Raw genomic sequence first — 57,671 nt, 5'->3', positions numbered from 1 at the left:
ATTCCGTGGTTACTATGAAAAAGCCAAGAAAATGGAAGGTATCGTTGGTACCAACCTGCTGGTTCTGCTGGAACGCAGACTGGACAACGTGGTATATCGCCTGGGCCTGGCCCATACCCGTCGTCAGGCTCGTCAGCTGGTGACCCATGGGCATATTGCCGTGAACGGCAAACGTCTGGATATTCCTTCTGCTCTGGTAAAAGCCGGGGATGTAGTATCCGTTATGGAAAGCAGCCGCAGCTCTGCCTACTTCAAGGGCATGGCTGAAGTCCTGGGCAAGACTTCCGTTCCTGCCTGGATCTCTGTAGACGCTCAAAACCTCAGCGGAAAGGTTGATCGTCTGCCGGTTCGGGAAGACATCGACGTTCCTATCGAAGAACAGGCTATCGTCGAATTGTACTCCAAGTAATTTGATACTGTTCTCCAGTTTTTATACCGCGTATTGTGGTAATGCGCGAAAGGAGGCTTCCGCATGAAGGAAATCGAAAAACCTAGCCTGGTTATCGACGAAATTTCCCCTGATGGACGTTATGGCAAGTTTGTCTGGGAACCTTTGGAACGTGGATACGGTATTACTTTAGGTAATAGTCTGCGTCGTGTACTGCTTTCTTCCTTGTCCGGCATGGCTGTGACGGGCATTAAAATCGATGGTGTTCTCCATGAGTTCTCTACCATTGAGGGAGTCAGAGAAGACGTTGCGGATATCGTATTAAACATTAAAGCCCTGTGCTTCAAAGTAGGCCTGGATGACCAGACCTCCTTTGAGCCCAAGACGTTCTACATCAAAAAATCCGGCGAAGGCGAAGTGACTGGCGCCGACGTGATTACCGATCAGGATACGGAAGTCCTGAATCCGGAATTGCACATTGCAACCCTGGATAAGAACGCTACCCTGAACATGGAAATCTACGTTGACGTGGGCCGTGGCTACGTACAGGCCGAGAAGAACAAGAGCAAGGATCAGCCCATCGGCTTCATTCCTGTAGACTCCATCTACTCCCCCATTACCCGTGTGAAATTCGGTGTAACCGATACCCGGGTAGGCAACGTGACCAACTATGATCGCCTGACCCTGGAAGTATGGACTGATGGGAGCCTGGGGCCGGATGAAGCTGTGACTTCTGCAGCAGAAATCCTGATCAAGTATCTGGCTCTGTTCAAGACCACGAACGTGCCCCGCATCCAGGGGGATGAAGATGGCAACAAGACCAGCGATGAAGGCAACAAGTCTTCCGTGCTGCAAATGTCCATCGATGATCTGGATCTGACTGTCCGTTCCAACAACTGCTTGAGACGGGCCGGCATCAATACGGTAGAAGATATCATCAACAAGACGGAAGACGAGCTGATTTGCGTCCGGAACCTGGGCAGCAAATCCTTGGAAGAAGTCAAGAACAAGATCGAAGAGTTGGGATTGCATCTGCGCAATTCTGACGAAGAATAGGAGGAAGACGAAAGATGTCCTATAGAAAATTTAACCGGAACACCAGCAACCGGAAAGCTATGTTCCGCAGCGTCTTGACCGCCTTCTTCAAAAACGAGAGAATCGAAACCACCGAAACGAAAGCCAAAGAAATCAGCGGTCTGGCTGATAAGATGATCACCCTGGCAAAGAAGGGCGATCTGAACGCTCGTCGTCAGGTCCTGGCATTCCTCGTGGATGAAGATGCAACGAAGAAGCTGTTCGATGTAATCGCTCCGAAATACGCTGACCGCAATGGCGGTTATACCCGTATTTACAAAACGGCTCCCCGCCGTGGCGATGCTGCCGAAATGGCGATCCTGGAACTGATCTGAGTTCCGTGAAAGAAGTCCGTACTGCCTGGAGGGCGGTGCGGGCTTTTTTTGTTTGTGCTATAATTATGCCCGTACGAGAGAAAGGCGGGAAATCATGTTCAAGAAGATCGTACTGTGTTGCTGTCTGCTGGCTTTTTTGATGGCTGGCTGCGGCAGGGAGTCCAATAAAGCAGAAAATATCCAGGTGGCATCCTATCCGGGCTGGGTGGAAATCAAGGCAGGAGACCAGGCCAGCTTTGCCGTACCTCCGGAAATGGTCCTCCAGAGCCAGGAAACCCGTGATGAACTGCTGAAGGCACCGGATCTGGATCCGCTGCTGAAGGTATGGCTGAAGGCAGATCAGGAAACTGTGCAGAAACCCGGTTGTGTCATCGTCCAGAGCGGCAGGCTGGATCCCATTCCCTGGAATACGGATGAAAAGCTGGTATGGGTGGAATTCAAGACCATGGCCAGCCCGGAGAAATTGCCGAAATACGGACAGAACCTGGGATTGAAGGGCAATGAGATCCAGGATTTTGGGAATATTACCCAAAAGAGCCTGGAAGGGATATACAGAAAAATGCTGCCGGAGGGGTACAGTCTGAAGTTTTCCAACTGGCAGCCTATGAAGAGTACCATTGTGAACGGAGTGGAGAACCTCCACACGGCCTTTGATATGGAAGTCCTGAAGAACGGGCAGCATTTGATTACGTTCCATGCAGAACGATGGACGCTGTTCAACCGGGATCGGATCCATACCCTGATGGTGGTTTGGAATAAGGCGGATGACAGGTACTGGAGCGCCGACGAACACAGGCTGACACAGATCATCAACACGTTGAAGATCACACCCAGCAATGCGAAGTAACGTTGTGGTCCATTTCTCATGACAAAAAAGACTGCTGATTTTGGCAGTCTTTTTTTGATTTTCCATTGCTTTTGGCTATGGAAATAAATTATAATAATTTTAGCAAAGTTCAGACTTATTCGGACTTTATTATTTTTTAGAGGAGTTGATCCTATGCAGGAGATTCATGATATTGGATTCATCGGTACCGGCATCATGGGAAAATCCATGCTGCGGAACCTGGGCAAGGCCGGGTATACCATGCATTGTTATGCCCGTCATCCTCAGAAGGTGGAAGATCTGAAGGAAGAAGGAGTGGCCATCCATCCTTCCATTGCCGATCTGGCCAAAGCCTGCCAGTGCATCATCACCATTGTGGGCTTCCCCAAAGATGTGGAGCAGGTCTATTTTGCACCGGGCGCCCTGCTGGAAAGTGCGGCCCCCGGGACCATCCTGATCGATATGACCACCACCAGCCCTACCCTGGCCCAGAAGCTGTATGCAGAAGGGACGAAACGGGGCTTCCACGTCCTGGATGCTCCTGTGACCGGCGGAGATACCGGTGCGAAGAACGGGACCCTGTCCATCCTGGTGGGCGGTGACAGAGCCGATTTCGAGGCCCTGCAGCCTGTTTTCCGGGGCATGGGCACCAACATCAATTATATGGGCGGGGCCGGAATGGGCCAGCACGCCAAGATGGCCAACCAGATCATGATCGCCGGTGCCATGTCGGGGGTCTGCGAAGCCCTGAACTACGCCAAAGCCAACGGACTGGATCTGGAAACCCTATTAAAAGCTGTATCCACCGGCGCAGCCGGCAGTGCCCAGCTGAACGCCTTCGGGCCCAAGATGATCAAGGGAGATTTTGCTCCGGGCTTCTTCCTGAAGCACTTCATCAAGGACATGGGACTGGCGGAAGAAGAGGCGGAAAAGAAGGGCCTGGACCTGCCCGTACTGCAGCAGGTCCTGAAGGAATACCGGGAACTGGAAAAAGAAGGCAAGGGGGACCTGGGTACCCAGGCGCTGTATACGTATTACCAGAAAAAATAAACCGCACAAGGGAAGCTGTGCATTCTGATTGGTTTCATCCCTGCAGGCAGGGCATCGATAAAAAAGAGAGACAGAGAAAATCATCAGGAAAGGACGCGATTGTATGGGTAGAAAGAAATGGCTGGCAGTGGCAGCAGCATTATTGGCCTGCGGTTCACTGCTCCTGGCCGGCTGCGGAGGCAGCGGGGACAAGAAAGAAGCTGGTGGCAAGAAAGGGGTATCCGGTAATGTAATGGTCTATACTTCCATGTATCCGGATATCGTGAATTCCATGTGTAAACCGAAAGTCCAAAAGGCATTTCCTGACTTGAAGGTCAGCTGGTTCCAGGGCGGGACCGAAAAAATCAAGACCAAGATTGCCGGGGAAGTCAAAGCCAACAAGATCAGCGACGATGTGCTGATGGTAGCCGATCCTTCGTATTATATCTACCTGAAGGATAAGGGGTTGCTGCTGAACTATAAATCGCCGGAAACGAAACACCACATCATGGAAGTGGATAAGGACGGGGCCTGGGCCGCTGTCCGGGTCTGCAATATGATCATTGCCTACAACAAGGATAAGCTGAAACCGGAAGACGTACCCAAGAGCTGGAAAGACCTGACCAATCCCAAATACAAGGGCCGGATCGCCATGCCCAACCCGCTGCTTTCCGGGACGGCCTATGTAGCTGTCGGGGCTCTGGCAGATAAATTTGGCTGGGATTACTTCGATGCCCTGAAAGCCAATGGCCTGCGGGTGGAAGAAGGTAACAGCGCCATCCAGAACAAACTGCTCACGGGTGAATACATGGCTGCCATCATCCTGGAAGAAAATATTCTGAAACTGCAGCAGACCAAGAAGGAACCGCTGGAAGTGGTTTATCCGGAAGAGGGCTGCATCCTGATTTCTTCGCCGATCGGTATCTTCAAGTCCACCAAGAATCCGGAAGGGGCCAAAGCTCTTACCGACTGGTGGCTGAGCAAGGAAGGCCAGGCGGCTGTGACGGCCGGCTGGATGTATTCGGTGCGGGATGACGTAGAGAAACCCAAGGGAGCTAAATACAGCCTGAAAGATCTGCTGAAAAAGGCTCTGAAAGTGGATTGGGAGAAACTGACGAAAAATGAATCCCAGATCAAAGAAGAATTCCGGTCCAGAGTCATGGATCAATAACCTGCGTTTGACCGACATGTGATGCCCATTTTGCCTGGCAGGAGAAGGGAGTCAGGGACTGGAATTCCAGCCCTGGCTCCTTTTCTGCCAGACCGGCATAAAGGAGTTTATGGTGAAAAAATGGAACTTGCCTCGAATCGACAGTAAATTCGCGGTCATAGCCCTATCCGTGGTGACGCTGGTCTATTTCATCGTGCTGCCTCTGGCGGTACTGATTTATGACAGTGTCATGGTGAATGGGACGTTTGACCTGAGCAATTATGCGGCGGTGTACAGTCAGAAAGTGAACCTGAAGGCCCTGTGGAATACGGTGGAGATTTCCCTGCTGGTCATGGTCCTCAGTGTGCTGATCACTTTTCCTCTGGCCTGGCTCATCGGCCGTACGGACCTGCCGGGACGGAAAAGATTCCGGACCCTGCTGGTGGCCAGCTATATGATCCCTCCCTATGTGGGGGCCATTGCTTGGACCCAGCTGCTGAACCCGGATGTGGGATATTTGAATCAGCTGCTCAAGACCCTGTTTTCCCTGTCCCAGGCTCCCTTTAACATCTATACCCGGGGCGGGATGATCTGGGTCCTGACCTTATTCTATTCTCCCTTTGCCTTCATTACCATTTCCCGGGCCATGGAAAAGATGGATCCCACCCTGGAAGAGGCTTCCCGGATTGCCGGGGCTTCCCCTCTGAAGGCCCTGTGGGATGTGACGCTGCCTCTGATGGCGCCCAGCATTCTGGCCGGTGGCCTCCTGGTGTTCATCGGTGCCGGCTCCTGTTTCGGTATTCCGGCCATCGTGGGGATGCCGGGGAATATCGAAGTGCTGACCACCCGGATCGTTTCCTTCGTGTACATGGGAGATGACAAGGGCATCCGGGATGCCACCACCCTGGCCGTTTCCCTGATGTTCCTGGCCAACGGGCTGCTGTTCTTCATGAGCTGGATGCTGGGCCGGAAGGACTATACCACCATCAGCGGCAAGAGCACCCGGCCGGTACTGGTGGAACTGGGCAAATGGAAGGGGCTGGCTACGTTCTTTGTGGGTGCTTATGCCTTCCTATCCGTGATCCTGCCTCTGGGGTCCATCATCATGACCTCGTTCATGGTCAGCATGTCCAAAGGAATCCGGCTGGATAACTTCGGCATCGACGCCTGGATTCCGGTGCTGGAGAACAGCCAGTACCTGGACTGCATCTGGCGGTCTCTGGGTTATGCCTTTATCTCGGCCTGCATCGGTACATTACTGGCACTGTTCGTGGCGTACCTGTCCGTGAAGACGAAGGTGCCGGGACGGTCTCTGCCGGATATCCTGGTCATGGTGGGAGGCAGTACCCCCAGCGTGGTCATTGCCCTGGCCCTGATCATCTTCTTCTCCGGCAATTTCGGGCTGAACCTGTATTCCACCATGTGGATCCTGATCGTCAGCTACCTGGTGAAGTATATGACCATGAGCGTGCGGACCATTGCGGCTTCTCTGAGCCAGATTTCCAGCAGCCTGGAGGAAGCCGGGCTCAACGCCGGAGCGGACTGGCTGCGGATCTGCAAGGACATCATCATGCCGCTGATCGCACCGTCCATCGTGGCCGGCTGGTTCCTGATCTTCATGCCCAGCTTCTACGAACTGACCATGTCCAACCTGCTCTATGGCAGTGATACCCAGACCATCGGGGTGCTGCTGTATGAACTGCAGACCTATGCGGATACCCAGAATGCCTCAGTCCTGTCCGTGATCATCCTGCTGATCGTCATGGTAGGGAACCTGATCCTGAACAAGGTGTCCAAGGGCAACATTGCCATCTGATGAGGAGGGAATATCGTGTCACAAGTCAAATTGGAACATTTGTATAAACGGTTTGGAAATGTTACGGCTGTGGGAGATTTCAACCTGGAAGTCCAGGATGGAGAATTCGTATCCTTCCTGGGGCCCTCCGGCTGCGGCAAATCAACCACCCTGCGCATGATTGCCGGATTCGAGCGGCCTACGGAAGGGGATATCCTTCTGGGGGACCAGGTGGTGAGCAGTGCGGAATCCCATGTGTTCGTGCCGCCGGAAAAACGGAATATTGGGATGGTATTCCAGTCCTACGCCGTATGGCCGCATATGACCGTAGCAGAAAATGTGGCCTATCCCCTGAAGATCCAGAAAGTGCCCCGGGAAGAACGGGACAGACGAGTGAAGGAAGCCCTGGAAATGGTCCACCTGGACCGGTATGGCGAGCGGTACCCCAGCCAGCTTTCCGGTGGTCAGCAGCAGCGGGTGGCTCTGGCCCGGGCCCTGATCGCCCAGCCGGGACTGCTGCTTTTGGATGAACCTCTCTCCAACCTGGATGCAAAACTGCGGGAAAGCATGCGGTTCGAGATTTCTTCCCTGCAGAAACGGCTGGGCATTACGGTGATCTATGTGACCCACGATCAGTCGGAAGCCATGACCATGAGCGACCGGATCGTGGTGATGAACGCCGGAGTGATCCAGCAGGTGGGCAAACCGTATGATGTATACACCCATCCGGCCAACAAGATGGTAGCCGATTTCATCGGACTGGTGAACTTCCTGCCGGCAGAAGTGAAAGGAGACCGGATCTTCGTAAAAGGGACCCAGGTTTCCTTCCCCAATACGGCAGGGCTGCCCCAGGGCGAGGCTGTACTGGGCGTGCGGCCGGAAAACATCACCCTTTCCAGGACGGGAGGCATGCTCCAGGGCCAGGTGAAACACCGGTTCTACATGGGGGATGCCGTGGATTACCGGATCCAGGTGGGAGCGCAGGTACTGCGGGTGATCACCCATGGCAGTTCGTATCATCAATGGGCTGACGGAGAAACCCTGTATTTGGATCTGGACGCGGTGATCCCTCTGGGCAATGAGAAAAGCAACTATATCATTACGTAATCAAAAAAGAAGGAGCTGTGAAAAAATATCCACAGTTCCTTTTTTTCGGCGCCAGCGGGTCTCCATTTATACTTCCACCATCCTGCTTTTCTGCTCCAGCCGTTGTACAGTTTCGGCCAGGCCCTGCTGGAGCGTGGGATAACCGATCTTCTGCAGCCGCTCGATGGGGCCGGAAATGCTGAGAATAAAGATTTTTTCCTTCATATGCAGAGGCATGGCAACAGCGGCGACGCCCTGATCCACTTCGCCTTCGGAGATGCAATATCCGTCCCGCAGGATCTGCAGCAGCTGATTCTTCAGCAGCCGCTGTTTCGTCCGGTCCTCCGGGTACAGTTCTTCCACGAGGGCATTGCGCAGTGCTTCCGGCTGGGCAGCCAGGAGGGCTTTGCCGGAGGCTCCCATCTGCAGGGGTACGATGTAGCCCCGTTCACCGGCGATACCAAGCCGATGGCGGCTTTTGGCCATATCCACACAGATTCCTGTATGACCCAGGAGTACGGACAGGACCACGGTTTCGTTGAACTTCTCGGCCAGCCGGTGCATCTCTTCGGAAAGGAGATCCCGGGAGGTGTTGTGGACGGAAACGGCGGAAGCTACCAGCAAAATGCCGGTGCCCAGGCAATAGCGACCGGTCTGGGGGGACTGGCGGATCCAGCCCGCATACTGCAGAGTTCGCAGCAGACGGTAGACGGTGGTCTTGTGCAGGTCCAGGGCCCGGCTGATTTCGGTCAGGCTCAGGGATTCCTTGCGCTGGGAGGCATACAGTTCCAGGATCCGGGTGGCGTGCAGGACGGAATGGACCAGGGGGGTGGTTTCAGCCATGATGGGACTCCTTTCTCAGGGAAAACACGTTTTTCGCTCTCATTATAAGAAAGGGATATGCCAACGTCAAGGAAGTTTGTTTCATTATAGTGTACGAATTGCAAAATGGTGTCCAATTTCGTTGACTTCTCCTGGGGGGGTTCCTATAATGGGGCCATACATGGAAAATACAGTTTCAAGTGAGAAGGAGAGAAACTTATGGATAACTTCAGTCTGCAAAAACCGTTGAATATGGCCCCTACGGGCATTGCCACCTTTGCCAAGAGTGAACTGGCAACGGATATCTATCACCTCGATGGGGATATCGCGGTCATCGGGGCTCCCTTTGACCTGGCCATCCAGGGCCGGACGGGTTGCCGCCTGGGGCCCCGGGGCATCCGGCTGGGGTCCACCCGGTTCAGCTACAAGAAGGGTGGCACCTACGATTCCGAACGGAAAGAATTCTATATGGATACGGACAAGTGGAAAGTGGTTGACTGTGGGGACGTGGACTACATCCCCGGAGATCTGCTGGGTACCATGGCCAATCTGCGGGAAGCCGTGAAAATCATCCAGTCCCAGAAGGTAATGCCGGTGGTCCTGGGCGGCGACTGCGGCGTTGATTTTCCTATGCTCCAGGGGATGGAAGGCGTGGGAAATTTTGATATCATCCACATCGATGCCCATCTGGACTGGACCAAGCCCCTGGACGGACAGAAATACTTCAATGGTTCTCCTATGCGGAATGCGGCCGGACTGCCTTACGTGGGCCGGATCCTGCACCTGGGCATCCGGGGGATCGGCAGCAGCGGTCCGGAAGATTTTGCGGAAGCCCGGGAACACGGGGACGGGATCTATTCGGTACGGGATGTGCGGAGAAAAGGCATCGACACCATCCTGGAGGAATTCAGGCCGGCAGAGAAAGTGGTGCTGTGCTTCGACATCGACGCCATGGATGCAGTCTATGCACCGGCCACCGGCTCTCCCATGTTCGGGGGATTCAACTATGACGATGCAGTGGACATGCTGGAGGCCATCGCACGCCATACAGAACTGGTGGGGATGGTGTTGACGGAAGTGGCTCCTCCTTTTGATGATGTAGGCGGGACCACCGGGTACCTGGCAGCCCGGCTGATTTCCGACATGCTGGGGTTTGCCACCAAAGCCAAAGAACCGAAGGCCTGACCCATGACGGGGGCGAACAGAAGGAGGCCCGGGCAATGGATCACCATGATCGGTTTCTGTGTGGCCATGGAGGTGATCTTGGCCCGGTTCCTGTCCCTGCATACCTGGAACCTGAAAATCGGATTCAGTTTCCTGCCGGTGGTGGCAGCCGCCTGCTGGGGCGGCCCTTTGGCCGGTGGCCTTACCGGAGCGCTGGGGGACCTGATCGGAGCCCTGCTGTTTCCGGTGGGGGCCTACTTTCCCGGGTTCACCCTGTCGGCGTTTCTGGATGGGGCCGTTTATGGAGTCATTTTCCAGAAGGGCACGGGCAGGAAGCAGATCCTGCTGGCGGTACTGATCGTCCAGCTGGGCATCAGCCTGCTGCTGAACACCTTCTGGCTGACGGTGCTGTTCCAGGTGTCCTGGAAAGATCTGGTGGCTCTGCGGCTGTTTCAGTGCGCCACCGGGATTGTGATCAAGGTTCTGCTGCTGGGCCTGGTCCTGCCGGTACTGCAGAAGCATCTGGAGAAAAGAGCATAAAAATCGGGTATCGCATCTGGGTGCGATACCCGATTTTTTAATCAGCGCCTAGCGGAAGTTTTTCTTTCTGTGTGTGTTGCTTTCCTTCAATCTGCTTCCACAGTTTGTCAGCCATGGGCTTCCAGGCCCTGGCATAGGCTTCACAGCTGTCGCACAGGGTGTCCACACTTTCCGGCGACTGCAGGTCGGTGGAATGGGCTCCGCTGCGATGGACCATGGCTTTCAGGCACTCCGGATTTTCCAGCATGGGGCAGGGACGCAGATGGTTCCTGTTGAAGGGCTGACCTTTGGCGTATTCCCGGAACAGGGGTTGCTGCAGGCAGGTGAGCAGGTCGTCCCTGTTGATATTGGCGCTGGAGTAGTGGATGAACACACAGGGTTCCACGTCCCCGGCCGGGTTGATGTGGCAGTAGTTCCGTCCACCGGCAATGCAGCCGCCGATGAACTGGCCATCATTCTGGAAGTCAATGGGGAACAGGGCGATGGGGTTGTCACTGGACCGGATTTCCCGGATCCGATGGACCATATAGGCCCGCTGCTCCGGCGTGGGCAGCAGATCCAGGGAAGCGGCGTTGCCCACCGGCATATAGTGGAAGAACCAGCTGTACCACACACCGTGATTCACCAGCATCTGCAGGAATTCGTCGCTGGTGACCGTGGAGATATTCTTGCGGGTGTAGCAGATGGAGGTGCCGAAGAAGATACCGTGTTTCTTCAGAAGGTCCATGGCATGCATGACCTTGTCAAAGTCACCGGCGCCCCGGCGGCTGTCGTTGACAGCTTTATAACCTTCGATGCTCAGAGAGAAGCTTAGGTTCCCTACATCGGTGACCTGGTTGCAGAAGTCTTCATCGATCAGGGTCCCATTGGTGAAGGTATGGAATTCACAGTCCGGATGCGCTCGGCACAGGCGCAGGATATCAGTCTTGCGGACCAGAGGTTCGCCGCCGGTCATCATGAAGGTATGGACGCCCAGCGCCTTGCCTTGTTTGACGATTTTGTCCATGGTTTCATAAGAAAGGTTCAGGGTATGACCATATTCGGCAGCCCAGCAGCCGATGCAGTGCATGTTGCAGGCACTGGTGGGGTCGAACAGGATGGTCCAGGGAATGTTGCAGTGGTATTTTTCCCTGCAGGCCTTCCGGGTCTTTAAACCGTAGAATCCGGATTCAAAGCCCAGGTTCATGATGCCCTTTTTCAGGATGTTGGGGTTCAGGGTATCCAGGCCCCGCTCTACGAAGTTCCACCATTTGCCACCCTGCTGGATCAGCGTCCGGGCACCCTCAAAGGAACTTTTGTCAAAAAAGCTCCCGAAGAATTTTTCCATCACATAGGAAAGCCGGAGCAGGGATTTTTTCCGATCCTCCGGATCCTTTACCGATAAAACGTGGTCGACGATCACTTCGACTGCCTTGCGCTCTGCATCATGGGTCAGCTTGTTCACCATGATCTGTCATCTCCTTCATCATCATAAGCAATTTCTATACCCTATTATAGTCGGCTAAAATTAAAAGTCAAAAGAACAAATTAATTTCACAATTAATTATTTTGACAAAAAAGAAAGTGTAACACGTGGTTACACTTTCTTTTTACAGCAGGTATTCCAGCAGGGCGAAAACCCCGCCACCGGCGACCACGGCCACCCCCAGAGACTTGGTCTTCAGGACCAGCGGGGTGATGAGCAGCGTGGTCAGCAGGGGTATGTTCGTAAGGGAAAGATTCAGGCGGCCCTGGGTCAGGAAAATATCCGGAAAGACCAGGGCACCGAAAATCGCCGGCGGGACGAAATTCAGCCACACCTTGAACCATTGGGGAATGGGATGTTTCCGTATGATGGCCATGGGGATCACCCGGGGCAGAAAGCCCGTCAGGGCCATGATCAAGACAACAGTCAGAATGTAGGTCTGGTTCATAGGGGTCATACGTCGCTTCCTCCTTCCTCCATGGTTCCATAGGCTTCCTCATCATCGGTTTCTGACAGTTTTTCCCCCTCTTCCGAAGGACTGGCTCCTTTTCCCCCATGCTTCATGTACAACCAGGCAGCGATTCCGGAGGGAAGCAGGGAGGCCAGTACGATGTGCAGCTTGTAGGGCACGAACTGGGACAGCACCACCGCCAGGATACCGGCCGTGAGCCCGGTGAGCACCATGGTCCTATCCTTCAGATAGTTGGACCAGATGCCCAGGAACATAGCGGTCAGGATATAGGATACCAGGGACAGATCCAGGTGGATCAGGGTGGAGGCATAGCAGCCGAAGGCATTGGCTACGGCCCAGACGAACATACTGAGCAGATCCAGCCCCAGGGCTTCTTTGTGGGTCCAGTGCTCTTTTTCATCCTGGAAGGAGGAAAGGTTCAGGGCGAAAGTCTCGTCGGTGGTCCCGTAGGAGAACAGGGTGGTATACAGGCTGGATTTCCTGGAGACCAGAGGTGCCAGGGTGGAAGTGAACAGGGAATAGCGCAGGTTGACCATCAAAATGGTCAGCGCAATGGAGATATAGGAAGCACTCTGGATCATCATGGCGATCCCGATGAACTGGGAACTGCCGGCAAAGGCCAGCACACTCATGACGAACATCAGGAAGGGAGACAGTCCCGCCTTTTCTCCCAGCATCCCGCAGGCCATCCCCAGGACGAAATAGCCGATGATGATGGGGGTATCTTTCTGAACCACCCGACGTGTAATGTAGCCCATGAGAACACCTCTTTCTAAAGGAACCAGACGTTGTATTCTGCATACAGAATTCTTGGCCCCTATTATATACCACTTTACAATTTTTTACTATAGAAGCTTAGATATGGTATAATAACCCTATGCTGTAAGCGTATACTTGCGCCTTGAATCATACAAAGAATCCATAAGATTTTATTGTTTTCTAATGGGAGTGATACCAATGGCCGAAATCAGACCGTTTGCTGCCCTGCGTCCGGTACCGGAACTGGTCAGCCAAATTGCAGAATTACCCTATGATGTGATGAGTACCCGGGAAGCGAGGGATATCCTGAAGAAAAATCCCCTGAGTTTCGTCCGGGTGAGCCGGGCCGAAGCAGACCTGCCGGAAGGGATTTCCGAAACGGATCCGAAAGTCTATGCCAAAGCCAGAGAGAACCTGGAGGAGTACATCGCCAAGGGGCAGATGAAGCAGGATCCCCAGCCTTGCTACTATATCTACCGCCAGCAGATGGGCGCCTATATCCAGATCGGTCTGGTGGCCGTCGCTTCTCTGAAGGAATATAAGGAAGGCATCATCAAACGGCACGAACTGACCCGCCAGGGGAAGGAAACGGACCGGGTGAACCACATCATGGCCACGAAGGCCCAGACGGGGCCGGTGTTCCTGGCTTATCGGAGCAAGGGCCTTTTGACGGCATTCCTGCTGGAGTACATGGGAAGCCATACGCCCGTCTACAATTTCGCAGGGGAGGATAAGGTCCGCCACACCTTGTACGTAATCAACGAACCGCTGAAGGTGAAGGAAGTGACCCGCCTGTTCCAGCAGGTTCCGGAACTGTATATTGCCGACGGGCATCATCGCTGTGCGGCGGCCCTGCGGGTGGCGGAAGAACTGGGCAAGCGGCCCGGCCAGACGGGGAAGGAAGAATACAACTATGTACTGTCCGTGATTTTCCCTTCCAATATGCTGCACATCCTGCCCTATAACCGGGTAGTCCGGGATCTGGGTGAACTGAGCGAGGAGAAGTTCCTGGAAATGGTCCAGGAAAACTTTGAACTGGAAAAGGATGACCGGCCGGTAGCACCTCAGGCTCCCCACGTCTTTGGCATGTACATCAGCGGCCAATGGTACAAACTGACGGCCAGGGAAGGGACCTATCCGGAAACGGATCCCATCCATTCCCTGGATGTGAGCATTCTGCAGGACAACCTGCTGGCACCGGTGCTGGGCATCGACGATCCACGGACGGATCCCCGCATCGATTTCGTGGGCGGCGTCCGGGGCCTGGGAGCGCTGGAAGATGCCGTGGATGGGGAAGATGCCACGGTGGCCTTCTCCCTGTATCCCACGTCCATGGACCAGCTGATGAAGGTGGCCGACCGGGGCGAAGTGATGCCTCCCAAATCCACCTGGTTTGAACCCAAGCTGCGGGATGCACTGACGGTACATATGATAGGAGATGAACAGGATGGGAAGAGTCTTTAATTTCGGAGCAGGACCCTCCATGATGCCGCTGCCGGTACTGGAACAGGCCCAGCGGGAATTGCTGGATTACAAGGGCAGTGGCATGTCCATGCTGGAAATCAGCCATCGGAATAAGCTGTTTGAAGAGGTCAATGATCAGGCCCAGGAACATATCAAACGTCTGCTGGGCATGGATGACAGCTGGGTGGTCATGTTCATGGGCGGGGGCGCTTCCCTGCAGTTTTCCATGGTTCCCATGAACTTTTTGACGCCCGGGAAGGTGGCGGCTTATGCCATTACCAGTACCTTCTCTGAAAAGGCCATCAAGGAAGCCCACAAGGTAGGAGATGCGGTGGAAATCTACAGCAGTAAGGCTACCGGTCTTGACCGGGTACCGCGGCCGGAAGAACTGGTATTGCCGGACAACTGTGCGTATCTGCATCTGACCGGCAACTGCACCGCCGAAGGGCTGGAATACTTCGAATATCCGGATACGGGGGATGTACCCCTGATCGTGGATATGTCCTCGGACATCCTGAGCCGGCCCATCGATCTGGAGCGATTTTCTCTGATTTACAACGGCGCCCAGAAGAATATCGGGCCAGCCGGGGTGACGGTAGTCATGGCCAGAAAGGATTTCCTGAAGGGTCGGGATCCCCAGCTGCCCACCATGCTGAACTATGAAACCTACGCCGATCACGATTCCACCTACAATACGCCGCCGGTATTCGGCATCTATCTGGTGGATCTGATGAGCCAGTGGCTGCTGGACCAGGGCGGCCTGGAAAAAGTGGAACAGAACAACATTGCCAAGGCCCGGAAGGTCTACGACCTGCTGGATACCTATCCGGACTTCTATCGGGGCCATGCCCGGAAAGACAGCCGGTCCCTGATGAATGTAACTTTCAATCTGCCGACTGGGGATCTGGAAAAGAAGTTCGTGGAAGAAGCCGGGGTCCATGGCCTGGTGGGCCTGAAGGGCCATCGGTCCCTGGGTGGCATCCGGGCTTCCATCTATAACGCCATGCCTGCAGAAGGGGTGCAGGCTCTGGTGGACTATATGGAAGAATTCTACAGGAAGAACCGGTAACAGGCGGGGATCCATTTTCAAGAATCACAACAGCAGGGGCATTGCGAACCGGCAATGCCCCTTTTTGCAGAACCAAAGGAGTCAAGATCATCATGTGTATCATGCTGCAGCATGGCGTTCCCGTTCTCCAGATCGACGCTATCTGTACCGTAGCATTGGCAGCCCTGATGCTGCTGCTGGGAGGCTTTTTGAAAGCCCGTTCCAGCCTTTTGCAAAAATATTGTCTGCCCGTCCCGGTGGTGGGCGGCTTCCTGGCCATGTTCCTGGTGCTGGTCTGTCATCTGACCGGTATCCTGGAATTCAATTTCGATAAAAGTTTCCTGTATCCCTTTATGATGGCGTTCTTTACGGCTATCGGCATGGGGGTGAACCTGAAGTCCTTCCAGAGCGGAGTCAATACCGGAGGGAAACTGCTGCTGGTCTATTGGGCTGCCTGCGGGGTCATTTCCCTATGCCAGAACCTGATCGGCCTGACCCTGGGCCATTTCCTTCACCTGGAGCCGGCTTATGCCCTGCTGGCCTCAGCCATTTCTATGGTGGGCGGCCACGGGGCGGCCGGTGCTTATGGCAGTACTTTTGTGAGCATGGGCTACCCGGCCGCCATGGAAGTGGGAGCGGCCTCGGCCACCCTGGGGCTGATCTTCGCTGTCATGGTGGGGGGACCGCTGGGACAGAAGCTGATCGTACGGCATCATCTGCAGCCGGAACCGGAGCAGCAGGAGGCCAGTGTGGAAAGTGCGCCGGGGGAAGCACCGGCCCAGGTTCCCCTGAGCCAGACGGAAATCTATACCAATATGGTGGTATTCCTGCTGTGCATGGGCCTCGGCATTCTGGTTTCCGAGGGCATCGGCTGTCTGCTCCATATGAAATTTCCCGGGTATGTAGGCGGGATGCTGGTGGGAGTGGCAGTCCGTTTCCTGAATGAACAGTTCCACTGGTACCGGTACGGTGTACGGCTTATCGGGAATACCGGGGAAATGATGCTGAACCTGTATCTTGCCATTGCCCTGATGACCCTGCAGGTCTGGCATCTCCAGGGAATCCTGGGCAGTGTGTTCCTCATCGTCCTGGCCCAGGTGGTATTCATGGTCCTGGTGGCCTATTTCCTGGTGTTCCGGGTGCTGGGCTCCAACTACGATGCGGCCATCATGTGCGCCGGGCTCTGCGGTCACGGGCTGGGGGCCATGCCGTCCGCCCTGGTGAACATGAATGTGCTGACGGAAAAGTACGGCATGAGCCAGAAAGCCTTCCTGATCGTCCCGGTGGTGGGATCCTGCCTGCTGGACCTGTTCTATCAGACCCATACCCTGATCCTGATCAAGCTGTTCGTGCAGAATTTGACATAATTTTGACTTTTTGACTTTTTCTATTGACAGAAAGGGGTCCATCCGATATTCTGGAGGCAGAAAAAGTACAAGTAAGGGAGGAAACTTCTATGAAAAAAGTCTTGGTTACCATTGCAGTGGTAATTCTGCTGCTGGTTGGCTGGATCTTTGGATCCTACAATGGGCTGGTCACTGCCAATGAAAATGTCAGTGGCAAATGGAGCCAGGTGGAAACCCAGCTGCAGCGGCGCAGCGATCTGATCCCCAACCTGGTGAATACCGTGAAGGGGTACAGCACCCATGAGGAGAAAGTCTTTGCCGATGTGTCCAATGCCCGGGCCAAACTGGCCGGAGCCCAGAATGTGACCGATGCAGCCCGGGCTGACGGAGAACTGAGCAGCGCCCTGAACCGTCTGCTGGCCATTTCGGAAGCCTATCCCCAATTGAAGGCCAACACCAATTTCATCCAGCTGCAGGATGAACTGGCCGGTACGGAAAACCGGCTGGCGGTGGCCCGGAAGGACTACAACGATGCGGCCCAGGCTTACAATGCCAAATTGAAGAGCGTCCCTACAGTGTTCGTGGCCCGGCTCATGGGATTTACGGAACGGAGCTATTTCAAGGCAGATGCCCAGGCCCAGAGCGCACCCCAGGTGAAGTTCTGATAGCCTGACAGTCCGGGAAGGAGGCATGCCATGAAACGATTGCTGCTGCTCCTGATGGTCTTCTGCCAGCTGCTGGCTGCTCCCCTGAAGGTCGGCGCTGAGGCAAAGGTGCCTCCCAGACCTGCCACCAGCATCTATGTGCAGGACCAGGCCGGGGTCCTTTCCCGCAATACCAGGGCAGCCATCAATGCTTACAGTACGGCACTGCAGAAGAAGACCAAAGCCCAGATCGTGGTGCTCACGGTACCCAGCCTCCAGGGACAGTCCCTGGAGGACTATTCCCTGACCGTGCTGCGGTCGTGGGGCATCGGGGATCGGGAAAAGAACAACGGAGTCCTGCTGCTGGTGGCAGTGCAGGACCGGAAAAGCCGGATCGAAGTGGGATATGGGCTGGAAGGAGCCCTGCCCGACGGGCTCACCGGACGGATCCAGGATCAGTACATGCTGCCTTATTTCCGCAGCAACGACTACGACAAGGGGATCCTGAACGGCTATTCGGCCCTGCTCCAGACCGTGCTGAAGGAGTACAACCTGACAATAAAGGATCTGGATGTGCAGGGCGCCCAGCCGGCGAAGACGGATCCGGGAGGGGAGATTTCTCCTCTGACCCTGGGCATCGGCCTGGTGGGCTTCCTGATCCTGTTTTTATTGGACCGGATCTTCCTGGGCGGAGCCCTGTTCCGGTTCCTGCTCTACAGCTTCTTCTTCCGTGGCGGCGGCCGCGGAGGTGGCGGTTTCGGCGGCGGCAGCTTCGGCGGCGGGTCCGGCGGAGGCGGCGGTTCCAGTCGGAGCTGGTAAAAAGATGTGAAAAAAGAGCTGTGAACGATTTTGTTCACAGCTCTTTTTGATAAGGCAATCAGAAACGGAAATCCCGTTCCCCCTGATCGATCTTTTCCAGGTAGCCTTCGCAGGTGGCACGGACCACCGGGCTCTTGATGTGATTCAGTTCCCGTTTGATGGCTTCCATGCCTTTTTTCTTTGTATCTTCGCTGGCATAGTCATCCAGGTATTCCCGCAGGGTCAGGAGCGCATTGGGCTGGCAGCAGTTGGAGATTTCTCCGGTCTTGGCCAGGCTCATGAACCGGTCCCCGGTACGGCCTGCCCGGTAGCAGGCGGTGCAGAAGCTGGGGATGTACCCGTCGGTGAGCAGCCAGTTGATCACCTGATCCAGGGTCCGGTTGTCGTTGACTTCGAACTGGGCAGAATCTTCCTCTTCCTCTTCTGCATAGCCGCCCACACTGGTACGGGAAGCCCCACTGATCTGGGAAACGCCCACGTCCAGCACGGCTTTCCGGGTGGCAGCGCTTTCCCGGGTGGAAATGATGATCCCGGTGTAGGGCACGGTGATCCGCAGGATGGCCACGATCTTCTTGAACATGTCATCACTGATGGCGTTGGGGAAGGACTTGACGGAAATGTCATCGGCAGGGCGGATCCGGGGTACGCTGATGGTGTGGGGGCCTACGCCGAATACGGCTTCCAGGTGTTCCTTGTGCATCAGCAGGCCGGCAAAGTCGTACCGGTACATGTTCAGTCCGAACAGTACCCCTACGCCCACGTCATCGATGCCGCCTTCCATGGCCCGGTCCATGGCTTCCGTATGGTAGGCATAGTCATGTTTCGGACCATTGGGATGGAGCTTTTCATAGTTTTCCCTGTGGTAGGTTTCCTGGAAAAGGATGTAGGTGCCGATGCCGGCTTCCTTCAGCTTCCGGTAGTTTTCCACAGTGGTGGCGGCGATGTTCACGTTTACCCGGCGGATGGCACCGTTTTTGTGTTTGATGCTATAGATGGTGTGGATGCATTCCAGGATGTACTCGATGGGGTTGTTCACCGGGTCTTCACCGGCTTCCAGGGCCAGTCGTTTGTGGCCCATATCCTGCAGGGCAATGACTTCCTTCTTGATTTCTTCCTGGGTCAGCTTTTTCCGAGCAATGTGTTTGTTCTTCTGGTGGTAGGGACAGTACACACAGCCGTTGACGCAGTAGTTGGACAGGTACAGAGGGGCAAACAGGACGATGCGCTGGCCGTAGATTTTGTCCTTGATTTCTTTGGCCAGGTCGTAGATGCCTTCCAGGATGGCGGGATCTTCGCAGGCCAGGAGCACGGAGGCTTCCCGGTGGCTCAGACCCTTCAGGGTGCGGGCTTTTTCCAGCAGGCTCTGGCAGTAGGCCATGTCTTTGCTCTTTTCATCAGCAAAAGTCAGGGTGTCCAGGATTTCCTGATGGTTGATGAATTCGTCCGCTTTCGGTGATGCCGGATTGTACGGTATGGTCATTTTTCCTCCCCTTTGCTCCCCCTAGAAAAAAGGAGCTGCCGCCCGTTTTGGGCGCAGCTCCCTCCAAGGATGTCTTTGTTGGATCGGTACTGCCTTAGTACGCGGTAAACCTTGTACGCAGGGAGCATATTATGTGTATTGTAACGTGTGTAACAATAAAATGCAAGTACAACGCAGTAAAATAAGGTTCTATAATAAATGTTGGGGTCTTGTGGACACTCCTGTTCACAAGACCCCTTGTCTTACGATAAAATAAAGACATATCTAAGCTACATTTCACCTCAACCACCACGAAGAACTGAAAGGAGAATAGATATGTCTTTCTTTCATTTTATCGAAAAAAGCTTCCATTGGGAAGAGGGTTCCATAAAAGAATTTGAAAAATTGGGATCCAGCCTCCTCCTTTACGTGGAATTCACTTCTACAGCTTCTCGTTGCCCCTACTGTCATCATAAAATTCTTCATATTAAGGACTATCGGGACCAAAAAGTCCTCTTAGGGCACTGGAACACCCATCCTGTTTCTGCTATTGTTCATAAAAGAAGATTTTTTTGCCCTTGCTGCCATAAGACATTTTATGAAAAAATTCCTGGCGTCGAGCATTACCAGCGGCGTTCTAACGATGTAAAGAACAGCATCATCCAAGCCTGTTCTGAACTGGCGAGCTTTAAAGCTATTGCCAGAAGCCATGGTGTCTCTGTTTCCACCGTAATCCGGTATTTTGATGGACTTACTTTTAAAAGGCCTCTCCATCTGCCTGAAGTTCTTTCTTTAGACGAATTTCGTGGGAACGCTCATGGGCAAAGATACCAGGTCGCTGTGAATGACCCTCAGCGTCATGAAACTCTCGATATTTTGCCAAAGAGGACAGCGCTGGAATTGATTCGTTATTTTAGCCAATTTTCAAGAGCAGAGCGATTGAAAGTAAAATTTGTCGTAATGGACCTTTCGTCACTTTTCCGCAAGGTCATCAGAGCGATGTTTCCTGGTGCAACAATTATTGGTGACCGATTCCACATACAGAGACTGGTCATTTGGGCGCTTGAACGGGTTAGGAAAAATGTACAAAAGTTATTCGACGAAAAAAGAATTTATTTCAAGAGAAACAAACATATCTTGAACAAGAGGGGTGATCGTCTGACAGAAGAAGAACTGGCCAGCCTTCGGGAAATCTTGAAGCAGTCTTCAGAATTACAGAGAGCCTATGCCTTAAAAGAGGCATTCTTTAAGGTGTTTTCTATGAAAGAACGGTCTGCTGTTGCTTCATTCTTATCTCGTTGGTTATCATTAGTCGAAGAAAGTGGGGTTGAAGAATTCAAGAGTGTTATAAAGACGTTCACTGATTGGAAGACAGAGATTTTGGAAGGATTGAGTCAAGCGTATTCGAATGGTTTTACGGAAGGAATGAACAATAAGATTAAGGTGTTAAAGAGAGTAGCATTTGGTTTTCGCAACTTTGAACGATTCCGTTCTCGGATTTTACTGCTTTCGATGGTGAAATTAAAATAAAAACAGACGTGAGCAAAAATCGCTCACGTCCGTGTGTGGTAGATGAATTGGAGCTTACCCCAACATTTGACAAAGAACCTAAAATAAGCTCCCGGAAACTGACTCATTTCACGGGAGCTTCAATATCCTGTTGATTTAGTTGTCATCTCTTGTTCACACAATTGAACCTGTATTTTGGACTCACCCCAATAATCATTTCTTTTCGTACTTACACGATCCTGTATTTTGGACTCACCCCAAAGGCCAATTGGCTTACTTGAATTGCAATTCCTGATAACCGATCAACGCAGTTGCCGGGTTCAAAAGAGCCGTCCCGGTAAGGGTTGCAGTTTCGAAAGTGGCTTTGTAAATCACAAACGGTGTACCGCTCTTATCGTCTGTATATTTCGTGACCACAATGTTTTTGGCATCCGGATAGTCTGCCAATATGGTTCCTTTCACATCAGCTTCCGTTTTGTTCACCGTAACGGATCCGGGATAATTGGACGTCTTGATGACGGCCTTCTGTACTTTGCTGGTGGCCCGATCCACAACGATCTCATACCGTTGCAGGGTATCAGGGACCAGGTACTCCAGATCAAATTTTGCATCATCCGTTTTCGCACTTGTCAGCACCGCTTCAGGCGGTACCACCTTTGCTGCAGCATCGATTGCAGCCCGTTTGCTGGCAATGGTATCTTTCACGGCTGGTGCAGCCATTGCGGGAACAACCGTACCTAAAGAGGAAGCAACAACCAATCCGGCAACGATTGCTTTAGCGATCTTTTTTTGTAGGCCCATTGGAATCTCCTCCTGTCATCCGGAAAGCCTCTCCTTGAGGACCTTTCCTTCGTTCATCTATATCATAGCCGCATCCTGGAAAAATTGCAAGAAAAATCAATTTCCTTTATCCAAGTAAAGAAAAAACGTATTGATTGTTACACTACAAATAAAGAGAGCTGTTGCATTTGCAACAGCTCTCTGATCATTCAAATGGTGGCCCCGGAGTGATTCGAACACTCGACCTTTTGGTTCGTAGCCAAACGCTCTATCCAGCTGAGCTACGGAGTCATTACCGAACAGTCATTATTATAGGGGAAAGGTGATAAAATGTCAACAACTTTTTTGTAAAAAACCAAAAAGAAATCCTGAAGGCTATTCAATTCAACAGGGATATTATATAATAAGATATTAATCCATTGTTGTTTAGGAAAGAAAGGCAAAGGTGCAACATGCTGTTTACAGATAAAGCGAGAATCTATGTGGAAGCCGGTTCTGGGGGCGACGGAGCCTCCAGCTTCCGGAGAGAGAAATATGTGGCCTGTGGCGGCCCGGATGGAGGCAACGGAGGCCGGGGCGGCTCAGTGGTGCTGGTGGCCCACAAGGATCTGAATACCCTGGTGGATTTTCGGTACAAGCGGAAATTCGTGGCGGAAAAGGGAGGCAACGGTGCTGCCAAAAACTGCACCGGTCATAAGGCTCCTGATGTGGAGGTGAAAGTGCCACTGGGCACTGTGGTATACGATGATGCCACAGGTGTGGCCCTGGCAGACCTGTGCCATGACGGGGACAAATTCGTGGCAGCCCGGGGCGGCCGGGGCGGCAAGGGGAATGCCTGCTACGTGACCAGTACCAAGCAGGGAGTCACCTTTGCGGAAAAAGGCGAACCGGGCACCAAAGGCTGGCTGCGGCTGGAATTGAAAATGCTGGCCGATGTGGGCATGGTGGGGTATCCCAGTGTGGGGAAATCCAGCATTGTAGCCCGGGTATCGGCTGCCCGTCCGGCCATTGCGGCCTATCATTTCACCACTTTGAGCCCTGTACTGGGCGTGGTGCGGCTGGATGCCGAGCACAGTTTTGTGCTGGCCGACCTGCCCGGTCTGATTGACGGGGCTTCCAAAGGTGTGGGCCTGGGACATGATTTCCTGCGGCACATCGAACGCACCCGGGTCATCCTCCACATTGTGGATGTCAGCGGCTGCGAAGGACGGGATCCGGTGGAGGATTTCAAGAAGATCAACGAGGAACTGGTGCTGTACAGCGAAAAGCTGGCCAAACGGCCCATGCTGGTGGTGGCCAATAAAATGGATTTGCCGGATGCCGAAGCCAACTATCAGAAACTGGCTGACTATGTGACCAGTCAGGGCTATCCCATCATGAAGGCGTCTGCAGCAACGGGACAGGGGCTGAAGGAAATCATGTGGAAGGCCTACGAAATGCTGCAGAAGGCTCCCAAGGAGGAAGAAATCATCGACATCGGCCATGTGAAGGAGGCCGATCCGGATTCCTTCACCATCACCCGGGATACGGAAGATGCGGATTTCGAGGTGAAGGGGAAGAACATCGAGCGGCTGGTGGCTATGACCAATTTCGACAACGATGAGGCTCTGTACCGTTTCCAGCTGATCTGGCGGCGGCTGGGCATCGAACAGGCGTTGAAGGACAAGGGCATTGAAGAAGGACAGTCCGTGAAAATCGGGGATATGATCTTCGATTACAAGGAACACTATTGAGGGAAGGCTGAAGAGAAAGCCCGGCTCTCGGGGATGAATGAGGGGTGGAGTGCATGGAACGCAAAAAGATTGCAGAAGCCAAACGGATCGTGGTCAAGGTAGGGACCAGTACCATTACCTATCCCAATGGGAAGATCAACTATGAAAAGATCGAAAAGATGGCCCGGATCCTGACGGATTTCCAGAATCAGGGCAGGGAAATGATCCTGGTGTCTTCCGGCGCCGGGGCGGCCGGTGTGGGGCGGATGGGCCTGGAGGCCAAACCGAAGACCATTCCGGGCAAACAGGCCTGTGCCGCTGTGGGGCAGGGCATCCTGATGCACATCTATGAACGGATCTTTGGGGAATACGGCCAGGTGGTGGCCCAGGTGCTGCTGACCAAGAACGATATGGTGAACCGGCACAGCTATGCCAACGCCCGGAACGCTCTCCAGGAAATGATTTCCTGGGGGGTCATTCCCATCATCAACGAGAACGACGTGGTGGCCATTGACGAATTCAAGATCGGCGACAACGATAACCTGTCGGCGCTGGTGGCCAGCCTGGCCGATGCGGACCTGGATATCCTGCTGTCCGATATCGACGGGCTGTATACGGCCAACCCCAAGACCCATCCCGATGCCAAACTGGTGTCCGTAGTGGAGGAAGTGACGCCGGAAATCGAAGCCACTGCCGGGGGCGCCGGAAGCAGGAACGCCACCGGCGGCATGCTGACCAAGCTCCAGGCGGCCAAGAACGCCATGAGCGCCGGCATTGCCCTGATCATCGCCAATGGGGAGCATCTGGAGATTTTGCGGAACATCCTGCGGGGTGAACCGGTGGGGACCCTGTTCGTACCGAAAGAAAGCCATCTCCGGTTCCGGAACCAGTGGCTGGCTTTCGGGTCCAGGATCAGCGGCAAACTGATCGTGGATGCCGGCCTGGCCAAGGCCCTGCGCCAGGAGGGCAGCTGCAGTATCCTGCCCGTGGGCATCGTGGGCGTGGAAGGAGAATTCGACAGCGGCGATACGGTCAGTGTGGTGGACCAGGAAGGCCATGAACTGGCCCGGGGCATGACCAACTACGGATCTGGAGACGTGGCCCTGATCAAGGGCTGCAAGACCAGTCAGATCGAAGCCAGGATCGGTTACAAGCATTATGACGAAGTGATCCATCGGGACAACCTGGTGGTCCTGTAAGGGAGGTTGGACATATGGCGGAATATGAAGTGGGTATGGTCCGGCAGCAGGGAGAAGCGGCGAAGGCAGCTTCCCGGACACTGGGCATTTTGAATACGAAAATCAAGAACGATATCCTGGAAAGCATGGCCGACGGTCTGCTGGAAGGAGAAGAAACCATCCTGGCAGCCAATGCTGTGGATATGGAAAACGGAAAAAAGAGCGGTCTCCGGGCTTCTCTGCTGGATCGGCTGCTTTTGACCCATGACCGGCTGGTGCAGATGGCCATGGGCATCCGCCAGGTAGCGGATCTGCCGGATCCGGTGGGACGCATCCTCAGCGGAGCCAATCTGCCCAATGGGCTTACCATCACCAAGGTATCCGTACCCCTGGGAGTCATCGGCATCATCTATGAAGCCCGGCCCAATGTGACGGCAGATGCCATCGCCCTGTGCGTGAAGAGTGGCAATGCCGTGATCCTGAAGGGGGGACGGGAAGCTCTCCATTCCAACAAGGCGGTCAGCGATGTGCTGATTGCTGCCGGGGAAAAAGCGGGCCTGCCCAAAGGCTCCATCCAGTTTGTGAATGTACCCGACCGGGCAGCGGTGGATGAACTGATCCACCTGGAAGGCCTGGTGGATGTGGTGATTCCCCGGGGCGGTGCCGGCCTGATCAAGAACGTGGTGCACAATGCTTCCGTGCCGGTGATCGAAACCGGGGCCGGGGTGTGCCACACCTATGTGGATGCCTGTGCCAATGTGCCCATGGCGGTGGAAATCGCCATGAACGCCAAGGTGAACCGGCCATCCACCTGCAATGCCATGGAAACCCTGCTGGTGCACAGGGATATCGCCGATGTGTTCCTGCCGGCCATGCTGGAGGCCTATAAAAAGGCCCATGTGACCATCCTGGGGGATGAACGGACCCAGCGCTACAGTGAGGATGTCCAGCCGGCCACGGAAGAGGACTGGGCTACGGAATATGGGGATCTGCGGCTTTCTGTGAAAGTGGTGGACAGCCTGGAGGAAGCCGTGGAACACATCCGCCGCTATGGTACCGGCCATTCGGAAGCCATTGTGACGGATAACTACGCAAATGCAAGGAAGTTCCAGCAGCTGGTGGATGCAGCAGCGGTGTATGTGAATGCGTCCACCCGGTTCACCGACGGGTTTGAATTCGGCTTCGGGGCCGAAATCGGCATCAGCACCCAGAAGCTCCACGCCAGAGGTCCCATGGGTCTGCCGGAACTGACCACCACCAAATATCTGGTGAACGGCAACGGCCAGGTCAGGAAATGACAGTCCCGTTGTTATGAAAATGTTTAAAGTCTTTTCATGGATGGTTCATCCGTGGCATCTACAATGACTATGGGAAAAACGGCAAGGCTGCAGGGATGCTGCAGCCTTTTGGTTCCGACCTGTCCAGACAGGAGCGGTGAGGGAGGAAGAGCGTGAACATCATTCGCAAACATAAGATTCTGCTGATTCTCCTGGCCATACTGATTGCCGGGGGAGCCGGCGGCTACAAGTATTACCAGGTGAAGAAAACCCAGGAGGCCGTGGCGGCTACCCGGACGGATGCTGTCCAGCGGGGAAATCTGCGCAAGACCATTTCCGCCACCGGGGCCCTGAAGGCCCTGGACAACGTGGATATCAACTCCAAGATCACCGGCCGTATCGTGGCCGTGTACGTGAAGGAAAATCAGCACGTGACGGCAGGCCAGGCCCTGGTGAAACTGGATGATACATCTCTGAAGGCCACTCAGGAAATGAAACGGGCCACCCTGGCAGATAAAAAGGCGACGTATGACCGGGATACGGCCCTGCTGGATCAGGGGGCCATTGCCCAGAGTGTGTTCGATACGGCAGAGGCGGAATATCGGGTGGCCCAGGCAGAATATGACCAGGCCACTTCCAACGTGAACGATACGGTGATCAGTACGCCCATCGACGGCTATGTGATCGGCAAACCCACTCCGGTGGGGCAGACCGTATCCTCCGGTATTTCCACGCCGCAGGTACTCATGAGTGTGGCCAACCTGGACAAGATGCAGATCTATCTGATGGTGGATGAATCCGATATCGGCCAGATCAAACAGGGACAGAATGTGGAATTTACGGTGGATGCCTATCCCAATGAGACCTTCAAAGGGACCGTGACCCTGATCGGGCGCAGCGCCACCACGACCAATAACGTGAATTACTATACCGTATATGTGGATGTGGAAAACAGCGAGGGGAAGCTGCTTCCTACCATGACAGCCCGGGCCAATGTGATTGTGGACGAAATGGACAATGTGCTGACTGTGGCCAACAAATGCCTCCACACGGAGGATGGACAGCAGTATGTGCTGGTCTATAACAAGAAGGACAATACCAGCCGGAAAGTACCGGTGAAGGTGCTTTTGGCCGGGACGGACCGGACGGCAGTGGAAGCTGACCTGCAGGAGGGCGAGGAACTGGTGGTCAAGACCACCAAGGCCACCAGCACCAGCAACAACAGACGGATGGGCCCCCCCATGTAACGGGAGGACAAAAGCAGTCATGAATGTCATTGAACTGAAAGACATCGTAAAAAGTTACCAGATGGGGGATACCGTTGTCTATGCCCTGAACCATGTGACCGTGAACTTCGAAAAAGGCAAGTTCACATCCATTGTGGGGCCTTCCGGCAGCGGGAAATCCACCATGATGAACATCCTGGGCTGTCTGGATCGGCCTACTTCCGGAGAATACATCCTGGAGGGAAAGAATATCGCCAACTATACGGATGATGAACTGGCCCATACCCGGAATCAGAAAATCGGGTTCGTCTTCCAGAGCTTCAACCTGCTGAACCGGCTGACGGCTGTGGAAAATGTGGCCCTGCCCCTGATCTATGCCGGGGTCAGTCTGGAAGAACGGACCCGGCGGGCGGAAAAGGCGCTGACGGATGTAGGGCTGGGTAGCCGGATGTACCACAAACCCAACGAGATGTCCGGCGGCCAGCGGCAGCGGGTGGCCATTGCCCGGGCCCTGATCAACAATCCGGCCATCATTATGGCCGATGAACCCACCGGGAACCTGGATACCAAATCCACCCTGGAAATCATCGACATCTTCGAAAAGCTGAATCATGAGGGCAAGACCGTAATCATGGTCACCCATGAACCGGAACTGGCGGCCATGACCCAGCGGATCCTGGTCATGCGGGACGGCAGGCTGACCGAAGAGAAAGAGGGAGGAGGCCAGATCGTTGTTTAGGGAATGTGTGAAAATGGCCTTCGAAGGCATGGTTGCCAATAAAGTGCGGACGTTCCTGACCATGCTGGGAATCATCATCGGGGTAGGCGCCGTGATCGCCATGGTGTCCCTGGGCCTTGGCATGCAGGAAAAAGTCAAGGACAACATCACCAGCATGGGCAGCAACCTTCTGATCGTCATGAGCGGCGGCCGTACGGCCAATGGACAGCGGATCGCCAGCGGCAGCGGGGCCAAACTGACCTATGAAGATGCCAAGGCCATTGAAAAGAACGTGGACGGCATCAAATACGTGGCTCCCGGCGTGCAGGCCAGCTATCAGCTGGTGGCCGGGAACCAGAACTGGAACTCCCAGGTCCAGGGGATCACCCCCAATGTGCTGGAAATCCGGAACTACCAGATTTCGGAAGGCCGTATGTATACCCAGAATGATATGAACAGCCGGGAGCGGGTTTGCGTCATCGGCAAGACCGTGGCTGACAATCTATTCCCTGACGGGAAAGCCGTGGGGCAGATCATGCGGATCAACAAGGCACCGTTCATCGTCATCGGGGTGCTGGCTACCAAGGGACAGTCTTCCATGGGCCAGGACCAGGACGATGTGGTGTTCGTACCGCTGACCACGGCCATGCAGAGACTGATGGGCCTGACTTACATCCGGAACATCACCATCCAGTGTGAAAATGAAAATACGGTCTCCCAGGTCCAGTCTGACGTGGTCACCCTGCTGCGGACCCGGCACAAGATCCGGACCGGCGAGGACGACGACTTTACGGTCCGTGACTTGACGGAAATCATCAAGACGGCCCAGGAGACCACCGGGTCCATCACCCTGCTGCTGGCCATTATCGCCGGCATCAGTCTGCTGGTGGGCGGCATCGGCATTATGAACATCATGCTGGTATCCGTCACAGAGAGGACAAGGGAAATCGGCATCCGGAAAGCCCTGGGGGCTACCTACCATGACATATTGCTCCAGTTCCTGGTGGAATCCATGGTCATCGGGGTCACCGGGGGTACCACAGGCATGATCCTGGGGACCGTGATCTCGGTCATCGCAGCCAAGATCATCGGCTGGCCTGTGGTGATTTCCATTGCGGCCACTATCATCTCCGTCCTGTTCTCCGTGGGCATCGGCCTGTTCTTCGGATTGTATCCGGCCAAGAAGGCTGCTCTTCTGGACCCCATCGATGCGCTGCGGTATGAATGAGAGCAGGAAGCCTACCCTCCGGCAGAAATGGAGGGGGTTCGTGGAATTTCTCCACCGGCCCAAGACAAAATTCGATATCAGGGACCGATCTCGGGCCCTGCTGTTGTATGCCATTGTGGCAGGGATCCTGATGTGGCTGGTGGGGAAAATGACAACCTGACAAAAAGAGGGTGTGAAAAAATGCTTTTTCACACCCCGTCACTAGTCACTAGTCTCTAGTCACTAGCCGATGGAAGCCAGCTGATGCTAGCGAAATAAAGGCGCTGTGGATGATTTTTTCACAGCGCCTTTTTTCAGTGTCTGCTGGTTTTTTATTTCAGCTTTCGGAATTTCCACAATCCGAAACAGTGTCTTACCACCGGGCCCACCAGGAACAGCTGGATGCCCATGGCACCGGCAATATTCCGCAGGAAGGCCGGTCCCAGAACGGACCAGGAATAGACATGGAAGAACAGGACGTGGATCAGGGTGGTCATAAGGGGGGCCATGATGCAGGGCGTAAAGATCCCCATGCCAATGGGAAACAGCCGCTCTTTCCAGGGCCAGAACCGGAGGGTCAGCCGCATGGCAATGGGGCTGCCGATGAAATAGGCTACCGGGACGGCCAGAAAATATTCGTGGAAAAAGTTCTGTAGCGCGGCAGAGAACCAGGGGCCCTGCCAGCCCAGGTGCAGCAGTGAATTGTAGGAAGCCATGCCCAGGACCATGCCAAAGGCCATCATGCAGGTAAAGATCACAGCTTCTTTTCGGGTTTCAGGCATTGTTACAATCTCCTTTGGATATGCAAATTGGATGCAAAAAAATAACGCATCCCCAGCAATTGGATTTACATCTCCGGGAATACGCATTGCTCTGTTAGTATACCATGTTTGGGGGACGGAAGGAAAGAAAAGATTTTCGGTTGACGACCAATGATAAATAATAGAAAATTTGCATAAAATTCATATGCAGTTTTTATGTATAATGAATACATACAGCAACTTAATAAAGTAAAGAAGGGAGGGCCGGCAAATTTACGGGAAAATAAACAGAATTGTGTAAAAAAGGGGGAAGAAACATGAAAGAGTCCAATGTAAGTGTCCTTCTGGGAGCTGCCTTCCTGATGGCTACTTCGGCCATCGGACCGGGCTTTTTGACCCAGACTACCGTATTTACCGGAAAACTGGGAGCCAGCTTCGGATTCGTCATCCTGGCCACCATCCTGATCCATGCCATTACCCAGCTGAATGTATGGCGGATCATTGCAGCGGCACGGAAACCGGGGCAGGATATTGCCAACGCCCTGCTGCCCGGCCTGGGGTATTTTGTCTCAGCCCTTGTGGTGGCTGGCGGCCTGGCCTTCAACATCGGCAACGTAGGTGGGGCAGGCCTGGGTCTCAATGTACTGCTGGGGGTATCGCCTGTAACCGGGGCCCTGATCAGTACGGTCATTGCCGTATTCATTTTCCTGAATAAAAGCGCCGGTGCCTTAATGGATAAATTTGCCCAGATCGTGGGAGGCATCATGGTCCTGCTGACCATCTACGTCGCATTGACGTCCCATCCTCCGGTCGGAATGGCCATCCAGAAAACCGTGATGCCGGATGTGGTGGATGTCATGTCCATCGTGACCCTGGTAGGTGGCAGTGTGGGCGGCTACATTACCTTTGCCGGAGGCCATCGTCTGCTGGATGCAGGCATTACCGGGGTGGAAAACATGGATCAGGTAAACCGGAGCTCCCTCATGGGCATCGGCATCACCAGCCTGATGCGGATCCTGCTGTTTTTGGCTACGCTGGGTGTGATCAGTCAAGGCTTCCTGCTGGATCCGGCCAATCCTCCTGCTTCTGTGTTCAAGCTGGCAGCAGGGGATATGGGCTATAAGATCTTCGGCTTGGTCATGTGGTCGGCAGCCATTACTTCCGTGGTGGGCTGTGCCTATACTTCAGTATCCTTCATCCGTACCTTCAGCCCGACCCTGGAAAAATATCATCGGTATCTGATCATCGGTTTTATTTTGTTTTCTTCCTTTATCTTTTCGTTCATCGGCAAACCGGTTACGGTGCTGGTGGTCGTTGGCGCCCTGAACGGACTGATTCTGCCCATTGTGCTGGGGTCCCTCCTGCTGGCTGCGAAAAAAGAACGGATCGTTGGTTCCTATAAGCACTCCAACTTCCTGTTCTGTTCTGGTTGGCTGGTATTTGCTGTGTTGATGGTCATGAGTGTAAAGACCATCATAAAGATGTTTTTCTGAGACAGAAAACCATATCATTTTTGACAAAAAAAACAGGTGTATACACTATACTGTGATAAAAATGTGAACTGTTGCGAAACGTATAATGGATTACTTATAATGAATTACGTTTCAAGCGCACAATCAGGAAGGGAGCTGTTATCATGAAAGTCGATCTGAATTCTGATCTGGGAGAAAGCTTTGGTGCATACAAAATCGGTATGGATGACAAGGTGCTGCCGCTGGTGACTTCGGCCAACATTGCCTGTGGATTCCATGCAGGGGATCCTTCGGTGATGAAAAAAACGGTGGATCTGGCTGTTAAAAGCGGCGTTGCCCTGGGAGCCCACCCCGGATATCCGGATCTGGTTGGATTCGGGCGCCGGAAAATGGCTGTTTCTCCCAGCGATGCGTATGCCATGGTGGTGTACCAGGTAGGAGCCCTGGCTGCTTTTGCCAAGGCGGCGGGAACCCGTCTCCAGCACGTGAAACCCCATGGGGCGATGTACAATATGGCTGCCAAGGACGCCAAACTGGCCGAAGCCATTGCCCAGGCTGTATACGATGTGGATAAAGACCTGATCCTGTATGCCCAGGGTGGTACGGAAAGCATCAAAGCGGCTGAAAAAATCGGGTTGCGGGTGGCCTGCGAAGTCTTTGCCGACCGCAGCTACCAGGATGACGGGACCCTGACACCCCGTGGCCTGCCCGGTGCCATGATCACCGATGAGGACAAATCCATCGCCCAGGTACTGTCCATGGTGCTGGATGGCAAGGTGACGGCTCTCAGCGGCAAAGTGATTCCCGTGAGAGCAGATTCCATCTGCGTCCATGGCGACGGTGAAAAAGCCCTGCTGTTCACCCAGAAGATCCGCAAGGCACTGGCAGATCACGGGGTGGAAATCGCAGCCTCGGGAACGTTCCTGAAGTGATCACAGATCCGGTGGATGTGTAAAGGAGAATGCCCATGGATTACAGTACGATGAAGCCGGGGGAAGTACGGTCTCTGATCCGGGAAGGCAGGATCACCAGTTTTACCAGCGGCATGTGCAATGGCTATGCCCAGGCCAATCTGGTGGTGCTGCCCAAGGACTTGGCCTTTGATTTCCTGCTGTTTACCACCCGAAACCCCAAACCCTGTCCGGTACTGGACGTAACGGAAGTGGGAAGCCCGGAACCCAGGGCTGTAGCCCCCGGGGCTGATCTTCGGTATGATATCCCCAAATACCGGATTTACCGGCATGGGGAACTGGCCGACGAAGTGACGGATTTGAGCAGGTACTGGCGGGACGATCTGGTGGCTTTCCTGCTGGGGTGCAGCTTTTCCTTCGAAGGGCCCATGCTGGATGCAGGACTGGATGTACGGCATATTACAGAGAATCACAATGTGCCCATGTACATTACCAATATTCCCTGCACACCGGCAGGGGTGTTCCATGGCCCCATGGTGGTATCCATGCGCCCCATGACACCGAAGGCAGCCATCCGGGCCATCCAGGTGACAAGCCGGATGCCCAACGTCCACGGAGCCCCGATCCATTTTGGGGATCCGGCGGCAATCGGGATCAGGGATATCAACAAACCGGATTTTGGGGATCCTTCCACCATCAAGCCGGGGGAAGTCCCTGTGTTCTGGCCCTGCGGTGTCACACCCCAGGCTGTGGCCATGGCTGTGAAACCGGAGTTCATGATTACGCACGCACCGGGACACATGTTTATCACGGATGTTAAAAATGCTGATTTGAGTGTGCTGTAAAAAAAGAAAAAGCACTGGGAAATCAGAGACAATTCCATATCCAGAACAAGATCCAAATGAGGGGGAGATTGTGATGAAGAAAGAATCCAACATCAGTGTATTGCTGGGGGCTGCGTTCCTGATGGCCACCTCGGCCATCGGACCGGGCTTTTTGACCCAGACTACAGTATTTACCGGGCAATTGGGAGCCAGCTTCGGCTTTGCCATCCTGGCCATGATCATCATCGATGCCATTGCCCAGCTGAATGTATGGCGGGTCATCGCTGTGGCGAAAAAACCGGGGCAGGACATTGCCAACATGGTACTGCCCGGTCTGGGCTACCTGGTTTCGGCTTTTGTGGTGTTCGGGGGCCTGGCCTTTAATATCGGGAATCTGGGCGGCGCCGGCCTGGGCCTGAATGTACTGTTCGGCATCACGCCCATTACCGGGGCCCTGATCAGTGCGGCCATTGCCATTTTCATCTTTCTGAGCAAAGAAGCGGGCAGCCTGATGGATAAATTCGCCCAGATCGCTGGCGGCGTCATGGTGCTGCTGACCATCTATGTGGCGGTTACGTCCCATCCTCCGGTGGGAGAAGCCATCAGCAAGACCTTTATGCCGGACAGGATCGATCTGATGTCCATCGTGACCCTGGTGGGCGGCAGCGTAGGCGGTTATATCACCTTTGCCGGCGGGCACCGGCTGCTGGATGCCGGCATCTGCGGCAGGGAACGGCTGGATGAAGTGAACCGGAGTTCTCTGGCCGGGATCGGCATTACCAGTGTGATGCGGATTTTCCTGTTCCTGGCGGCGCTGGGAGTCATCAGCCAGGGATTTACGCTGGACCCGGCCAATCCGCCTGCGTCCGTATTCAAACTGGCAGTGGGTGAAGTGGGTTATAAGATTTTCGGTGTGGTCATGTGGTCGGCGGCCATCACTTCGGTTATCGGCTGCGCCTATACTTCGGTTTCCTTCATCCGTACATTCAGTGAAAGCCTGAACCGGAATTACCGGTATCTGATCATTGGATTCATCATCTTCTCTGCGGCCGTTTTTGCCTTCATCGGCAAACCGGTGAAAGTATTGATCCTGGCAGGGGCTCTGAACGGACTGATCCTTCCTTTGGTACTGGGGGCGCTGCTCCTGGCAGCCCGGAAGAAATCCATTGTGGGGGACTATGTCCACCCCAGGTTCCTTCTGGCCACTGGCTGGGTCATCTTTGCTGTCATGCTTTGCCTGGCCGTGGAGACCGCAACGAAATTACTGCCCAAACTGATGGGTTAAGAGGTGGTTGAAATCATGGATAAAGCAACGGAATATCTGCAGGCGGCCCAGCTGCGGCCTGTAGGGGAGGCAGCGCTGATGGTTTCCTTCGGCAATACCATCGACCCGGAAATCCTGCGCTGCGCCCGGGCTCTTGTAACAGAACTGGAACAGCACCCCTTTCCGGGGCTGCTGGAATTTGAAGCTTCCTATACGGGGGTGACGATTTTCTACGATCCGCTGGTGCTTGCACGGTCTTCGGCCCTGCCGGAAGATCACAGGCTGTCCAGAGGGTATCGGGAAGCCGCGGCCAAAGTGAAAAAACTATTGGATGGAATTCATTTTACCGCTGAAAAGGAACGGGCCAGGATCCGGATCCCGGTTTGCTATGGGGGCGACTATGGGCCCGACCTGCAGGAAGTGGCCGATTATCACCACATGACGCCGGAGGAAGTGGTGAAGATCCACACCGGTGGGGATTATCTGGTATATATGATCGGGTTCGCTCCCGGGTTTCCCTATGTGGGCGGTCTGCCACCTGAAATTGCCACGCCACGGAAAAAAACGCCCCGTCTGGTCATTCCGGCAGGTTCCGTGGGAATCGCCGGTTCCCAGACAGGGGCTTATCCCCTGGAAACCCCCGGCGGCTGGCAGCTGATTGGGCGGACACCCCTTGCTCTGTTCCGGCCCTGGGATCTGGACCATCCCAGCCTGCTCCAGGCTGGCGACCGTCTGGAATTCTACAGCATCACACCCAAAGAATATGAAGCAATGGCTGCCAAAGAGAAAGAAGGTGCCGTCAAATGAAGATCCAGGTGAAAAAAGGCGGCCCTTTGACCACGTTACAGGATCAGGGACGGTATGGGTTCCAGAAATTCGGCGTCCTGGTCAGTGGCGCCATGGATCTGTTCAGCCTGAAGCTGGGCAATATCCTGGTGGGCAATGAGGAAAAGGAAGCGGCACTGGAAATGACCATGAGCGGGCCCTTCCTGAAAGTCCCGGCTGGTTTGGTGTTTGCCCTGACCGGCGCAGATCTGAGTGCCAAACTGGGGGGCAAATCGGTTCCCCTGAATCGGGCCATTTATGTCAAAGAAGATACGACTCTTTCCTTTGGCTTTGCGGCGCAGGGAGCCCGGGGCTATCTGAGTGTGGCCGGCGGCTTTCGCGTCCCTCTTGTGATGAACAGCAAAAGTACCTATCTGCGGGCCAAGCTGGGCGGCTTCCATGGGGCTCCTCTTCAGGATGGAGCCGAGCTGGAAACGGGGGACCTGTCAGCAGCGCAGGAAAAACTGGCTGCGGCACTTTCCAGGCAGAGCGGGAAGCCCTTCTGTACCATGGGATGGTCCATCCCGGACGGCAATCTCTTTGCCGGGGATCCCATCCGGGTGACCCAGGGACTGCAGGCGGACTGGTTCGACAACAAAACCCTGTATGCGTTCCTGGAAAACCCTTACACCATTACGGCCCAGTCGGACCGGATGGGATATCGGCTCAGCGGCACACCGCTCCATTATAAGGACAGCAGCCTGGAAATGATCTCGGAACCGGTGACTTTTGGTTCCATCCAGGTACCGGCGGACGGAAACCCCATCATCCTGATGGCGGACCGGCAGACCACCGGCGGATATCCCAAGATCGCCCAGGTCATCCAGGCTGATCTGCCCCGGCTGGCCCAGATGAAGCCGGGACAGAAGATCTACTTCGAACCGGTGACACTGACCGCTGCGGAACAGGCACTGGAACGGCAGGCCCAGTTCCTGTCCGATGCGGAAAGGATGGTCAAACGATAAAAAAGCAGGAAAATGCGTTCCGGCATTGAATAAGTATCATTGTGTCAGTGTCGGAAGAAGGGAAAAGGACTGGCGCCACGGGGTGCCGGTCCTTTTTGTGGATAAGGAGGCTGCAAGCATGGATGTACAGCAATACTTGAAAGACATGGAAACCCTGGTGAATATGGATTCCTTCAGCACGTACCCGGAAGGCACGGCCCGGGTGGCAGCCTGGATCAAAGACCGCCTGGACAGGGCGGGCTGGACCACGGAACTGATTCCTGTGGGAGACGCTGTGGGACCCTGCCTGAAAGCGGTCTGGGGCAATCCGGATCATTATGATGTGATCCTGCTGGGACATATGGATACGGTGTTTCCGATGGGTACCGTCCGGGAACGGCCTTTCTCCATCGAAGGAGATCATTATAAGGGACCGGGCTCTGCCGATATGAAATGCGGGGACCTGTTCATGGTGTACCTGGCAGAAATCCTCGCTGCGGAAAAAGCACCGGGCAGTGTATGTCTGCTGTTCAATCCGGATGAGGAAATCAGTTCCCGGTATTCCCGTCCTGTGATCGAACGGGAAGCCCGAAAGGCGGATCATGCCCTGATCATGGAAAGTGCCCGTCCCAATGGGGATCTGGTGAATGAACGGAAGGGAATCTGCAAGTATACCATCACCTTTGAAGGCATAGCCTCCCATGCAGGGGTGAACCCCGACAAGGGGGCCAGTGCCATCAATGAGTTCATCCGTTGGGGTGAAAAGCTCATCGCCCTGGCCGATCGGCAGGCGGGGACCACGCTGAACATCGGTCTGGTGCAGGGCGGTACGGCAGCCAATGTGGTAGCAGCCCAATGCCGGTGTGTGGTGGATGTACGGATCCAAAAAAGCAGTGAAGGAGAACGGATCGACCGGGCCCTGCGGGAATTGGAAGCCCATCCCTTCGATGCCCGGGTGAAAGTCACGGTGGATGGGGGCATGGCCCGGCCTCCCATGATGCCTACGGAAAAGTCCCTGGCGTTCTGCCGCCTGGCCGATCGGATCGGGGCAGAGCAGGGCGTTGCCTTTCACTGGCAGGCGGCCGGTGGCGGCAGTGACGGCAACTTTACCTCCGCCCTGGGGGTACCCACACTGGATGGACTGGGCCCTGTAGGCGGCAACGGCCATGCCGTGACGGAATATGGAGAAATCAGCAGTCTGGAACCGCGCTTCCGGTTTCTGGAAGCGCTGGTAAAAGCGGTTTTGACAAAATAGGAGAAAGGTGGAAGAACATGCGGGATACGTCCCTGGTTTATTTGCTGGATGGACAGAATCGGATCCTGCTGGGCCGGAAACGGCGCGGTATGGGTGTGGGCAAGTGGAATGGCTTCGGCGGCAAAATCGAAGACGGGGAAACCATGCGCCAGTGTGCAGTACGGGAATTGCGGGAGGAAAGCGGCATCCAGGTGAGACCGGAAGATCTGGAACTGATGGCCGATCTGTATTTCGACCAGCCTTCTGACGGAAGCTGGTCCCATGGAGGCATGGTGTATTTTGCCCGGAAATGGGCGGGAGAACCCCGGTTGTCGGAAGAGATGGAGCCCCGCTGGTTCAGCCTGGAGGAACTGCCCTATGACGAAATGTGGCAGGCGGATCGGATCTGGCTGCCGGCTCTGCTGGACGGGAAGCAGCTGCGGGGGACCATCCTGTTCGGCCCCGATGGGGACCAGGTCATCCATTCTCTGTTCCAGGAGGTCCATCTTGATTCCGCAAAATGACTGGCCCAGGCTGCTCCTCCACTGGTTCGATGCCCACAGACGGGAACTGCCCTGGCGGGAAACCCATCCCCGCAATCCATACCATGTCTGGGTTTCTGAAATCATGCTCCAGCAGACCCGTACGGAAACCGTGAAAGATTATTTCTGCCGCTGGATGGAGCAGTTTCCCACCCTGCAGGATCTGGCCCAGGCGTCGGAAGAACAGATCCTTCGGGCCTGGCAGGGGCTGGGGTATTACAGCCGCGCCCGGAATCTGCATAAGGCGGCCCGGCAGGTGATGGTGGAATACGGCGGGACAATGCCCCGGGATGCCAAAACCCTGCAGAGCCTGCCCGGTATCGGTGCCTATACAGCAGGAGCCATCGCTTCCATGGCCTTCGGGCAGAAGGTTCCGGCGGTGGATGGGAACCTGCTCCGGGTGCTGGCCCGGCTCTACGGGGTGGATCAGGATATCACCTCTACGGCCGGCAAGAGGACCCTGACCGGTTTGGCAGAAACGTCCATCCCGGAAGACCGCCCGGGAGATTTCAACGAAGCCATGATGGACCTGGGAGCGAATATATGCATTCCGAAACATCCTCGCTGCGGGCAGTGCCCTCTCATAGAACAGTGCCGGGCTTATCAGGAAAAGCGGACGGAACAGTTGCCGGTGAAGCGGCCTAAAGCACCCCAGAAAGAATTTGCTGCTGCCTGCGGCCTGATGATCAGGGAAGGAAAATTCCTGCTGCACAAACGGCCTGCCAAGGGGATGCTTGCGTCTATGTGGGAATTCCCCATGGTGCTGGAGGAGACGGAAAAAGAAGCTCGGCAGGGTCTGGATGAACTGCTGCAGGGCAAAACAGGAGAGGTTCTCTGGGAACACAAGCATGTCTTCACCCACCAGATCTGGACGATGAAGGCGTATGTACTGAAAGAAGGAATTGTACCGGAAGGAGAGTATGCGTTCTTCAGCCCGGAGGAGTGGGAACAGGTCCCCCTGGCAGGACCCCATGCAAAACTGGCAGCTTTTTTGAAAAAAGGTGTTGACAGCAAGGAGAGAGTTTGATATTATATACAAGCTTTCTCTTTGAGAGAGCGCTGACAAATCAAAGAATTTGGAACAGCTTAAAAAAGTTGTTGACAAATTCCAAAAGATTTGTTAATATAATTAAGCTGTCAGTTGACAGCAAGGGTGAACCTTGAAAACTAAATATTGTTGACAGATGTGCGGGTCAAGTCACTTTTAGTGATGAGATCGAGTCACCTGGATGAAAACCAGGTTAAAAAATCAAAGCTAGTATTTGAGAGCCAAGCGGCTCTTCAAAATAATCTATTTTGGAGAGTTTGATCCTGGCTCAGGACGAACGCTGGCGGCGTGCTTAACACATGCAAGTCGAACGGAGAATTTGCTTCGGTGAATTCTTAGTGGCGAACGGGTGAGTAACGCGTAGGCAACCTGCCCTCTGGTTGGGGACAACATTCCGAAAGGGATGCTAATACCGAATGTGCTCCCGCCTCCGCATGGAGGCGGGAGGAAAGATGGCCTCTACTTGTAAGCTATCGCCAGAAGATGGGCCTGCGTCTGATTAGCTAGTAGGTGGGGTAACGGCTCACCTAGGCGATGATCAGTAGCCGGTCTGAGAGGATGAACGGCCACATTGGGACTGAGACACGGCCCAAACTCCTACGGGAGGCAGCAGTGGGGAATCTTCCGCAATGGACGAAAGTCTGACGGAGCAACGCCGCGTGAGTGATGAAGGTCTTCGGATTGTAAAACTCTGTTGTCAGGGACGAATGTACTGATCTACAATACATTTCGGTATTGACGGTACCTGACGAGGAAGCCACGGCTAACTACGTGCCAGCAGCCGCGGTAATACGTAGGTGGCAAGCGTTGTCCGGAATTATTGGGCGTAAAGAGCATGTAGGCGGGCTTTTAAGTCCGACGTGAAAATGCGGGGCTTAACCCCGTATGGCGTTGGATACTGGAAGTCTTGAGTGCAGGAGAGGAAAGGGGAATTCCCAGTGTAGCGGTGAAATGCGTAGATATTGGGAGGAACACCAGTGGCGAAGGCGCCTTTCTGGACTGTGTCTGACGCTGAGATGCGAAAGCCAGGGTAGCAAACGGGATTAGATACCCCGGTAGTCCTGGCCGTAAACGATGGGTACTAGGTGTAGGAGGTATCGACCCCTTCTGTGCCGGAGTTAACGCAATAAGTACCCCGCCTGGGGACTACGATCGCAAGATTGAAACTCAAAGGAATTGACGGGGGCCCGCACAAGCGGTGGAGTATGTGGTTTAATTCGACGCAACGCGAAGAACCTTACCAAGGCTTGACATTGAGTGAAAGACTTAGAGATAAGTCCCTCTCTTCGGAGACACGAAAACAGGTGGTGCATGGCTGTCGTCAGCTCGTGTCGTGAGATGTTGGGTTAAGTCCCGCAACGAGCGCAACCCTTATCCTATGTTACCAGCACGTTATGGTGGGGACTCATAGGAGACTGCCAGGGATAACCTGGAGGAAGGCGGGGATGACGTCAAGTCATCATGCCCCTTATGTCTTGGGCTACACACGTACTACAATGGTCGGCAACAAAGGGCAGCGAAGCCGCGAGGTGGAGCAAATCCCAGAAACCCGACCCCAGTTCGGATCGCAGGCTGCAACCCGCCTGCGTGAAGTTGGAATCGCTAGTAATCGCAGGTCAGCATACTGCGGTGAATACGTTCCCGGGCCTTGTACACACCGCCCGTCACACCACGAAAGTTGGTAACACCCGAAGCCGGTGAGATAACCTTTTAGGAGTCAGCTGTCTAAGGTGGGGCCGATGATTGGGGTGAAGTCGTAACAAGGTAGCCGTTCGAGAACGAGCGGCTGGATCACCTCCTTTCTATGGAGAACCGAAGGAGCCCGAGGGCTTGCTTCTATTCTCGTCGACGCACATCTGTCATAACAATATTTGGTTCTCAGGGCTCGTCCCTGAAGCATGAACCTTGAAAACTTCATAGAAGAGACAAAACAAAGTCTTATCCGATGTGATGATCGGATAAGCACCTCTGATCTAAATGCGAATTTAGAAACGAGTAACGAGAACTAGGAACACAGCAATGTGTCTTTAGTAATTGAGAACCGGGACCAAAGATATATGATATCTAAGGTTCACAAGCTCGCGAAGAGAAATTGGATGGATCCAAGGAACGGCGAGCATGGCGAGGGAGATTATACATCTGGTATNATCGACCGAGCTACGCGGAGACGTGACGCAGGAGACGCCAATTTATCGAAGCGAGGAAGTCAAGCTACTAAGGGCATACGGTGGATGCCTAGGCACTAAGAGCCGATGAAGGACGTGGTAAGCTGCGAAAAGCTACGGGGAGCCGCAAGCAGGCTTTGATCCGCAGATGTCCGAATGGGGAAACCCACCATCCGTTATGGGATGGTATCCTACGGGAGGGGAACCCGGTGAACTGAAACATCTAAGTAGCCGGAGGAGGAGAAATCAAACGAGATGCCCACAGTAGCGGCGAGCGAAGAGGGCAGAGCCTAAACCAGAGAACTTCGGTTCTCTGGGGTTACGGACTGGCATAAACCGAGTCAGGCCTAGCCGAATCATCTGGAAAGATGAGCCACAGACCGTGATAGCCGGGTAGGCGAAAGGCAGAGCAAGGGGGCCAGTATCCAGAGTACCGCGAAGCACGAGGAATTTTGCGGGAAGTCGGGGGGACCACCCTCCAAGGCTAAACACTCCTTAGTGACCGATAGCGCATAGTACCGTGAGGGAAAGGTGAAAAGAACCGCGGGAGCGGAGTGAAATAGAACCTGAAACCGTATGTCTACAAGCAGTCGGAGCGCAAGCGACGGCGTGCCTATTGAAGAATGAGCCAACGAGTTACGGGCACCAGCGAGGTTAAGCAGGAAATGCGGAGCCGTAGGGAAACCGAGTCTGAACAGGGCGAATAGTTGGTGTTCGTAGACCCGAAACTGTAGTGATCTACCCATGATCAGGTTGAAGCACGGGTAAAATCGTGTGGAGGACCGAACCGGTGAGTGTTGAAAAACTTTCGGATGAATCGTGGGTAGCGGTGAAATTCCAATCGAACGCAGAGATAGCTGGTTCTCCTCGAAATAGCTTTAGGGCTAGCCTCAGGCAGTAAGCGTAGGCGGTAGAGCACTGATCGGGATAGGGACTGTAATGGTTACCGAACCCTGTCAAACTACGAATGGTTACGCTGCAGAGCCTGGGAGTCAGACTGTGAGAGATAAGTCCCATAGTCAAAAGGGAAACAGCCCAGACCATCAGCTAAGGTCCCCAATGCCATACTAAGTGGAAAAGGATGTGGGGTCTCATAAACAACCAGGATGTTGGCTCAGAAGCAGCCACCATTTAAAGAGTGCGTAATAGCTCACTGGTCGAGAGGCCCTGCGCCGAAGATTCCCGGGGCTAAAGTATGGAACCGAAGCTATGGATACATACGCAAGTATGTGTGGTAGAGGAGCGTTCCCATCGGGCTGAAGTCGTTCTGGAAGGAACGGTGGACTGGTGGGAAGTGAGAATGTTGGCATGAGTAGCGAAAAGAATGGTGAGAATCCATTCCACCGAAAGCATAAGGATTCCTGAGCAACGATCGTCGTCTCAGGGTAAGTCGGGACCTAATCCGAGGCAAAGAGCGTAGGAGATGGACAACTGGTTGATATTCCAGTACCGGCAGTGATCGTTTGAACGATGGAGTGACGCAGGAAGGCAGGTCCGCACGAGATTGGTAGATCGTGTGCAAGCGCATAGGCTGGTCATCAGGCAAATCCGGTGACTGAGGCTGAGGCGTGATGCGGAGGGAACTTGTTCCCGAAGGGATTGAGCCTACGCTGCCGAGAAAAGCTTCTAGTGAGAAAGCTGCCGCCCGTACCGTAAACCGACACAGGTATGCGGGGAGAGAATCCTAAGGTGCGCGGGAGAACCCTCGTTAAGGAACTCGGCAAAATGTACCCGTAACTTCGGGATAAGGGTAGCCACAAAGGTGAAGGGACTTGCTCCTGGAGCCCGGTGTGGTCGCAGAGAAGAGGCCCAAGCGACTGTTAACCAGAAACACAGGTGCCTGCGAAAGAGAAATCTGATGTATAGGTGCTGACACCTGCCCAGTGCTGGAAGGTTAAAGAAGGATGTCCGGGTTCGACCCAAAGCATTCGACTGAAGCCCCAGTGAACGGCGGCCGTAACTATAACGGTCCTAAGGTAGCGAAATTCCTTGTCGGGTAAGTTCCGACCCGCACGAAAGGTGTAACGATTTGGGCACTGTCTCAACGAGGGACCCGGTGAAATTGAAATACCTGTGAAGATGCAGGTTACCCGCGACTGGACAGAAAGACCCCATGGAGCTTTACTGTAACCTAATATTGGGTTCTGATATTTGATGCACAGGATAGGTGGGAGGCATGGAAGGCAGTCCTCTGGGATTGCCCGAGCCGCTGTTGGGATACCACCCTTCAACTATCGGGATTCTAACCGTGCGAGTAACGATCGCCGGGACAGTGTTAGGCGGGCAGTTTGACTGGGGCGGTCGCCTCCCAAAGTGTAACGGAGGCGCCCAAAGGTTCCCTCAGCGCGGACGGAAACCGCGCGGCGAGTGCAAAGGCAGAAGGGAGCTTGACTGCGAGCCAAACACGGCGAGCAGGTACGAAAGTAGGGCTTAGTGATCCGGTGGCATCCAAGTGGAAGGGCCATCGCTCAACGGATAAAAGCTACCCTGGGGATAACAGGCTAATCTCTCCCAAGAGTCCATATCGACGGGGAGGTTTGGCACCTCGATGTCGGCTCATCACATCCTGGGGCTGAAGTCGGTCCCAAGGGCTGGGCTGTTCGCCCATTAAAGTGGTACGTGAGCTGGGTTCAGAACGTCGTGAGACAGTTCGGTCCCTATCCATCGCGGGCGCAAGAGATTTGAAGGGGGCTGCTCCTAGTACGAGAGGACCGGAGTGGACGGACCGCTGGTGTACCAATTATCCCGCCAGGGGTATAGTTGGGTAGCTACGTCCGGAACGGATAAACGCTGAAAGCATCTAAGCGTGAAACCATCCTTAAGATGAGATCTCTCACAGCGTAAGCTGGTAAGACACCTGGAAGATTACCAGGTTGATAGGCAGGGTGTGGAAGCGTAGCAATACGTTAAGCTGACCTGTACTAATATGTCGAGGGCTTGACTTAAACCGAGTCTAGTCAATAGACAAAAGAATGTCTCTTCATGAAGTTTTGAAGGCTCATGCCTTCAACAGAAAATCCGGTGGTGATAGCTAAGGGGATCCACCTGTTCCCATGCCGAACACAGTAGTTAAGCCCTTATACGCCGAAAGTACTCGAGTGGAAACGCTCCGGGAGGATAGGGAGCTGCCGGTTAAGTGAGAAAGAGCATCGCAGACGCGATGCTCTTTCTTTTTGCTAGAATGGTCCGTTATGCATTTTCTTACAGGAACAGCCCGGCTCCCGGTCCTACGGGCAGACCCAACAGGATCCAAATGCCCATGAGGATGCTCCAGGAAATCAGGAAGGTAATGGAATAGGGTAGCATCATGGAGATCAGGGTCCCCAGCCCGGCGTCCTCCTTGTATTTCTGCATGAACACCACAATCATGGCGAAATAGCTCATCAGCGGGGTGATGATGTTGGTGGAGGAATCACCGATTCGATAGGCTACCTGGGTGAGTGCTGGAGACAGCCCCAGGCGGTACATCATGGGAACGAAAATGGGTGCCATAATGGCCCATTTGGCAGAAGCGGATCCCATGAACAGGTTCAGGAACGCCGAAAGGAAGATGAAGAGGATGATCAGGGGCAGACCGGTGAGCCCGGCAGCTTCCAGTGCATCTGCCCCTTTGAAGGAGACGATGATCCCCAGGTTGGTCTTCCCAAAGTACGCGATGAACTGAGAAGCGAAAAAGGCCAGGACCATGTATCCTCCCAGTGATTTCATGGCTGTGGTCATGGCGGTTACCAAATCATGGGAGGTCTTGATCTTTCCCACGATTTTCCCATACACCAGGCCGGGAATCAGGAACAGCAACAGGATGGCAGGAATCAGCCCGTTGTGCATGAAAGTCTTCAAAGTGTATTGGCCGGTGGCTTTTTCCAGGGTCTGGAATACGGCTTTGTCCGGGAACATCAGCAGCGCCATGAGGATTACGTATGCCAGCAGTGCCAGGGTGGCCCATTTCAGTCCTTTGTTTTCCAACGGGGTTACAGGCTGATTGTCCGGTTGATAGACCCCAGTGTACGTGCCCAGGTTCTTTTCCACGATCCGATCGGTGACAAAGGTCCCCACGATGGTGAGCAGGATGGTGGACGCCGCCAGGAAGTACCAGTTGCAGGTGGGGTCCAGGATCATGTCGATTCCGGCTGCAATCAGGGCCTGGTTGGTGATGCCGGTGAGCAGAGGATCCGTGGTGCCAATCAGCAGATTGGCAGAAAAACCGCCGGAAACTCCGGCAAAGGCGGCTGCCATACCGGCCAGGGGATGGCGACCCGCCATGGCGAAAATCATTGCGCCGATGGGGACTACGATGACATAGCCTGCGTCAGAAGCAATGTTGGACATGACACCGGCAAAAACCACAATGGGTGTCAGGAAACGGGGATTGGCATTCATCAGCAGTTTCTTCAGGGAGGTGTTGAACAGACCGGACCATTCGGCCACGCCCACACCCAGCATGGCAACCAGTACGGTGCCCAGGGGTGCAAAGCCTGTATAGTTTTTGGTGGCAGAATCGAACATGTATCGGAGTCCGTCGGCATTCAGCAGGGATACCGCTTTTTTGGTGACTTCCGCTTTGGCCCGGGCGTCAAAATAGGTCACGGTCATGCCTTGTGATGCAGCCAGGTGGGAGATCAGGATCACGATCAGGGAAAGGATGAAGAAAAGGATCGCCGGGTGGGGCAGCTTGTTGCCGATGATTTCCACGCCTTTCAGGAAACCTCCGATTTCCTGGGGATTTTTCTTCTTGATTTCTTGGGTCATGGATGGTGCCTCCTTTTGGTGATGGACTGGATGTGAATGGGACATGAATTGACGATAAGCATAACAGACCGAATTCTATGACTATTGTAACAAAAAGTAAAAAGAAAAGATAGTCAAAAAACAAAATTGTCTGTTAATAGGAGACAATAATACAGAAGAATTAAAAAATTAAGTGGAAAATCAATTTCTGTTAATTTTTGCCATGGTTTGTGCTATAATCATAGAATAACATGCAGTGTACCTGCAGAAAGGATGAAATACCATGGATGACAAGAATCCCAATAAGCAATCCAAACATATACGGATGTATTATATCGCGGCCATTCTGCTGATCCTGATCATCAATACGGTCATCAGCCCCATGTTCTTCCAGCCCAAGGTCCATGAAGTGAGTTACACCAATTTCCTGAGCATGGTGGATGAGGGCAAGGCCAAAAAAGTGGAAATCACCAAGGACAGGATCGCTCTGCTGTGCAATGACAGTGACAACAAAGAGCAGATCTATGTGACGGGCCGGGTGGATGATCCGGAGCTGGTGAGCCGTCTGGTCAAGGCCAAGGTGGAATTCTCCCAGGTGATTCCCAAGCAGGAATCGCCCATTGTCAGCTTCTTTAACAACTGGATTCTGCCTTTCCTGGTCTTTATGGTCATCGGGCAGCTGCTCATGCGGTATCTGGGCCCTAAAATCGGTGGCGGCAATATGATGAGCTTCGGCAAGAGCAATGCCAAGGTGTACATTGCCTCCCAAACCGGCGTTACCTTCAAGGATGTGGCCGGACAGGACGAAGCCAAGGAAGCTCTGCAGGAAATCGTCAACTACCTGCACAATCCTTCCAAATACAAGGCCATCGGTGCGGTCATGCCCAAAGGCGTTCTGCTGGTGGGACCTCCCGGGACTGGTAAGACCCTGCTGGCCAAGGCCGTAGCCGGGGAAGCCAAAGTCCCCTTCTTCTCCATTTCCGGTTCCGAGTTCATTGAAATGTTCGTAGGCATGGGGGCTGCCCGTGTCCGGGATCTGTTCAAGCAGGCCCAGGAAAAGGCCCCCTGCATCGTATTCATCGATGAAATCGATGCCATCGGCAAAAAGAGAGACAATGGTTCCTTTGGCAGCAACGACGAACGGGAACAGACGCTGAACCAGCTGCTTTCTGAAATGGATGGGTTCGACGGCAGCAAGGGTGTGATCATCCTGGCTGCCACCAACCGTCCGGAAGTGCTGGATAAGGCCCTGTTGCGTCCGGGCCGTTTCGACCGCCGGGTACCGGTAGAGCTGCCCGACCTCCAGGGCCGGGAAGCCATCCTGAAGGTCCATTCCCATGATGTGAAAATGGATCCTCATGTGGATTTCCATACCATTGCCCTGGCTACCAGTGGTGCCTCCGGTGCTGAGCTGGCCAACATCGTCAATGAAGCGGCCCTGCGGGCAGTGCGTATGGGCCGTAACGAAGTCATCCAGGAAGATCTGGAGGAAAGCGTGGAAGTGGTCATCGCCGGGGCCCAGCGGAAGGGTGCCGTGATTTCTCAGGAGGAAAAGAAAGTCATCGCCTATCACGAAATCGGTCATGCCCTGGTTGCCGCTTCCCAGAAGGATTCGGCACCGGTCCATAAGATTACCATCATCCCCCGTACGTCCGGAGCCCTGGGTTACACCATGCAGGTGGATACCCAGGAAAAGGTGCTCATGAGCAAGGAGGAACTGTATAACAAGATCGTGACCCTGACCGGTGGACGGTCTGCTGAAGAAGTGGTCTTCAATCTGGTGACCAGTGGTGCTTCCAATGATATCGAGCAGGCCACCAAACTGGCCCGGGCTATGATCACCCGGTTCGGCATGACGGACGAATTCGACATGGTGGCACTGGAAACAGTGAACAATGCGTACCTGAGCGGTGACACTTCCCTGTCCTGTGCGCCGGAAACTGCCGCCAAGATCGATGAGGCGGTGTTTGCTGTGGTGAAAAAGGCTCACAAACAGGCACGTGCCATCCTGGAAGCCCATAGGGATAAGATGGATGAGCTGGCCCAGTATCTGCTGAAGAAGGAAACCATCACCGGCGATGAATTTATGGCCATTCTCCATGGGACCATGAAGCAGGATGAACCGGAAACGGTGGAAACCACGGCAACCTCTGCGGAACCGGAAAGTACGACTCAGGCATAAAAATAACAGGGAGAGGAGCTGTGGAAAAGATCCATGGCTCCTTGCTTTTGCCGGCATCTGCCGGCTTCCATCGGTTATTGCCGGTGAGGGAGTGTGGAACATCTTTTCACACTCCTTTTTTGATTTTTTGTCTTTTTATGGTATAATGAATATCCTACAAAGCTGTACATTTTCAAGAAATAGGATGAGAATTATGGAAACACGCACGAAACCCTGGAAACAGGGAAAAAGCATATTCGACTATATCAAGAGCAACCTGGATGCTGAGGGCTTCTTTACCAAAGAAAACCTGGAAGACAGGGCCATCGTAGCGGGGGATAACGAAGCTCTGCTGGAACCGGGGGCGGCGGACGCCTTCCTGGCCAGCAACAGCCAGGCGGAGGAGGCTGCCGGTTCCGTGGGTATCCAGATTTATCAGGTGCTGCAGGCCTATGCGGAAGATCCTACCCCGGAAAATGCTACCATGCTGTACATGGGGATATCTTCCACCCCCTGCATCCTCTATTATGAGAGCCTGGTGGATCAGCTTTCCGAGCAGCGGATTCCCCAGCCGCTGTGGGAACTGGCACGGGAATGGCTTTATGAAGCTTCCAGCCGGGAAACGGTGAAACTGGCCATTGTGATCTGCGGGTTGTATATGCTGAACGAGCAGGATCTGGTGGTGAACTGGCAGCTGAAGAAAGATCTCCTGGTGCTGGCCCGTTGCGAAGAATTCACCAGTTTCGTGATCTATGCCCTGGAACTGTGCCATCAGTTGGACCAGAAGGACCTGTGGGATATGCTGCAGCACACCATGGGCTGGGGCAAGCTGTGCGCCATGCAGGCCTATCCGTTCGATAAACCGGAGGACCAGGCCTGGCTGGTGGTCCATGGCTGTGACCTGACCATCAATTATCCGGCAGTGTCCCTGCTGATTTTTTCCAAAGTGGATATTCCGGCTCTGCTGAAGGAACCCCATCTGGAACATCCCATGTTCCAGGGCATCAGCCATCTGCTGCTGAACTATCTGGCATTTCTGCTGGGCTTCCAGCAGCTGGGTATCTCCGGGGAGGAAAAGCTGCCGGTGGTGGATCTGTTCGATCTTATGCAGAAGTTCCTGCGTCATGCCAGAGAGTACCATACGGACCTGATGGATGCGGCGGCTCTCATCAATATGGCAGAAGGTCTGCGGACCATGGTGGACGATGAATGCTGGGATTATCTGTCCATGAACCAGTGCCACCTTCTGATCAGTGACCTGGAATCCCTGGTATTTGCCACGGACTGGCTGCCACAGATCAAGGCCAATCTGCTGGAAAAAGACGGCCGGGTGAATCTGATCGTGGTCCATATGGCCTATGCATTGGACCTGGATATCCACAGGGAATTGTGGGCGCTGTTGAAGGCGGATCCCTCGCGGACGGAACTGTATGGGTTCCTGCTGGATACGGATGACAAACGCCGGTTCAATCGGGTGATGAAATTCGCCCGGGAACATGCGGATGAATATTTATCGGAAGAATACGTAATGGAGCCGCTGCTGGAAGCGCTCGGGGAGCATCCGGGGGAGGGAGAGGACCTGCTGGAAAAGGCCCTGACGTCCATCTATGACTCCTGCCGGAGTACGGCGCTGGGCGTACTGGATTCCTGGCCGGATAAGAACTGGTCGCCCCAGATGCGGCTGGCGCTGCTGAAGGCCCGGGAGATGAGCCAGCATCCGCTGTTGAAACTGCGGGTGGATGTACTGCTGAAGAAACGGACCATGGATTTCGCCAGTTTTCTGGATGTAATCCATGAACATCAAAAATAGGCGCTGTGAAAAAATCATTCACAGCGCCTTTATTTCGCTAGCGTCAGCTGGCTTCCATCGGCTAGAGACTAGAGACTAGAGACGGGGTGTGAAAAGCATTTTTTCACACCCCCTGTTTTTATGCGACAGTGATATAAAGGACTTCACAGCCAGGTGGAAGCAGCAGTCCTGCTTTTTCCGGACCGGTGATCACATACAGGGTATCGGCTTTCAGCGGTTGGCCTTCCAGCAGTGCCCCCAGCAGCTGTTTTTCCGTCAGGAAGGGCACATAGACGAAACGATGGGCGGCGGGAGCCAGGAACTGGCTCTTTTTCAGCCGGGCATAGGTGGCGGTGAGGCCCTTCCGGGTCATCACGTTGAAATCGACGGCCCTGCCCACCGAATGGGTATGCCAGGCCCCATCGAAAAAGGCTTCCTCCAGAGGGCCCAAAGTGATCTGTCGATTCCCATCTTCCGGAAAAGTCAGCGTAAAACCGCCTTCCAGAGGGCAGATGATCCGGTTGTAATCCGGTAAAAGGGTGAAATCCGATTCCGGGTCGTCCACGGTGGCAGAACTGATCCGGATCTGGAAATCCCGCCGGGTATAGGAAGAACCTTCGGGAGCAATGTAAAATTCAGTGGTGGTCCCTCCGGACCAGCGGGTGGTCACGGCATGGAAACGGGAAATGGCTTTTAGGGTCATCAGCAGCACCTCCATCGTGCGGTTGCACAGTTTTTCTTTCAGTATAGTAGAAAAACGTACGTCCATAAAGTGTCAAAAAATAAAAATCTCGGAAAAAATTGATTTCAGACGTTTTTTAGGCGAAAAAATCATAATATAATAGCGACAGGGCAAGGAATTGCCTTTCAGCTAATCCAGTATACGATAATAGGACTATGGAGGTGCCCATTATGGCGAAAAAGTTGGTTGAATTTGTACCGAATTTCAGTGAAGGCCGGGATAAGGAAAAGGTTGAAAAGATCGTTGACGAAGCCCGCAAGATCAAAGGGCTGAAAATCCTGGATTACTCCAGCGATCCGGATCATAACCGTTCGGTGGTTACCATCATCGGTTCTCCTGAAGCGGTTACGGAAGCTGCCATCAACATGGCAAAAGTCGCCATCCAGCTGATCGACATGCGGACCCACCATGGTGCTCATCCCCGTTTTGGCGCTGTGGATGTGGTTCCCTTTACGCCTGTCATGGGTGTGACCATGGATGAATGTGTTGCCATTGCCAATGCAGTGGGTAAAGCCTATGGGGAAATGGGCATCCCTGTTTATCTGTATGAAGATGCCTGCACCAAGGAAGCCCGCCGGAACCTGGCTTCTGTCCGCAAGGGCCAGTATGAGGGCTTCTTTGAAAAGATCAAGGATCCGGAATGGAAACCGGATTACGGTCCGGCAGTCATGAATGAAAAATCCGGATGCTCCGCAGTAGGTGCCCGGGTACCGCTGGTTGCCTTTAACGTGAACCTGGATTGCAGTGACAAGGCTGTGGCTGACGCCATTGCCCGGAAAGTCCGGAATATCGGCGGCGGCCTGCATTTTGTCAAGGCTATGGGCGTGAAACTGGAAGAACGGAATCAGGTACAGGTTTCCATGAACCTGGTGAACTATGAAAAGTCCGCCGTGTACCAGGCTTTCGAAATGATCAAGATGGAAGCCCGCCGGTACGGCGTCAATGTAGTGGGCAGTGAAGTTATCGGGACCGTTCCCATGAAGGCACTGCTGATGGCTGCAGAATACTATCTGCAGATCGAAAACTTCAACATGGACGAAATCCTTGAAAAACGCCTGCTGGAACTGGAAGAATAATTCCTTACCCAGAGAGAAGGAGGGACTTTGATGCTGAGTGACATCGAGATTGCGCAAAAGAACGTCATGGAACCCATCAGCAAAATCGCTGACAATCTGGGAATCCTGCCGGAAGAACTGGAACAATATGGCCATTATAAGGCCAAACTGTCTCTGGATGTACTGAAACGGCTGGAAAATAAACCCAATGGGAAACTGGTCCTGGTGACCGCCATTACCCCTACCCCTGCCGGGGAAGGAAAATCCACCACCAGCATCGGCCTGGCCGATGCCCTGCGGAAGATCGGCAAACACCCGGTGGTTGCCCTGCGGGAACCCTCTCTGGGCCCTGTGTTCGGAATCAAGGGCGGCGCTGCCGGCGGTGGCTATGCCCAGGTGGTGCCCATGGACGATATCAACCTGCATTTCACCGGTGATATGCATGCCATCACGGCTGTGAACAACCTGCTGTCCGCCATGATCGACAACCACATCCATCATGGCAACCAGCTGCGGCTCGATGCCCGTCAGATTACCTGGCGCCGGGTCCTGGATATGAACGACCGTGCCCTGCGGAAAGTGGTGGTGGGCCTGGGCGGCAAGGTCAACGGGTTCCCCCGGGAAGATGCTTTCACCATTACGGTGGCTTCTGAAATCATGGCCATCCTGTGCCTGGCCAGAGATCTGGAAGACCTGAAGGCCCGGTTCGGCCGGATCGTCATCGGCAGCGACCTGGACGGCAACCCGGTGTATGTTCACCAGCTGGGCTGCGAAGGCGCTATGGCCATGCTGATGAAGGATGCCATCAAGCCGAACCTGGTCCAGACCCTGGAACATACACCGGCCATCATCCACGGCGGTCCTTTTGCCAATATTGCCCACGGCTGCAATTCCATCCTGGCTACGAAGATGGCCCTGAAACTGGGTGATGTGGCCGTTACGGAAGCCGGCTTCGGGGCTGACCTGGGGGCTGAAAAGTTCATCGACATCAAATGCCATTACGCCGGACTGTATCCGGATGCGGTGGTGGTGGTTGCCACCATCCGTGCCCTGAAGATGCACGGCGGCGTTGCCAAAGCCGATCTGGGCAAGGAAAATGTCAAAGCTCTCAGTGACGGGTTCAGTAACCTGGCCAAACAGGTGGAGAATATGCGGAGCTACGGCCTGCCGGTGCTGGTGGCCATCAACAAGTTCGCTACGGATACGCCGGCTGAAATCGATATGCTGCTGCAGAAATGCGCCAGCTACGGTGTGGAAGTGGCCCTGAACGAAAGCTGGGAAAAGGGCGGCGAAGGTGGCCTGGATATGGCCCGCAAACTGGCCAGGATGCTGGAGGAACAGGCTCCCAGGAAAGTGGAACTGTACGATGTGCAGGATACCATCCCCAACAAGCTGAAGGCCATTGTGACCAAAATCTATGGCGGTGATGGTGTGACCTTTACGCCCAATGCGAAAAAACAGATCAAACAGCTGGAAGAATGGGGTCTGGATAAATTGCCGGTGTGCGTGGCCAAGACCCAGTATTCCCTCAGCGATAACCCGGCTCTCCTGGGGGCTCCCAGCGGGTTCAAGATCAATGTACAGGATGTCCGTGTGTCCAACGGTGCCGGTTTCATCGTCTGCCAGACCAGCAACATCATGGTGATGCCCGGTCTGCCCAAACATCCGGCCGCTCTCAACATGGATATCGACAACAACGGAAAGATTACTGGTTTGTTCTGATACAGGAGGGATACTCCCCATGGAATTGAAGAAACTCACGGTAGAAGGTTTTATCAACGAAACGGCCTCTTCTTCCCCGGCACCCGGGGGCGGCAGCATCGCTGCTTTGAATGCGGCTTCTTCCGCAGCCCTGATTGCCATGGTGGCCCAGCTGACCCTGGGCAAGGAAAAGTATGCCGCTTCCCAGGAAGAAATGCAGGAAGTGGCCGGGAAGGCGGGTGCCTTGAAAGATCAGTTCCTGGCTTTCATCGATGAGGACAGCAGTGCCTTCAACAAGATCATGGCTGCCTTCAAACTGCCCAAGGATACGGATGAGGCCAAAAAGGCCCGCAGTGCTGCCATCCAGGATGCCACCAAGGAAGCGGCTCTGGTTCCTTTCAAAGTGGGACAGACGGCCAATGAGCTGTTTGCCCTGGCCGAAGCAGTGATCCTGCGGGGCAACCCCAATGCGGTGACCGACGGAGCGGTAGCTGCCATGAACGCCCGGGCTGCGGTACGGGGAGCATTCCTGAATGTAAAGATCAATCTGGGCAGCATCAAAGATGCGCTGTTCGTGGAAGATCTGAAGAAACGGATGGCTGAAATCGAAGCCGATGTGGATGCCAGAGAACAGGCTCTGCTGGAAAAAGTAAAACTGTAACGCAAAGAAAAATCGGGACTGCTGTGATTCAGCAGCCCCGATTTTTTGGTTCTTTGTCAAATGTTGGGGTAAGCTCCAATTCATCTACCACACACGGACGTGAGCGATTTTTGCTCACGTCTGTTTTTATTTTAATTTCACCATCGAAAGCAGTAAAATCCGAGAACGGAATCGTTCAAAGTTGCGAAAACCAAATGCTACTCTCTTTAACACCTTAATCTTATTGTTCATTCCTTCCGTAAAACCATTCGAATACGCTTGACTCAATCCTTCCAAAATCTCTGTCTTCCAATCAGTGAACGTCTTTATAACACTCTTGAATTCTTCAACCCCACTTTCTTCGACTAATGATAACCAACGAGATAAGAATGAAGCAACAGCAGACCGTTCTTTCATAGAAAACACCTTAAAGAATGCCTCTTTTAAGGCATAGGCTCTCTGTAATTCTGAAGACTGCTTCAAGATTTCCCGAAGGCTGGCCAGTTCTTCTTCTGTCAGACGATCACCCCTCTTGTTCAAGATATGTTTGTTTCTCTTGAAATAAATTCTTTTTTCGTCGAATAACTTTTGTACATTTTTCCTAACCCGTTCAAGCGCCCAAATGACCAGTCTCTGTATGTGGAATCGGTCACCAATAATTGTTGCACCAGGAAACATCGCTCTGATGACCTTGCGGAAAAGTGACGAAAGGTCCATTACGACAAATTTTACTTTCAATCGCTCTGCTCTTGAAAATTGGCTAAAATAACGAATCAATTCCAGCGCTGTCCTCTTTGGCAAAATATCGAGAGTTTCATGACGCTGAGGGTCATTCACAGCGACCTGGTATCTTTGCCCATGAGCGTTCCCACGAAATTCGTCTAAAGAAAGAACTTCAGGCAGATGGAGAGGCCTTTTAAAAGTAAGTCCATCAAAATACCGGATTACGGTGGAAACAGAGACACCATGGCTTCTGGCAATAGCTTTAAAGCTCGCCAGTTCAGAACAGGCTTGGATGATGCTGTTCTTTACATCGTTAGAACGCCGCTGGTAATGCTCGACGCCAGGAATTTTTTCATAAAATGTCTTATGGCAGCAAGGGCAAAAAAATCTTCTTTTATGAACAATAGCAGAAACAGGATGGGTGTTCCAGTGCCCTAAGAGGACTTTTTGGTCCCGATAGTCCTTAATATGAAGAATTTTATGATGACAGTAGGGGCAACGAGAAGCTGTAGAAGTGAATTCCACGTAAAGGAGGAGGCTGGATCCCAATTTTTCAAATTCTTTTATGGAACCCTTGTTAAGGCCGGACTATAATTGACCTAAAGGGCCGGAAAAAAATGACCCACCTCATACCAAAGTGGATTACCATAATAATAAGCGACCAAACTTGTTAGGAGGTAGTCCAAATGATAGGAAGTGGGCTTATTATGATAATACGCGATAGTGCAAGAAAAGGCAAGAGCGCATATGCTATCGGTAAAGAGCAGAATATTTCCAAGAATACGGCCAAGAAGTATATGCAAGTGGCTACTCTGCCGGAGCAACCTCATAAGCGCGGTTCCATTCTGGATCCCTTTAAGCCGCAGGTCAACCAGATGATGCACGATGGCATATTCAACTGCGTCGTCATCCTGGAGACCTTGCAACAGATGGGTTACACCGGTGGGAAGACCATCATCAAGGATTATGTCCACGTTTTTCGTCCGCCAAAGACCATCCCGGCTGTGCCACGGTATGAAACCGAGCCCGGCAGACAAGCCCAGATGGATTGGGGAATCTGCCAATATTTGGGCACAGATGGCGAATTCCATAAAGTTCCGGCTTTCGTCATGACCCTGGGATACTCCAGGGCCAGGTACGTGGAATTCACAAAGCGGTGTGACCTCAAAAGCCTGGAACGCTGCATCCTGAACGCTTTCGAATATTTCGGCGGAGTTCCTGATGTTGTGCTGACAGACAACATGAAGACAGTTGTCCTGAAACACGAGGCCGGTAAGACCATCTTCCTTCCCGCTTTCGAAAGTTTCTGTGCCGATATGGGCTTCAAGCCTTCCACCTGTAAGGTACGCCGGCCTCAGACGAAAGGGAAGGTGGAACGTTCTGTCCGTTATCTCAAGGAGAATTTCCTGCCTGGAAGACGTTTCACCAATCTGTACGACCTGAACCGTCAGGCTCTTCAATGGTGCCAGCATGTGAACGGCAAGAAGCATGGGACTACAGGGAAAATCCCTCTGCAGGAATTGGCGGCCGAGCATTTGAACCCGCTCCCGCCTCAGGAACTGCGTAACCGTTACCGCTGGGAAGATCGGCGGATTTCCAAAGATGGATTCGTCAGTTTCGATGGTCATCTCTATGGTATAGATTGGCATTACAGCGGCAGAGAAGCCCGGGTCCGGCTGTACCAGAACCATGTACAGGTATTCGTAGATAACCTTCCTGTGGCAGATATACCGCTCTCTGAAGTAAAGGGATATTATGTTCCGCAGCAGGCGCAATACAGCGGATTGGAGGCAAAGGAAGGCATTGCTTACCCTCGAACGGCAGGAATCCAGATGAAAGAGGATGTGGTGAAACGACCTCTAGCCCTTTACGACAGGCTGATGGAGGTGGTATCCAATGCTTGAAGTGGAGCATGCCAGGCAGCTCCTGGCTGAATTCAATATGCCGGAGGCAGCCTGCCAGCTGGATGCCCTTCTGGAAACGGCCGCTGCAAAAGACTCGACTTTTATTTCGTTTCTCGACCAGCTCCTGAGCTTTCAACAGAAGGAACGAACTGAGAAAGCCATCCGGAAAAGGATGAAAGCTGCGCGGATCCCGGCCGTGAAGACCCTGGAGGAATTCGATTTTTCGTTCCAGCCCAGCCTGAATCCGAAACAGCTCCAGGAACTGCGTACACTTGCTTTTGTGGAACGAGGTGAAAATCTGATCCTGCTGGGCCCGCCGGGGGTCGGCAAGACGCACCTGGCCACCGCGTTTGCGGTAGAAACCCTGCACCACGGCAAAACCGCATACTTCATTACGCTAGCCCATCTTATTGAAGATCTGGAAAAGCGTCGGGAAAAAAGGCTGTTGTCCAGGCGCTGCAAATTTTACGCCCGGCCAGATGTCCTGGTGATAGATGAAGTTGGCTATATGCAGCTGAGCCGGCAGCAGGCAGAATTGCTGTTCCAGATTGTCTGTGCCCGCTACGAGCGGGGCACCATAATTATGACCAGCAACAAGTATTTCAGTGACTGGGGTGAACTCATGAGCGATTCAGTGATTGCGACTGCTATCCTGGACCGATTGCTGTACCATGCTCATGTGATAAATATTAGAGGTGAGAGTTACCGGCTGAAAGATCGTCTGCGTGCAGGTTTGAATCCGGCCGTCCCCCAGCCCGGCCTTGGGAAAACCGGCTTTAAGGACTTCCGGCCCTAAGGCAGAAAAAGCATTGAATTTACCGTTTTATTGGGTCACTTTTAACCGGCCAAATGGGTCAAATTGAACCCGGCCTTGACAACCCTCTTCCCAATGGAAGCTTTTTTCGATAAAATGAAAGAAAGACATATCTATTCTCCTTTCAGTTCT

At 53.8% G+C, this 57,671-nt stretch carries 48 protein-coding genes, 1 tRNA gene and 3 rRNA genes (1 of these 52 cut by a window edge); 41 read left to right on the top strand and 11 right to left on the bottom strand.

What is annotated here, in order from left to right; translation table 11 throughout:
- From rpsD to BQ5462_RS02960, 8 genes are all read left to right on the top strand, one after another.
- On the top strand, positions 1-409 hold the 3' portion of the coding sequence (gene rpsD / locus BQ5462_RS02995) for a 30S ribosomal protein S4 (protein ID WP_071141955.1). The gene continues 185 nt to the left of window position 1, outside the view; only the last 409 of its 594 coding nucleotides appear in the window; the start codon falls outside the window, past its left edge; its stop codon occupies positions 407-409.
- A 63-nt stretch (positions 410-472) separates the two neighbouring features.
- A complete protein-coding gene (locus tag BQ5462_RS02990) occupies positions 473-1,444 on the top strand; it encodes a DNA-directed RNA polymerase subunit alpha (RefSeq protein ID WP_071141954.1) in 972 nt (323 codons plus the stop codon).
- Positions 1,445-1,458: 14 nt separating this feature from the next.
- Positions 1,459-1,797 carry a 50S ribosomal protein L17 gene (gene rplQ / locus BQ5462_RS02985; protein ID WP_071141953.1) on the top strand — a complete coding sequence of 113 codons (339 nt, stop codon included), beginning with the start codon at positions 1,459-1,461 and terminating at the stop codon, positions 1,795-1,797.
- Positions 1,798-1,891: 94 nt separating this feature from the next.
- Positions 1,892-2,644: a hypothetical protein gene (locus tag BQ5462_RS02980; protein WP_071141952.1), complete on the top strand. Its 753-nt coding sequence runs from the start codon at positions 1,892-1,894 to the stop codon at positions 2,642-2,644.
- Between the two features lie 153 nt (positions 2,645-2,797).
- Positions 2,798-3,673, top strand: a complete 876-nt coding sequence (locus BQ5462_RS02975) for an NAD(P)-dependent oxidoreductase (RefSeq protein WP_071141951.1) — start codon at positions 2,798-2,800, stop codon at positions 3,671-3,673.
- Between the two features lie 103 nt (positions 3,674-3,776).
- On the top strand, positions 3,777-4,823 hold the full coding sequence (locus BQ5462_RS02970; protein WP_071141950.1) for an ABC transporter substrate-binding protein: 1,047 nt from the start codon (positions 3,777-3,779) through the stop codon (positions 4,821-4,823).
- A gap of 109 nt (positions 4,824-4,932) precedes the next feature.
- A complete protein-coding gene (locus BQ5462_RS02965) occupies positions 4,933-6,618 on the top strand; it encodes an ABC transporter permease (RefSeq protein ID WP_071141949.1) in 1,686 nt (561 codons plus the stop codon).
- A gap of 15 nt (positions 6,619-6,633) precedes the next feature.
- The gene (locus BQ5462_RS02960) at positions 6,634-7,704 is read left to right on the top strand and encodes an ABC transporter ATP-binding protein (protein ID WP_071141948.1); all 1,071 of its coding nucleotides are present in this window, start codon (positions 6,634-6,636) and stop codon (positions 7,702-7,704) included.
- A 66-nt stretch (positions 7,705-7,770) separates the two neighbouring features.
- On the opposite strand, the gene BQ5462_RS02955 is transcribed toward BQ5462_RS02960, so the two are convergent.
- A complete protein-coding gene (locus BQ5462_RS02955; RefSeq protein ID WP_071141947.1) occupies positions 7,771-8,526 on the bottom strand; it encodes an IclR family transcriptional regulator in 756 nt (251 codons plus the stop codon).
- A 198-nt stretch (positions 8,527-8,724) separates the two neighbouring features.
- Between BQ5462_RS02955 and BQ5462_RS02950 the strand changes: the two genes are divergently transcribed.
- Together BQ5462_RS02950 and BQ5462_RS02945 are read left to right on the top strand one after the other, a co-directional pair.
- Positions 8,725-9,690: an agmatinase gene (locus BQ5462_RS02950; protein ID WP_071141946.1), complete on the top strand. Its 966-nt coding sequence runs from the start codon at positions 8,725-8,727 to the stop codon at positions 9,688-9,690.
- Positions 9,691-9,693: 3 nt separating this feature from the next.
- A complete protein-coding gene (locus tag BQ5462_RS02945; protein ID WP_071141945.1) occupies positions 9,694-10,209 on the top strand; it encodes a folate family ECF transporter S component in 516 nt (171 codons plus the stop codon).
- Between the two features lie 37 nt (positions 10,210-10,246).
- On the opposite strand, the gene BQ5462_RS02940 is transcribed toward BQ5462_RS02945, so the two are convergent.
- The 3 genes from BQ5462_RS02940 to BQ5462_RS02930 form a co-directional block, all read right to left on the bottom strand.
- Positions 10,247-11,653 carry a radical SAM/SPASM domain-containing protein gene (locus BQ5462_RS02940; RefSeq protein WP_407923322.1) on the bottom strand — a complete coding sequence of 469 codons (1,407 nt, stop codon included), beginning with the start codon at positions 11,651-11,653 and terminating at the stop codon, positions 10,247-10,249.
- 145 nt (positions 11,654-11,798) lie between these two features.
- Entirely contained in the window at positions 11,799-12,131 is a 333-nt protein-coding gene (locus BQ5462_RS02935; protein ID WP_083378049.1) for an AzlD domain-containing protein, read from the bottom strand.
- Positions 12,128-12,904, bottom strand: coding sequence for an AzlC family ABC transporter permease (locus BQ5462_RS02930; RefSeq protein WP_071141943.1), 777 nt, complete (start codon positions 12,902-12,904; stop codon positions 12,128-12,130). Before BQ5462_RS02930 ends, BQ5462_RS02935 begins: the two co-directional genes overlap by 4 nt.
- A gap of 199 nt (positions 12,905-13,103) precedes the next feature.
- On the opposite strand from BQ5462_RS02930, the gene BQ5462_RS02925 reads away from it, so the two are divergent.
- From BQ5462_RS02925 to BQ5462_RS02905, 5 genes are all read left to right on the top strand, one after another.
- The gene (locus BQ5462_RS02925; RefSeq protein WP_071141942.1) at positions 13,104-14,369 is read left to right on the top strand and encodes a DUF1015 domain-containing protein; all 1,266 of its coding nucleotides are present in this window, start codon (positions 13,104-13,106) and stop codon (positions 14,367-14,369) included.
- Positions 14,353-15,438: a 3-phosphoserine/phosphohydroxythreonine transaminase gene (serC, locus tag BQ5462_RS02920; protein WP_083378048.1), complete on the top strand. Its 1,086-nt coding sequence runs from the start codon at positions 14,353-14,355 to the stop codon at positions 15,436-15,438. Before BQ5462_RS02925 ends, serC begins: the two co-directional genes overlap by 17 nt.
- A gap of 92 nt (positions 15,439-15,530) precedes the next feature.
- Entirely contained in the window at positions 15,531-16,784 is a 1,254-nt protein-coding gene (locus BQ5462_RS02915) for a sodium/glutamate symporter (RefSeq protein WP_071141940.1), read from the top strand.
- Between the two features lie 89 nt (positions 16,785-16,873).
- A complete protein-coding gene (locus BQ5462_RS02910) occupies positions 16,874-17,428 on the top strand; it encodes a LemA family protein (RefSeq protein ID WP_071141939.1) in 555 nt (184 codons plus the stop codon).
- A 30-nt stretch (positions 17,429-17,458) separates the two neighbouring features.
- Positions 17,459-18,226: a TPM domain-containing protein gene (locus BQ5462_RS02905; RefSeq protein ID WP_071141938.1), complete on the top strand. Its 768-nt coding sequence runs from the start codon at positions 17,459-17,461 to the stop codon at positions 18,224-18,226.
- A 58-nt stretch (positions 18,227-18,284) separates the two neighbouring features.
- On the opposite strand, the gene hydG is transcribed toward BQ5462_RS02905, so the two are convergent.
- On the bottom strand, positions 18,285-19,706 hold the full coding sequence (gene hydG / locus BQ5462_RS02900) for a [FeFe] hydrogenase H-cluster radical SAM maturase HydG (RefSeq protein WP_071141937.1): 1,422 nt from the start codon (positions 19,704-19,706) through the stop codon (positions 18,285-18,287).
- Positions 19,707-20,021: 315 nt separating this feature from the next.
- Between hydG and BQ5462_RS02895 the strand changes: the two genes are divergently transcribed.
- Entirely contained in the window at positions 20,022-21,215 is a 1,194-nt protein-coding gene (locus BQ5462_RS02895) for an ISL3 family transposase (RefSeq protein WP_071141821.1), read from the top strand.
- Positions 21,216-21,467: 252 nt separating this feature from the next.
- On the opposite strand, the gene BQ5462_RS02890 is transcribed toward BQ5462_RS02895, so the two are convergent.
- Positions 21,468-21,995 (bottom strand): hypothetical protein, encoded by a 528-nt coding sequence (locus BQ5462_RS02890; RefSeq protein ID WP_071141936.1) that lies wholly within the window; start codon positions 21,993-21,995, stop codon positions 21,468-21,470.
- A gap of 193 nt (positions 21,996-22,188) precedes the next feature.
- Positions 22,189-22,265 (bottom strand) — tRNA-Arg (locus tag BQ5462_RS02885).
- A 161-nt stretch (positions 22,266-22,426) separates the two neighbouring features.
- On the opposite strand from BQ5462_RS02885, the gene obgE reads away from it, so the two are divergent.
- From obgE to BQ5462_RS02855, 6 genes are all read left to right on the top strand, one after another.
- On the top strand, positions 22,427-23,707 hold the full coding sequence (obgE, locus tag BQ5462_RS02880) for a GTPase ObgE (RefSeq protein ID WP_071141935.1): 1,281 nt from the start codon (positions 22,427-22,429) through the stop codon (positions 23,705-23,707).
- A gap of 53 nt (positions 23,708-23,760) precedes the next feature.
- Positions 23,761-24,885 carry a glutamate 5-kinase gene (gene proB / locus BQ5462_RS02875; RefSeq protein WP_071141934.1) on the top strand — a complete coding sequence of 375 codons (1,125 nt, stop codon included), beginning with the start codon at positions 23,761-23,763 and terminating at the stop codon, positions 24,883-24,885.
- A gap of 14 nt (positions 24,886-24,899) precedes the next feature.
- Positions 24,900-26,162, top strand: coding sequence for a glutamate-5-semialdehyde dehydrogenase (locus BQ5462_RS02870; protein ID WP_071141933.1), 1,263 nt, complete (start codon positions 24,900-24,902; stop codon positions 26,160-26,162).
- Between the two features lie 152 nt (positions 26,163-26,314).
- On the top strand, positions 26,315-27,388 hold the full coding sequence (locus BQ5462_RS02865; RefSeq protein ID WP_071141932.1) for an efflux RND transporter periplasmic adaptor subunit: 1,074 nt from the start codon (positions 26,315-26,317) through the stop codon (positions 27,386-27,388).
- A gap of 19 nt (positions 27,389-27,407) precedes the next feature.
- A complete protein-coding gene (locus tag BQ5462_RS02860) occupies positions 27,408-28,106 on the top strand; it encodes an ABC transporter ATP-binding protein (RefSeq protein ID WP_071141931.1) in 699 nt (232 codons plus the stop codon).
- Positions 28,099-29,313, top strand: a complete 1,215-nt coding sequence (locus BQ5462_RS02855) for an ABC transporter permease (protein WP_071141930.1) — start codon at positions 28,099-28,101, stop codon at positions 29,311-29,313. The genes BQ5462_RS02860 and BQ5462_RS02855 overlap by 8 nt, the downstream gene beginning before the upstream one ends.
- 311 nt (positions 29,314-29,624) lie before the next feature.
- Here BQ5462_RS02855 and BQ5462_RS02850 read toward each other — a convergent pair whose 3' ends face one another.
- A complete protein-coding gene (locus BQ5462_RS02850; RefSeq protein ID WP_071141929.1) occupies positions 29,625-30,074 on the bottom strand; it encodes a DUF2798 domain-containing protein in 450 nt (149 codons plus the stop codon).
- Between the two features lie 296 nt (positions 30,075-30,370).
- Here BQ5462_RS02850 and BQ5462_RS02845 point away from each other — a divergent pair, with 296 nt between their 5' ends.
- From BQ5462_RS02845 to rrf, 12 genes are all read left to right on the top strand, one after another.
- Complete coding sequence (locus BQ5462_RS02845; protein WP_071141928.1) at positions 30,371-31,546, top strand: NRAMP family divalent metal transporter; 1,176 nt, start codon at positions 30,371-30,373, stop codon at positions 31,544-31,546.
- A 140-nt stretch (positions 31,547-31,686) separates the two neighbouring features.
- A complete protein-coding gene (locus tag BQ5462_RS02840) occupies positions 31,687-32,457 on the top strand; it encodes a LamB/YcsF family protein (protein ID WP_071141927.1) in 771 nt (256 codons plus the stop codon).
- 35 nt (positions 32,458-32,492) lie between these two features.
- Complete coding sequence (locus tag BQ5462_RS02835; RefSeq protein ID WP_235819558.1) at positions 32,493-33,281, top strand: putative hydro-lyase; 789 nt, start codon at positions 32,493-32,495, stop codon at positions 33,279-33,281.
- 73 nt (positions 33,282-33,354) lie between these two features.
- Positions 33,355-34,545, top strand: a complete 1,191-nt coding sequence (locus tag BQ5462_RS02830) for an NRAMP family divalent metal transporter (RefSeq protein ID WP_071141925.1) — start codon at positions 33,355-33,357, stop codon at positions 34,543-34,545.
- Positions 34,546-34,560: 15 nt separating this feature from the next.
- Positions 34,561-35,331: a 5-oxoprolinase subunit PxpB gene (gene pxpB / locus BQ5462_RS02825; RefSeq protein WP_071141924.1), complete on the top strand. Its 771-nt coding sequence runs from the start codon at positions 34,561-34,563 to the stop codon at positions 35,329-35,331.
- Positions 35,328-36,314: a 5-oxoprolinase subunit C family protein gene (locus tag BQ5462_RS02820; protein WP_071141923.1), complete on the top strand. Its 987-nt coding sequence runs from the start codon at positions 35,328-35,330 to the stop codon at positions 36,312-36,314. The genes pxpB and BQ5462_RS02820 overlap by 4 nt, the downstream gene beginning before the upstream one ends.
- A 118-nt stretch (positions 36,315-36,432) precedes the next feature.
- On the top strand, positions 36,433-37,548 hold the full coding sequence (locus BQ5462_RS02815; RefSeq protein WP_071141922.1) for a M20 family metallopeptidase: 1,116 nt from the start codon (positions 36,433-36,435) through the stop codon (positions 37,546-37,548).
- Between the two features lie 17 nt (positions 37,549-37,565).
- A complete protein-coding gene (locus BQ5462_RS02810; RefSeq protein WP_071141921.1) occupies positions 37,566-38,051 on the top strand; it encodes an 8-oxo-dGTP diphosphatase in 486 nt (161 codons plus the stop codon).
- The gene (gene mutY / locus BQ5462_RS02805) at positions 38,035-39,096 is read left to right on the top strand and encodes an A/G-specific adenine glycosylase (protein WP_235819557.1); all 1,062 of its coding nucleotides are present in this window, start codon (positions 38,035-38,037) and stop codon (positions 39,094-39,096) included. The genes BQ5462_RS02810 and mutY overlap by 17 nt, the downstream gene beginning before the upstream one ends.
- 266 nt (positions 39,097-39,362) lie before the next feature.
- A 16S ribosomal RNA gene (locus BQ5462_RS02800) occupies positions 39,363-40,919 on the top strand.
- 402 nt (positions 40,920-41,321) lie between these two features.
- Positions 41,322-44,227, top strand: a 23S ribosomal RNA gene (locus tag BQ5462_RS02795).
- A gap of 72 nt (positions 44,228-44,299) precedes the next feature.
- Positions 44,300-44,416 (top strand): 5S ribosomal RNA (gene rrf, locus BQ5462_RS02790).
- The 16S, 23S and 5S rRNA genes sit together here, the layout of an rRNA operon.
- Before the next feature lie 67 nt (positions 44,417-44,483).
- Here rrf and BQ5462_RS02785 read toward each other — a convergent pair.
- On the bottom strand, positions 44,484-46,031 hold the full coding sequence (locus BQ5462_RS02785) for an AbgT family transporter (RefSeq protein ID WP_071141920.1): 1,548 nt from the start codon (positions 46,029-46,031) through the stop codon (positions 44,484-44,486).
- A 262-nt stretch (positions 46,032-46,293) separates the two neighbouring features.
- On the opposite strand from BQ5462_RS02785, the gene ftsH reads away from it, so the two are divergent.
- Both ftsH and BQ5462_RS02775 read left to right on the top strand, forming a co-directional pair.
- Complete coding sequence (gene ftsH, locus BQ5462_RS02780) at positions 46,294-48,192, top strand: ATP-dependent zinc metalloprotease FtsH (protein WP_071141919.1); 1,899 nt, start codon at positions 46,294-46,296, stop codon at positions 48,190-48,192.
- Positions 48,193-48,385: 193 nt separating this feature from the next.
- The gene (locus tag BQ5462_RS02775; protein ID WP_071141918.1) at positions 48,386-49,981 is read left to right on the top strand and encodes a hypothetical protein; all 1,596 of its coding nucleotides are present in this window, start codon (positions 48,386-48,388) and stop codon (positions 49,979-49,981) included.
- A 118-nt stretch (positions 49,982-50,099) separates the two neighbouring features.
- Here BQ5462_RS02775 and BQ5462_RS02770 read toward each other — a convergent pair whose 3' ends face one another.
- A complete protein-coding gene (locus tag BQ5462_RS02770) occupies positions 50,100-50,663 on the bottom strand; it encodes a HutD family protein (RefSeq protein WP_083378046.1) in 564 nt (187 codons plus the stop codon).
- Between the two features lie 209 nt (positions 50,664-50,872).
- Here BQ5462_RS02770 and ftcD point away from each other — a divergent pair, with 209 nt between their 5' ends.
- The 3 genes from ftcD to BQ5462_RS02755 are packed head-to-tail and all read left to right on the top strand — an operon-like array spanning position 50,873 to position 54,119.
- A complete protein-coding gene (gene ftcD / locus BQ5462_RS02765; protein ID WP_071141916.1) occupies positions 50,873-51,778 on the top strand; it encodes a glutamate formimidoyltransferase in 906 nt (301 codons plus the stop codon).
- Between the two features lie 30 nt (positions 51,779-51,808).
- On the top strand, positions 51,809-53,479 hold the full coding sequence (locus tag BQ5462_RS02760; RefSeq protein WP_071141915.1) for a formate--tetrahydrofolate ligase: 1,671 nt from the start codon (positions 51,809-51,811) through the stop codon (positions 53,477-53,479).
- Positions 53,480-53,498: 19 nt separating this feature from the next.
- Positions 53,499-54,119, top strand: a complete 621-nt coding sequence (locus tag BQ5462_RS02755; RefSeq protein ID WP_071141914.1) for a cyclodeaminase/cyclohydrolase family protein — start codon at positions 53,499-53,501, stop codon at positions 54,117-54,119.
- Positions 54,120-54,245: 126 nt separating this feature from the next.
- Here the strand turns inward: BQ5462_RS02755 and BQ5462_RS02750 are convergent, their stop codons facing one another.
- Positions 54,246-55,346, bottom strand: coding sequence for an ISL3 family transposase (locus BQ5462_RS02750; protein WP_159429665.1), 1,101 nt, complete (start codon positions 55,344-55,346; stop codon positions 54,246-54,248).
- A gap of 182 nt (positions 55,347-55,528) precedes the next feature.
- Here BQ5462_RS02750 and istA point away from each other — a divergent pair, with 182 nt between their 5' ends.
- Complete coding sequence (gene istA / locus BQ5462_RS02745) at positions 55,529-56,725, top strand: IS21 family transposase (protein ID WP_205407907.1); 1,197 nt, start codon at positions 55,529-55,531, stop codon at positions 56,723-56,725.
- Entirely contained in the window at positions 56,718-57,521 is an 804-nt protein-coding gene (gene istB, locus BQ5462_RS02740) for an IS21-like element helper ATPase IstB (protein WP_071141508.1), read from the top strand. Before istA ends, istB begins: the two co-directional genes overlap by 8 nt.
- The last annotated feature ends 150 nt before the right edge of the window (positions 57,522-57,671 follow it).

The sequence above is a fragment of the Acidaminococcus timonensis genome (assembly GCF_900106585.1).
Taxonomy (GTDB): domain Bacteria; phylum Bacillota; class Negativicutes; order Acidaminococcales; family Acidaminococcaceae; genus Acidaminococcus; species Acidaminococcus timonensis.
Note: the sequence above shows the minus strand (reverse complement) of the source record. Positions and strands in the feature narration are given on the sequence as shown.

What these genes read in the sequence shown, in the direction of transcription:
- ftsH (WP_071141919.1), top strand. Translation starts at nt 46,294, where the DNA reads ATGGATGACAAGAATCCCAATAAGCAATCCAAACATATACGGATGTAT.
- BQ5462_RS02870 (WP_071141933.1), top strand. Translation starts at nt 24,900, where the DNA reads ATGGCGGAATATGAAGTGGGTATGGTCCGGCAGCAGGGAGAAGCGGCG.
- pxpB (WP_071141924.1), top strand. Translation starts at nt 34,561, where the DNA reads ATGGATAAAGCAACGGAATATCTGCAGGCGGCCCAGCTGCGGCCTGTA.
- BQ5462_RS02810 (WP_071141921.1), top strand. Translation starts at nt 37,566, where the DNA reads ATGCGGGATACGTCCCTGGTTTATTTGCTGGATGGACAGAATCGGATC.
- BQ5462_RS02950 (WP_071141946.1), top strand. Translation starts at nt 8,725, where the DNA reads ATGGATAACTTCAGTCTGCAAAAACCGTTGAATATGGCCCCTACGGGC.
- BQ5462_RS02955 (WP_071141947.1), bottom strand. Translation starts at nt 8,526, where the DNA reads ATGGCTGAAACCACCCCCCTGGTCCATTCCGTCCTGCACGCCACCCGG.
- BQ5462_RS02935 (WP_083378049.1), bottom strand. Translation starts at nt 12,131, where the DNA reads ATGACCCCTATGAACCAGACCTACATTCTGACTGTTGTCTTGATCATG.
- istA (WP_205407907.1), top strand. Translation starts at nt 55,529, where the DNA reads ATGATAATACGCGATAGTGCAAGAAAAGGCAAGAGCGCATATGCTATC.
- obgE (WP_071141935.1), top strand. Translation starts at nt 22,427, where the DNA reads ATGCTGTTTACAGATAAAGCGAGAATCTATGTGGAAGCCGGTTCTGGG.
- BQ5462_RS02890 (WP_071141936.1), bottom strand. Translation starts at nt 21,995, where the DNA reads ATGGGCCTACAAAAAAAGATCGCTAAAGCAATCGTTGCCGGATTGGTT.
- BQ5462_RS02830 (WP_071141925.1), top strand. Translation starts at nt 33,355, where the DNA reads ATGAAGAAAGAATCCAACATCAGTGTATTGCTGGGGGCTGCGTTCCTG.
- BQ5462_RS02850 (WP_071141929.1), bottom strand. Translation starts at nt 30,074, where the DNA reads ATGCCTGAAACCCGAAAAGAAGCTGTGATCTTTACCTGCATGATGGCC.
- BQ5462_RS02835 (WP_235819558.1), top strand. Translation starts at nt 32,493, where the DNA reads ATGGATTACAGTACGATGAAGCCGGGGGAAGTACGGTCTCTGATCCGG.
- BQ5462_RS02990 (WP_071141954.1), top strand. Translation starts at nt 473, where the DNA reads ATGAAGGAAATCGAAAAACCTAGCCTGGTTATCGACGAAATTTCCCCT.
- BQ5462_RS02895 (WP_071141821.1), top strand. Translation starts at nt 20,022, where the DNA reads ATGTCTTTCTTTCATTTTATCGAAAAAAGCTTCCATTGGGAAGAGGGT.
- BQ5462_RS02925 (WP_071141942.1), top strand. Translation starts at nt 13,104, where the DNA reads ATGGCCGAAATCAGACCGTTTGCTGCCCTGCGTCCGGTACCGGAACTG.
- BQ5462_RS02965 (WP_071141949.1), top strand. Translation starts at nt 4,933, where the DNA reads ATGGTGAAAAAATGGAACTTGCCTCGAATCGACAGTAAATTCGCGGTC.
- BQ5462_RS02785 (WP_071141920.1), bottom strand. Translation starts at nt 46,031, where the DNA reads ATGACCCAAGAAATCAAGAAGAAAAATCCCCAGGAAATCGGAGGTTTC.
- BQ5462_RS02930 (WP_071141943.1), bottom strand. Translation starts at nt 12,904, where the DNA reads ATGGGCTACATTACACGTCGGGTGGTTCAGAAAGATACCCCCATCATC.
- ftcD (WP_071141916.1), top strand. Translation starts at nt 50,873, where the DNA reads ATGGCGAAAAAGTTGGTTGAATTTGTACCGAATTTCAGTGAAGGCCGG.
- BQ5462_RS02860 (WP_071141931.1), top strand. Translation starts at nt 27,408, where the DNA reads ATGAATGTCATTGAACTGAAAGACATCGTAAAAAGTTACCAGATGGGG.
- BQ5462_RS02980 (WP_071141952.1), top strand. Translation starts at nt 1,892, where the DNA reads ATGTTCAAGAAGATCGTACTGTGTTGCTGTCTGCTGGCTTTTTTGATG.
- serC (WP_083378048.1), top strand. Translation starts at nt 14,353, where the DNA reads ATGGGAAGAGTCTTTAATTTCGGAGCAGGACCCTCCATGATGCCGCTG.
- BQ5462_RS02945 (WP_071141945.1), top strand. Translation starts at nt 9,694, where the DNA reads ATGACGGGGGCGAACAGAAGGAGGCCCGGGCAATGGATCACCATGATC.
- BQ5462_RS02775 (WP_071141918.1), top strand. Translation starts at nt 48,386, where the DNA reads ATGGAAACACGCACGAAACCCTGGAAACAGGGAAAAAGCATATTCGAC.
- BQ5462_RS02815 (WP_071141922.1), top strand. Translation starts at nt 36,433, where the DNA reads ATGGATGTACAGCAATACTTGAAAGACATGGAAACCCTGGTGAATATG.
- rplQ (WP_071141953.1), top strand. Translation starts at nt 1,459, where the DNA reads ATGTCCTATAGAAAATTTAACCGGAACACCAGCAACCGGAAAGCTATG.
- hydG (WP_071141937.1), bottom strand. Translation starts at nt 19,706, where the DNA reads ATGACCATACCGTACAATCCGGCATCACCGAAAGCGGACGAATTCATC.
- istB (WP_071141508.1), top strand. Translation starts at nt 56,718, where the DNA reads ATGCTTGAAGTGGAGCATGCCAGGCAGCTCCTGGCTGAATTCAATATG.
- BQ5462_RS02910 (WP_071141939.1), top strand. Translation starts at nt 16,874, where the DNA reads ATGAAAAAAGTCTTGGTTACCATTGCAGTGGTAATTCTGCTGCTGGTT.
- BQ5462_RS02975 (WP_071141951.1), top strand. Translation starts at nt 2,798, where the DNA reads ATGCAGGAGATTCATGATATTGGATTCATCGGTACCGGCATCATGGGA.
- BQ5462_RS02845 (WP_071141928.1), top strand. Translation starts at nt 30,371, where the DNA reads ATGAAAGAGTCCAATGTAAGTGTCCTTCTGGGAGCTGCCTTCCTGATG.
- BQ5462_RS02915 (WP_071141940.1), top strand. Translation starts at nt 15,531, where the DNA reads ATGTGTATCATGCTGCAGCATGGCGTTCCCGTTCTCCAGATCGACGCT.
- BQ5462_RS02770 (WP_083378046.1), bottom strand. Translation starts at nt 50,663, where the DNA reads ATGACCCTAAAAGCCATTTCCCGTTTCCATGCCGTGACCACCCGCTGG.
- BQ5462_RS02755 (WP_071141914.1), top strand. Translation starts at nt 53,499, where the DNA reads ATGGAATTGAAGAAACTCACGGTAGAAGGTTTTATCAACGAAACGGCC.
- BQ5462_RS02760 (WP_071141915.1), top strand. Translation starts at nt 51,809, where the DNA reads ATGCTGAGTGACATCGAGATTGCGCAAAAGAACGTCATGGAACCCATC.
- BQ5462_RS02970 (WP_071141950.1), top strand. Translation starts at nt 3,777, where the DNA reads ATGGGTAGAAAGAAATGGCTGGCAGTGGCAGCAGCATTATTGGCCTGC.
- BQ5462_RS02905 (WP_071141938.1), top strand. Translation starts at nt 17,459, where the DNA reads ATGAAACGATTGCTGCTGCTCCTGATGGTCTTCTGCCAGCTGCTGGCT.
- proB (WP_071141934.1), top strand. Translation starts at nt 23,761, where the DNA reads ATGGAACGCAAAAAGATTGCAGAAGCCAAACGGATCGTGGTCAAGGTA.
- BQ5462_RS02820 (WP_071141923.1), top strand. Translation starts at nt 35,328, where the DNA reads ATGAAGATCCAGGTGAAAAAAGGCGGCCCTTTGACCACGTTACAGGAT.